Annotated in this window: 46 protein-coding genes (2 of these 46 only partly in view); 24 read left to right on the top strand and 22 right to left on the bottom strand. The window is 66.5% G+C overall.

What is annotated here, in order from left to right:
• The 3 genes from ACTJJX_RS07895 to ACTJJX_RS07885 all read right to left on the bottom strand — a co-directional run.
• Positions 1–1650: the 5' portion of a phosphoethanolamine transferase CptA gene (locus tag ACTJJX_RS07895; protein WP_003104902.1), read on the bottom strand. The gene continues 153 nt to the left of window position 1, outside the view; 1650 of the gene's 1803 nt are visible here — the first part of the coding sequence; it begins with the start codon at positions 1648–1650; its stop codon lies off the left edge, out of view.
• 122 nt (positions 1651–1772) lie between these two features.
• On the bottom strand, positions 1773–2588 hold the full coding sequence (locus ACTJJX_RS07890) for a tetratricopeptide repeat protein (protein WP_016562335.1): 816 nt from the start codon (positions 2586–2588) through the stop codon (positions 1773–1775).
• A gap of 2 nt (positions 2589–2590) precedes the next feature.
• A complete protein-coding gene (locus ACTJJX_RS07885) occupies positions 2591–3271 on the bottom strand; it encodes a Fe2+-dependent dioxygenase (protein ID WP_003145945.1) in 681 nt (226 codons plus the stop codon).
• Between the two features lie 217 nt (positions 3272–3488).
• Between ACTJJX_RS07885 and piuA the strand changes: the two genes are divergently transcribed.
• Positions 3489–5750 carry a TonB-dependent siderophore receptor PiuA gene (gene piuA / locus ACTJJX_RS07880; protein WP_003116241.1) on the top strand — a complete coding sequence of 754 codons (2262 nt, stop codon included), beginning with the start codon at positions 3489–3491 and terminating at the stop codon, positions 5748–5750.
• Between the two features lie 215 nt (positions 5751–5965).
• Positions 5966–8518: a PepSY domain-containing protein gene (locus tag ACTJJX_RS07875; protein ID WP_003116240.1), complete on the top strand. Its 2553-nt coding sequence runs from the start codon at positions 5966–5968 to the stop codon at positions 8516–8518.
• A 298-nt stretch (positions 8519–8816) separates the two neighbouring features.
• On the opposite strand, the gene lpxO is transcribed toward ACTJJX_RS07875, so the two are convergent.
• A complete protein-coding gene (gene lpxO, locus ACTJJX_RS07870; protein WP_003094463.1) occupies positions 8817–9716 on the bottom strand; it encodes a lipid A hydroxylase LpxO in 900 nt (299 codons plus the stop codon).
• Between the two features lie 129 nt (positions 9717–9845).
• Here lpxO and ACTJJX_RS07865 point away from each other — a divergent pair, with 129 nt between their 5' ends.
• The 3 genes from ACTJJX_RS07865 to ACTJJX_RS07855 are packed head-to-tail and all read left to right on the top strand — an operon-like array spanning position 9846 to position 12201.
• Positions 9846–10601, top strand: coding sequence for a 5-oxoprolinase subunit PxpA (locus ACTJJX_RS07865; protein ID WP_003112852.1), 756 nt, complete (start codon positions 9846–9848; stop codon positions 10599–10601).
• Positions 10598–11275: a 5-oxoprolinase subunit PxpB gene (gene pxpB, locus ACTJJX_RS07860; protein WP_016852116.1), complete on the top strand. Its 678-nt coding sequence runs from the start codon at positions 10598–10600 to the stop codon at positions 11273–11275. The genes ACTJJX_RS07865 and pxpB overlap by 4 nt, the downstream gene beginning before the upstream one ends.
• Complete coding sequence (locus tag ACTJJX_RS07855; protein WP_016852115.1) at positions 11272–12201, top strand: biotin-dependent carboxyltransferase family protein; 930 nt, start codon at positions 11272–11274, stop codon at positions 12199–12201. The genes pxpB and ACTJJX_RS07855 overlap by 4 nt, the downstream gene beginning before the upstream one ends.
• 4 nt (positions 12202–12205) lie before the next feature.
• Here the strand turns inward: ACTJJX_RS07855 and ACTJJX_RS07850 are convergent, their stop codons facing one another.
• Entirely contained in the window at positions 12206–12679 is a 474-nt protein-coding gene (locus ACTJJX_RS07850) for an Lrp/AsnC family transcriptional regulator (protein ID WP_003094456.1), read from the bottom strand.
• Positions 12680–12820: 141 nt separating this feature from the next.
• Here ACTJJX_RS07850 and ACTJJX_RS07845 point away from each other — a divergent pair, with 141 nt between their 5' ends.
• The gene (locus tag ACTJJX_RS07845) at positions 12821–13453 is read left to right on the top strand and encodes a LysE family translocator (protein ID WP_003116235.1); all 633 of its coding nucleotides are present in this window, start codon (positions 12821–12823) and stop codon (positions 13451–13453) included.
• Between the two features lie 32 nt (positions 13454–13485).
• Here the strand turns inward: ACTJJX_RS07845 and ACTJJX_RS07840 are convergent, their stop codons facing one another.
• The 8 genes from ACTJJX_RS07840 to psdR all read right to left on the bottom strand — a co-directional run bounded on the left by ACTJJX_RS07840 (position 13486) and on the right by psdR (position 23239).
• Positions 13486–14457, bottom strand: a complete 972-nt coding sequence (locus ACTJJX_RS07840; RefSeq protein WP_003094452.1) for a peptide ABC transporter ATP-binding protein — start codon at positions 14455–14457, stop codon at positions 13486–13488.
• Entirely contained in the window at positions 14457–15431 is a 975-nt protein-coding gene (locus ACTJJX_RS07835) for an ABC transporter ATP-binding protein (protein ID WP_003094451.1), read from the bottom strand. The genes ACTJJX_RS07840 and ACTJJX_RS07835 overlap by 1 nt, the downstream gene beginning before the upstream one ends.
• Positions 15432–15483: 52 nt before the next feature.
• Positions 15484–16395 carry an ABC transporter permease subunit gene (locus ACTJJX_RS07830; protein WP_003105451.1) on the bottom strand — a complete coding sequence of 304 codons (912 nt, stop codon included), beginning with the start codon at positions 16393–16395 and terminating at the stop codon, positions 15484–15486.
• 11 nt (positions 16396–16406) lie between these two features.
• Complete coding sequence (locus ACTJJX_RS07825) at positions 16407–17417, bottom strand: ABC transporter permease subunit (RefSeq protein WP_003105448.1); 1011 nt, start codon at positions 17415–17417, stop codon at positions 16407–16409.
• Between the two features lie 67 nt (positions 17418–17484).
• Positions 17485–19080: an ABC transporter substrate-binding protein gene (locus ACTJJX_RS07820; RefSeq protein ID WP_003094445.1), complete on the bottom strand. Its 1596-nt coding sequence runs from the start codon at positions 19078–19080 to the stop codon at positions 17485–17487.
• Between the two features lie 49 nt (positions 19081–19129).
• The gene (locus ACTJJX_RS07815) at positions 19130–20584 is read right to left on the bottom strand and encodes an OprD family outer membrane porin (RefSeq protein ID WP_003120938.1); all 1455 of its coding nucleotides are present in this window, start codon (positions 20582–20584) and stop codon (positions 19130–19132) included.
• A gap of 224 nt (positions 20585–20808) precedes the next feature.
• Complete coding sequence (locus ACTJJX_RS07810) at positions 20809–22410, bottom strand: ABC transporter substrate-binding protein (RefSeq protein ID WP_003116233.1); 1602 nt, start codon at positions 22408–22410, stop codon at positions 20809–20811.
• A 265-nt stretch (positions 22411–22675) separates the two neighbouring features.
• On the bottom strand, positions 22676–23239 hold the full coding sequence (gene psdR, locus ACTJJX_RS07805) for a transcriptional regulator PsdR (RefSeq protein ID WP_003094433.1): 564 nt from the start codon (positions 23237–23239) through the stop codon (positions 22676–22678).
• 168 nt (positions 23240–23407) lie between these two features.
• Here psdR and mdpA point away from each other — a divergent pair, with 168 nt between their 5' ends.
• Positions 23408–24625, top strand: a complete 1218-nt coding sequence (mdpA, locus tag ACTJJX_RS07800; protein WP_003107426.1) for a metallopeptidase MdpA — start codon at positions 23408–23410, stop codon at positions 24623–24625.
• A 67-nt stretch (positions 24626–24692) separates the two neighbouring features.
• Here mdpA and ACTJJX_RS07795 read toward each other — a convergent pair whose 3' ends face one another.
• From ACTJJX_RS07795 to ACTJJX_RS07785, 3 genes are all read right to left on the bottom strand, one after another.
• On the bottom strand, positions 24693–26291 hold the full coding sequence (locus tag ACTJJX_RS07795; protein WP_003107427.1) for an ABC transporter substrate-binding protein: 1599 nt from the start codon (positions 26289–26291) through the stop codon (positions 24693–24695).
• 93 nt (positions 26292–26384) lie between these two features.
• Positions 26385–27998 (bottom strand): ABC transporter substrate-binding protein, encoded by a 1614-nt coding sequence (locus tag ACTJJX_RS07790; protein WP_395549306.1) that lies wholly within the window; start codon positions 27996–27998, stop codon positions 26385–26387.
• Positions 27999–28250: 252 nt separating this feature from the next.
• Positions 28251–28961 (bottom strand): SIMPL domain-containing protein, encoded by a 711-nt coding sequence (locus ACTJJX_RS07785; protein ID WP_003094423.1) that lies wholly within the window; start codon positions 28959–28961, stop codon positions 28251–28253.
• Positions 28962–29237: 276 nt separating this feature from the next.
• Between ACTJJX_RS07785 and ACTJJX_RS07780 the strand changes: the two genes are divergently transcribed.
• The 8 genes from ACTJJX_RS07780 to ACTJJX_RS07745 all read left to right on the top strand — a co-directional run bounded on the left by ACTJJX_RS07780 (position 29238) and on the right by ACTJJX_RS07745 (position 41526).
• Positions 29238–30506, top strand: a complete 1269-nt coding sequence (locus tag ACTJJX_RS07780; protein ID WP_003094421.1) for an ATP-binding protein — start codon at positions 29238–29240, stop codon at positions 30504–30506.
• A gap of 25 nt (positions 30507–30531) precedes the next feature.
• Positions 30532–31092, top strand: coding sequence for a response regulator transcription factor (locus ACTJJX_RS07775; RefSeq protein WP_003106283.1), 561 nt, complete (start codon positions 30532–30534; stop codon positions 31090–31092).
• Positions 31093–31254: 162 nt separating this feature from the next.
• Complete coding sequence (locus ACTJJX_RS07770; protein WP_003094417.1) at positions 31255–32064, top strand: YfaP family protein; 810 nt, start codon at positions 31255–31257, stop codon at positions 32062–32064.
• 38 nt (positions 32065–32102) lie between these two features.
• The gene (locus ACTJJX_RS07765; protein ID WP_016852114.1) at positions 32103–33872 is read left to right on the top strand and encodes a DUF2138 domain-containing protein; all 1770 of its coding nucleotides are present in this window, start codon (positions 32103–32105) and stop codon (positions 33870–33872) included.
• A complete protein-coding gene (locus ACTJJX_RS07760; protein ID WP_003112865.1) occupies positions 33869–34507 on the top strand; it encodes a DUF1175 domain-containing protein in 639 nt (212 codons plus the stop codon). The genes ACTJJX_RS07765 and ACTJJX_RS07760 overlap by 4 nt, the downstream gene beginning before the upstream one ends.
• Positions 34508–34533: 26 nt before the next feature.
• The gene (gene magD / locus ACTJJX_RS07755) at positions 34534–39084 is read left to right on the top strand and encodes an alpha-2-macroglobulin MagD (RefSeq protein ID WP_016852113.1); all 4551 of its coding nucleotides are present in this window, start codon (positions 34534–34536) and stop codon (positions 39082–39084) included.
• The gene (locus ACTJJX_RS07750) at positions 39081–40730 is read left to right on the top strand and encodes a YfaQ family protein (RefSeq protein WP_016852112.1); all 1650 of its coding nucleotides are present in this window, start codon (positions 39081–39083) and stop codon (positions 40728–40730) included. The genes magD and ACTJJX_RS07750 overlap by 4 nt, the downstream gene beginning before the upstream one ends.
• A 4-nt stretch (positions 40731–40734) precedes the next feature.
• Complete coding sequence (locus ACTJJX_RS07745; protein WP_003112868.1) at positions 40735–41526, top strand: YfaP family protein; 792 nt, start codon at positions 40735–40737, stop codon at positions 41524–41526.
• Between the two features lie 124 nt (positions 41527–41650).
• On the opposite strand, the gene ACTJJX_RS07740 is transcribed toward ACTJJX_RS07745, so the two are convergent.
• The 5 genes from ACTJJX_RS07740 to gatC form a co-directional block, all read right to left on the bottom strand.
• Positions 41651–42037 carry a carboxymuconolactone decarboxylase family protein gene (locus ACTJJX_RS07740; protein WP_003094405.1) on the bottom strand — a complete coding sequence of 129 codons (387 nt, stop codon included), beginning with the start codon at positions 42035–42037 and terminating at the stop codon, positions 41651–41653.
• A 31-nt stretch (positions 42038–42068) separates the two neighbouring features.
• On the bottom strand, positions 42069–42446 hold the full coding sequence (locus tag ACTJJX_RS07735; protein WP_003116225.1) for a septal ring lytic transglycosylase RlpA family protein: 378 nt from the start codon (positions 42444–42446) through the stop codon (positions 42069–42071).
• 59 nt (positions 42447–42505) lie between these two features.
• On the bottom strand, positions 42506–43966 hold the full coding sequence (gatB, locus tag ACTJJX_RS07730) for an Asp-tRNA(Asn)/Glu-tRNA(Gln) amidotransferase subunit GatB (RefSeq protein WP_223218630.1): 1461 nt from the start codon (positions 43964–43966) through the stop codon (positions 42506–42508).
• Positions 43967–44057: 91 nt separating this feature from the next.
• Entirely contained in the window at positions 44058–45512 is a 1455-nt protein-coding gene (gene gatA, locus ACTJJX_RS07725) for an Asp-tRNA(Asn)/Glu-tRNA(Gln) amidotransferase subunit GatA (RefSeq protein WP_003112871.1), read from the bottom strand.
• Positions 45513–45524: 12 nt separating this feature from the next.
• The gene (gatC, locus tag ACTJJX_RS07720; RefSeq protein ID WP_003106543.1) at positions 45525–45815 is read right to left on the bottom strand and encodes an Asp-tRNA(Asn)/Glu-tRNA(Gln) amidotransferase subunit GatC; all 291 of its coding nucleotides are present in this window, start codon (positions 45813–45815) and stop codon (positions 45525–45527) included.
• A 239-nt stretch (positions 45816–46054) separates the two neighbouring features.
• Here gatC and mreB point away from each other — a divergent pair, with 239 nt between their 5' ends.
• From mreB to tldD, 8 genes are all read left to right on the top strand, one after another.
• A complete protein-coding gene (gene mreB / locus ACTJJX_RS07715; protein WP_440781966.1) occupies positions 46055–47086 on the top strand; it encodes a rod shape-determining protein MreB in 1032 nt (343 codons plus the stop codon).
• A gap of 31 nt (positions 47087–47117) precedes the next feature.
• The gene (mreC, locus tag ACTJJX_RS07710) at positions 47118–48158 is read left to right on the top strand and encodes a rod shape-determining protein MreC (protein ID WP_071533941.1); all 1041 of its coding nucleotides are present in this window, start codon (positions 47118–47120) and stop codon (positions 48156–48158) included.
• Entirely contained in the window at positions 48158–48652 is a 495-nt protein-coding gene (mreD, locus tag ACTJJX_RS07705; RefSeq protein WP_003094389.1) for a rod shape-determining protein MreD, read from the top strand. The genes mreC and mreD overlap by 1 nt, the downstream gene beginning before the upstream one ends.
• Before the next feature lie 89 nt (positions 48653–48741).
• Positions 48742–49347 (top strand): Maf family protein, encoded by a 606-nt coding sequence (locus tag ACTJJX_RS07700; protein ID WP_003116221.1) that lies wholly within the window; start codon positions 48742–48744, stop codon positions 49345–49347.
• 33 nt (positions 49348–49380) lie between these two features.
• Positions 49381–50838 (top strand): ribonuclease G, encoded by a 1458-nt coding sequence (gene rng / locus ACTJJX_RS07695; RefSeq protein ID WP_003094386.1) that lies wholly within the window; start codon positions 49381–49383, stop codon positions 50836–50838.
• A 14-nt stretch (positions 50839–50852) separates the two neighbouring features.
• Positions 50853–54683 carry a YhdP family protein gene (locus tag ACTJJX_RS07690; RefSeq protein WP_023082641.1) on the top strand — a complete coding sequence of 1277 codons (3831 nt, stop codon included), beginning with the start codon at positions 50853–50855 and terminating at the stop codon, positions 54681–54683.
• Positions 54684–54732: 49 nt separating this feature from the next.
• Positions 54733–55581, top strand: a complete 849-nt coding sequence (locus tag ACTJJX_RS07685) for a carbon-nitrogen hydrolase family protein (RefSeq protein WP_003112739.1) — start codon at positions 54733–54735, stop codon at positions 55579–55581.
• A gap of 2 nt (positions 55582–55583) precedes the next feature.
• Positions 55584–57026, top strand: coding sequence for a metalloprotease TldD (tldD, locus tag ACTJJX_RS07680; protein ID WP_003098866.1), 1443 nt, complete (start codon positions 55584–55586; stop codon positions 57024–57026).
• Positions 57027–57056: 30 nt separating this feature from the next.
• On the opposite strand, the gene yjgA is transcribed toward tldD, so the two are convergent.
• Entirely contained in the window at positions 57057–57572 is a 516-nt protein-coding gene (gene yjgA, locus ACTJJX_RS07675) for a ribosome biogenesis factor YjgA (RefSeq protein ID WP_023082640.1), read from the bottom strand.
• 98 nt (positions 57573–57670) lie between these two features.
• Here yjgA and pmbA point away from each other — a divergent pair, with 98 nt between their 5' ends.
• On the top strand, position 57671 holds a 1-nt sliver of the coding sequence (pmbA, locus tag ACTJJX_RS07670; protein WP_003110024.1) for a metalloprotease PmbA. Its footprint extends 1349 nt past the window's final position; just 1 of its 1350 coding nucleotides falls inside the window; the start codon is cut by the window's right edge — 1 of its three bases falls inside, at position 57671; its stop codon lies off the right edge, out of view.

The following is a 57671-nucleotide window of genomic DNA, read 5'->3' as shown; positions in this document are numbered from 1 at the left end:
GACTTCATGCTGGAAGTCGTTGCTCACCAGGCTCTTGGTCGGATCGAAGAGGTCATAGTTGAGGCCGGCGAGGTCGGACCAGGTATGGATCAGGTCTTCGCTGCTGTAGCGTCGGTCGACCAGGGCCTGCAGGTCGCGCGGATGGGTCTGCTGCCAGCTGGGCGAAGTCCAGACCAGGAAGGGCACGGTGTACATGCCGCGGGTCGGGTCGCCTTCGTTGCGGCCGAGACGGTCGTGCGGGGCTTCGTCGAAGACTTCCTCGCCATGGTCCGAGAGGTAGACCAGGAAGCCGTTCGGATCGCTGTTGGCGAAGCCCTTGATCAGGCTGGAGACCACGTAGTCGTTGTACAGCACGGCGTTGTCGTAGCTGTTGTAGACCTCCACCTGGTCGTCGCTGAGGGCCGCCGGGGCGCCCTGGCGGTCGACGAAGCGAGCGTAATCGGCGGGATAGCGGTACTTGTAGTTCATGTGGGTGCCGAGCAGATGGACCACGATGAATTTCTTCGGCGCCGGGTCGTCCAGCACCTTGGCGAAGGGCGCCAGCACCGCGCCGTCCAGCTGGCTGGCGTTCTGGCTGCGCTGGTTGTTCAGGTAGAACTGCGCATCGGTCTGCTGGGCGAAGGTCGTCAGCATGGTGTTGCGCTTGGTCATGGTCTGCTGGTTGGTGATCCAGAAGGTCTTGTAGCCGGCCTGCTTCATCAGGTTCATCAGCGACGGATCGGTGAGGAAGCGGTCGGGATGCTCCTGGTCAGCGAACGTCAGCACCTGCTGCAGCACCTCGATGGTGTATGGCCGCGACGCCACCACGTTGTTGAATACCGTGAGGTTCCGGTTCGCGGCCTTCAGTGCGTCCAACTGCGGGGTCGTTTCGCGTGGATAGCCGTAGAGGCTCATGTGCTTGCGCGACGTGGATTCGCCGATCACCAGGACCAGCGTGCGCGGCGTATCGCCATTGGCATCGACGAGGTTCTTCAGCGGCGGTAGGGCCGCGTTCTTTTGCAACAGCGCCTGCATGCTGCCCAGTTGCTGGCGGTATTGCTGGTAGCCGATCAGCAATTGCCAGGGCACCGCCGGTTCCATGCGCGCCTGGACCTTGTCCAGGGCTTCGTCGAAGGGCCGGCCCTGGCTGACCAGTTGCTTGTAGAACGGATAACCGATGGTCGCGACGATCAGCAGCACCGCCACCGGCAGGGCGCTGAAGCGCGGCAGGTAGACCGGGCGCAGGCGGCGCCAGAGGAGGATGGCGACCAGGCTGTAGAGCACCAGGCCGAGGGTCATCCAGGGGTTGAAGTACTGGCTGAAATATTCGCTGGCCTCGGCGGTGTTCGACTCGAACATCACGAAGATCACGCTTTGCGAGAATTCCTGGTGATAGATGCCGAAATAGCTCAGGCCGACCAGCGAGGCGGCCCACAGCACCAGCCCGATGACGGCGGCCAGCGGCTTGGTCCAGCGCGGGAACAGCAACACCGGCGCAAGCCAGATGGTGCTCAGCACCATGGCGTTGCGGAAACCGGAGAAACCGCTGTTGCCGGAGGTCAGCAGGAGCAGTTGGGTGATGCCGGAGAAGAACCAGAAGAACAGGAACAGCCAGCCCAGGCCGGCCCAGTCGATGCGATTGCGCGTAACGCTTGGTGGAGTGGGGGACACGATAGCCTCGTACGATGGACCGGAGGCGCGATCGTCGCTCGCCTCGATGAAGCGGCGAGGGTAGGGAAAGGCTTGTCAAAAAAGTGTTATGTGGGTGTGAACAAAGGGTTGGGCGTTGTTCGTCAGACGGGCAGTCGTGCGTACCCGTGACGTTCGAGCGCCTGTTCCAGAGCCTCTCGATCGGTGTCGTCGCCCAACTGCGCCGCGCGTCGGTAGTAGGCCAGCGCCAGGCTGCGGAACGGCGGGTGGGCCGACTGCTCCAGGCCATGGCGGGCACTGCGCAGGAAGTTCAGGTTGCCGCCTTCGAGGGCACGCCGGAGCCAGGTTTCGGCTTCGGCATGGCGGCCCGAGGCGCTGAGCATCGCGGCGTGGCTGAACTGGCCGCGAAAATCGCCGCCCTCGGCGGAACGTCGATACCAGTGCGCAGCTTGCGCCAGGTCGCGAGCGACCACCAGGCCTTCTTCGTGGTAGCGCCCCACCAGGTTCATCGATTTCGCGTGGCCCTGCTCGGCCGCTTGCCGATACAGCGCATAGGCGCGCGGCTGGTCCTGGGACACGCCGCGGCCGGTGGCGTGGAGATTGGCCAGGTTGTAGCGGGCCCAGTCAAGGCCGGCCTGGGCGGCGATCCGATAGTGGACGGCTGCCGCGGCTGGATCCGCCGGGCCGCCCCAGCCATGTTCAAGACAGCGAGCGAGCATATTGCGCGCCATTGCGTGGCCGCGTTCGGCGGCGATCGTGAACCAGGTCCGCGCCAGGCTCGGGTCGCGCTGGATGCCTTGGCCGTCCAGAAGGATCTGTCCGAGCAGGGCCTGGGCTTCCGTCAGGCCCTCGCGCGCAGCGCCAAGGATGGCCTGGGCAACCTCGCCCGGGGTACCGGCCAGTTGTGCGGCGAAACCTTCGGCGTCCAGCGCGTCGTGACGAAGCAGCAGGTGGCGCATGTTCAGAGTTCCGACCAGCGCCGCAGGAGATTGTGGTAGGTACCGGTGAGGCGGATCAGCGAGGGATGGTCGGGGACGTCACGGGTGAGTCGCTGGATCGACTGGTCCATTTCGAATAGCAGGGTGCGCTGGCTGTCTTCGCGGACCAGGCTCTGGGTCCAGAAGAACGAGGCGTAGCGCGCGCCGCGGGTGACCGGATTGACCTTGTGCAGGCTGGTGCCGGGGTAGAGCACCAGATCGCCGGCGGGCAGCTTCACCTGTTGCAGGCCGTAGGTGTCCTGGATCACCAGTTCGCCGCCGTCATAGTCCTCCGGGTCGCTGAAGAAGAGGGTCGAGGACAGGTCGGTACGGACCCGCTCGCGGCCGCCATGGATGTCGCGCACGGCGTTGTCGATGTGGAAGTCGAACGAGCCCCCGCCGGTATAGCAGTTGAACAGCGGCGGGAAGACCTTGAGCGGCAGGGCGGCGGACATGAACAGGGGATGGTTCCACAGGCGCTGCAGCATGGCTTCGCCGATCTCCCGGGCCAGCGGGTGGTCCTGCGGCAGTTGCAGGTTGTGCTTGGCCTTGGCCGATTGGTAGCCGGCGGTCGCCTTGCCGTCGGCCCATTCCGCCTGCTCCAGGGCTGCGCGGATCCGGGAGACTTCCTCGGCGGTGAAGATGGCGGGAATATGCAGCAACATGGCGCTGTCCATGAAGGCGAAATGATTGCCAATGATATTGATTTGCATTGGCCATGTAAAACCGCCAAATGTTCCAGACGAGCGAGATGGGAAAAAATGTAATGAGAAAATTGTAAAGAATGTAAATTCCTGTCGAATGCGAATCCGTAATAATTGATAACAATTCTGATCTGCAATAAATTCCGCGACCTTCACAGCTCCCGGGGAGGGGTTTCGAATGTCGCGTCAGTCCACGGATACCGCCGTTTCTTCGCAACGTCTGCTGGCTTCGGCCATCGGTGTGGCCATCACCGCCATCGCCGCACCGCAGGCAGCCCACGCCGACGAGGCCGGGCAGAAAAAGACCGACAAGGACCGCGTACTGTCGCTGGATGCGGCCACCATCGTCGGCGAGCAGCAGGACGAAACCACCTACAACGTCGACCGCTCGGCGTCGAAGAAGTACACCGCGCCGCTCTTGGATACGCCGAAGACCGTCACCGTGATCCCGCAGCAGGTGATCAAGGACACTGGCGCCCTGACCCTGGCCGACGCACTGCGCACCACCCCGGGTATCACCTTCGGCGCGGGCGAGGGCGGCAACCCCGCAGGCGACCGGCCATTCATCCGTGGCTTCAACGCCGAGAGCGATACGTTCCTCGACGGTATGCGCGACGTCGCCTCGCAAACCCGCGAGGTGTTCAACGTCGAGCAGATCGAGGTCAGCAAGGGCCCGGGCTCGGCCTACACCGGCGCCGGCTCCACCGGTGGCAGCCTGAACCTGATCAGCAAGACCGCCAAGCAGGACAACTTCACCGACGCCGGCTTCACCTGGGGCTCAGACCAGACTCGCCGCACTACTCTCGACGTGAACCGGATGATTGGCGACAACGCCGCCTTCCGCCTCAACCTGATGAAGCACGATGCCCACGTCGCAGGGCGCGACGAAGTCAGCGTCAGCCGCTGGGGCGTGGCTCCGACCGTTACCTTCGGCTTCGACACGCCGACCCGCGCCACCCTGTCCTATTACCATCTCAGCACCGATGACATGCCGGACTACGGCCTGCCGCTGACCAACGTCAACCGCAGCAAAGCCAATCCGAGCAAGCCGGCCTCGGTGGATCGCGATAACTTCTATGGCCTGAAGGACCGCGACTACCGCAAGAGCACCACCGACAGCGGCACCTTCCGCATCGAGCATGACCTGAACGACAACCTGACCCTGTCGAATAGCACCCGCCTGGTGCGCACGACGCTCGACTACATCGTCAGCAACCCCGACGACAGCCGTGGCAACGTTGCCAACGGCTACGTCTACCGTTCGGCGAAAAGCCGCAATTCGACCTCGAAGGGCTGGGTCAACCAGACCGACCTGAAGGCCAACTTCGAAACCGGCTTCATCAAGCACACCCTGGTGACCGGCCTGGAGTTCAGCTACGAGGACGTGCACAACCGTCCGTACGCCATTACTTCCGGTGGCGGCGCCGGCAACACCTGCAATGCACGATTGCTCGCCAGTGGCGACTGCACCAGCCTGAATCGCCCGACTCCGGGCGACAACTGGACCGGCAGCATCACCGACGGCCTGGCCTATACCGATACCGACACCAAGACCAGCGCGGCTTATGTGTTCGATACCCTGAAGCTAAGCGAACAATGGGAGCTGAATCTCGGCCTGCGCTACGACGACTTCGATACCAAGTCCAGCGGCTACCAGACGGCTGGCCGCAACGGTCCCGCCGGCTACTTCAAGCGCGAGAACAACAGCCACTTCTGGAACTACCAGACCGGTCTGGTCTACAAACCGGCGCCCAACGGCAGCATCTACCTGGCCTGGTCGACCTCGAGCAACCCCACCGGCGAGACCGGCGGCGAGGGCCAGGCGGACATCAGCGTAGGCAACAACGGGTTGGATCCGGAGCGTAACCGCAACCTCGAACTGGGTACCAAGTGGGCCTTCTTCGACGATGCTCTGTCGCTGAACGCCGCGCTTTTCCGCACCGACAAGACCAATGCCCGGGTCGCTTCGCCGGATGTTTCCACTCTTCAGGTACTGGACGGCGAGCAGCGGGTGCAGGGCGTCGAGCTGGGCTTCAATGGCAAGCTGACCGAGAAGTGGAAGGTCTTCGGCGGCTACACCTACCTCGACAGCGAAATCCGCAAGTCGACGGTGAAGAGCGACGAAGGCAATAAGATGCCGCAGACCGCGCAGAACAACTTCACTCTGTGGACCACCTACGATCTGTTGCAGAACTTCACTATCGGCGGTGGTACCACCTATGTGGACAAGCAGTACGGCAACACTGCGAACTCTACCTATATCCCGTCCTACTGGCGCTATGACGCCATGGCCAGCTACAAGGTGAGCAAGAACGTCGACCTGCAACTGAACGTGCAGAACCTGACCGACAAGCGCTACTTCGACCAGGTCTACAGCACGCACATGGCCCACGTCGCTCCGGGCCGCACGGCATTGCTCGGGGTGAACTTCCACTTCTGACTGCCGCTCTCGCTCCCCACGAAAGCCCCATTCCCCCTGCGGGATGGGGCTTTCCCGCATCCAGGTGGGTAAATAGAGCGTAAAGAACGTTAATTCGGCTTTATCGCAACTGATTATCAAATAGAATTGCCCGCCGACGTCCTCGTGTCGTCTGGCCGGCGCTTGGCGTCGGCGTAGTCCCGTTGTTGCCGCGCGGCGGCCGTGAAGGTGATCCTGTGAAGAAAGTCTGGTTCCAGTTGCATTGGTTCTTCGGTATCAGCGCCGGCCTGGTGCTGGCGCTGATGGGCGTCACCGGAGCGACCCTGTCGTTCCAGGACGAGCTGATGCGCGCGCTCAACCCTGACGTGCTGGTGGTGCAGAAGCGCCCCGAGGGTGTGCTGCCGCTGGACGAACTGGTGCGCCGTATCGAAGGCGCCGAGCCGGGGCGGAAAGTGGCCTTCGTCTGGGTCGAGATGGACAGCGACAAGGCCGGGCGGATCTTCTATACCCCGCCGCCGGGGCAGCGCCGCGGCGAGTCGCGCTGGATCGATCCCTACACCGGGGCTTTCGTCGGCGAGCCACGCGGCGAGGGTTTCTTCAACCTGATGATGCAACTGCACCGGTTCCTCGCCATGGGCGAGTACGGCAAGCAGGTCACCGCCGCCTGCACCCTGATCCTGATCTTCTTCTGCCTGTCCGGTCTCTACCTGCGCTGGCCGCGCAAGGTTTTCGACTGGCGCGCCTGGCTGACCCTCGACTGGTCGCGCAAGGGGCGCAGTTTCAACTGGGACCTGCATGCCGTGGCCGGCACCTGGTGCCTGGCGCTCTACCTGCTGGCTGCGCTGACCGGCCTGTACTGGTCCTACGAGTGGTACCGCAACGGCCTGTTCAAACTGCTCGACGACGCGCCCGCCGGCCAGCAGGCGCAGCGCGGCAAGCCGGGCGGACGTGGCGAGCGCCCGGCCGATGCGGCTCCGCTGGTGGTCGACTACGCGGCGGTATGGAACAGCATCCGCCAGGCCGGCGGCGACCGCTTGCAGGCCTACAACCTGCGCCTGCCGCCGGCGGGCGGCCAGCCGGCGACAGTGTTCTATCGCCTGACCGACGCGCCGCACGAGCGTGCCTTCAACACCCTGACCCTGGACCCGGCCAACGGCCAGGTGAAAAGCGACCAGCGCTATAGCGACCGTTCTTTCGGCAGCCAGTTGCTGGCCAGCGTCTATGCATTGCACGTAGGCAGCTATTTCGGCATGGCCGGACGCCTCCTGATGATGCTCGCCAGCCTGGCGATGCCGCTGTTCTTCATCACCGGCTGGCTGCTCTACCTCGACCGCCGGCGCAAGAAACGCGCGGTACGGGCGAGCCGCGCCGACCTGGGCGGCAGCGCCGGCGCCAGCGGCGAGCCCTGGTTGATCGGCTACGCCAGCCAGAGCGGTTTTGCCGAGCAACTGGCCTGGCAGAGCGCCGGCCAGTTGCAGGCGGCCGGGTTGCCGGTGCGGGTCGAATCGCTGGCGCGCCTGGATGCCGGGCAACTCGCCGAGGCGCGCAAGGCGCTGTTCGTGGTCAGCACCTTCGGCGACGGTGAGGCGCCGGACAGCGCCCGCGGCTTCGAACGCAAGGTGCTTGGCCAGGCCGCCAGCCTCGATGGCCTGAGCTACGCCCTGCTGGCCTTGGGAGATCGCCAGTACGAGCAGTTCTGCGGCTTCGCCCGGCGCATGCAGGGCTGGTTGCAGGGGCAGGGCGCGCGGAGCCTGTTCGCCCCGGTGGAGGTCGATGATGGCGACGCCGCGGCCCTGCGCCAATGGCAGGAAAGCCTGGCCGAGGTGACCGGCGGTGCCGCCCCGGCGGCCTGGGAAGCGCCGGCCTTCGAGGTCTGGTCGCTGGCGCGGCGGGAGTGCCTGAATCCTGGCAGCCAGGGCGAGTCGACCTGGCTGCTGGACCTGCGTGCGCCGACCGACAGCGCCATCCAATGGCGCGCCGGCGATCTGCTGGAGATCGTCCCGCACCAGGCGCCCGTGCGTATCCGCGAATGGCTGCAGCGGCATAACCTGGACGGCCAGGCGCGGGTGGCGGTCGAGGGCGTCGAGCAGAGCCTGGAGCAGGCCCTGGCTGGGCGCCTGCTGCCGGACTCTTTCGAACACCTGGTCGGCTTGCACCCGCAGGCGCTGCTGGATGCGCTGATTCCGCTTTCCGTGCGCCAGTACTCCATCGCGTCGCTGCAGAGCGATGGCGATCTGCAACTGATCGTCCGCCAGGAGCAGCATGCCGACGGCAGCCTGGGCATCTGCTCCGGCTGGCTCACCGAGTACCTGCCGCTCGGCGCCGCGCTGACCCTGCGCCTGCGCCGCAACGCGGGCTTCCACCTGCCGGAGGATGACGTGCCGCTGATTCTCATCGGCAACGGCACCGGGCTCGCCGGCCTGCGCAGCCTGTTGCGCGCCAGCATTGCCGCCGGGCGCAAGCGCAACTGGCTGCTGTTCGGCGAACGCAATTTCGCCCACGACTACTACTGTCGTGCGGAGCTGGAGCAAGCCCTGGCCAGGGGCGAGCTGCAACGCCTGGACCTGGCCTTCTCCCGCGACCAGGCGGAGAAGATCTATGTCCAGGACCGCCTGCATGAAGCGGCGGATGAACTGCGGCGCTGGATCGACGAGGGCGCGGCCTTGTACGTCTGCGGCAGCCTGCAGGGCATGGCCGGCGGTGTCGACCGGGTGCTGCGCGAAGTGCTCGGTGAGGAGGCCTTGCAACGCCTGGCCGACGAAGGACGTTACCGACGCGACGTGTACTGAACGGATGAATGAAAAAGGCTCCCAAGGGAGCCTTTTCGTTGCCAACTGCTGGGACTGCCGGGCTTTGCGGGGTGTAGGGCGAATAACCGCAGAGCGGTTATCCGCCATTTCGGCTGGGTGTCGGCGGATGACGCCGTTGGCGTCATGCGCCCTACGGAGCTATCGGGACTTCGCGTTGTCCGTGGCGTAGGGCGAATAACCGCAGAGCGGTTATCCGCCATTTCGGCGAGGTATCGGCGGATGACGCCGTTGGTGTCATGTACCCCACGGAGCTATCGGGGCCTTGCGTCGCCGGGCCTCAGATCCACAGGATGAAAGCCAGTACCAGGGCGAAGAAGCCCCATTTCTGTAGGTAGTAGAGCTTGCGGTTGCGCTTCTTCAAACGTTTGCCCTGCAGGCGGATCTTGTAGAGGCTGTCGAAGATCCGATTGAGTCCGCCGGTCCGGTCGCCTGCGTTGTTCGGGGCGGCCGCGGCAGCCATCACGTTGCGGCTGAACCAGCGGTTGAAGGCGGTGGCCCAGCCCTGGGTCAGCGGCCGCTCGATGTCGCAGAAGAGAATGATGCGGTTGTGTTCGGTGGCGTTTTCCGCGTAGTGGATGAAGGTTTCATCGAACACCACCGCCTCGCCGTCGCGCCAGTGGTAGCGCTCGCCGTCCACCTCGATGAAGCAGGCCGGGTCGTTGGGGGTGAACAGTCCCAGGTGGAAGCGCAGCGAGCCTGCGTAGGGATCGCGGTGTCGCACCAGCTTCGAGCCCGGCGGCAGTTCGGCGAACATCGCCGCCTTGACCGAGGGAATCTGCCGCAACAGGGCGGTGGTCTGCGGGCAGAGTTGTCCGGCGGAGGGATGGGCCTCGTCGTACCATTTCAGGTAGAAGCGCTTCCAGCCGCTCTTGAAGAACGAGTTGAAACCGATATCGTCGTACTGTTCGGAACGCTTGATGTTGCCGGCGTCGTGCAGGTGCAGCGCCTCGCTGCGGATGGCTTGCCAGTTGTCGACCAGAACCTGCAGTTCGGGGAAGGTCTGCGGTGCCAGGTAAGGGCGGTTCGGTACCTTCGAGAACAGGTACATCAGGCAGTTGATCGGAGCGAGGAAGCTGGAGTGGTCGCTCAATTGGCGCGACAGCTTGTGGCGTACCCGGCCGCGGAAATGGACATAGAGGATGCTCAGCGCATAGGCCGCCAGGATGAGAACTTTCATGAATGCAAGGTCGTCGGTGCAAAAGAGGAGAATTTACTCCTGTTCTCAGTGCCTGAGTATGCTACCTGACGCTAATTCGCCAGCACTGCGCTCATTTTTCCGTAATCCTGGCCTCGAAAGGAACGCACAATGAACGACACCGGCCGGCGTATCCTGCTCAACTGCGACATGGGCGAAAGCTTTGGCGCCTGGCGCATGGGCGACGATGTCCACAGCATGCCGCTGGTTGACCAGGCCAACCTGGCTTGCGGCTTCCACGCTGGCGACCCGCTCACCATGCGGCGCGCGGTGGAGCTGGCGGTACGCCATGGCGTGAGCATCGGCGCGCACCCGGCCTATCCTGACCTGAGCGGCTTCGGCCGGCGCTCGCTGGCCTGCTCTGCCGAAGAGGTGCATGCCATGGTGCTGTACCAGATCGGCGCGCTGGACGCTTTCTGCCGTTCCCTCGGTACCCAGGTGGCCTACGTCAAGCCGCATGGCGCGCTGTACAACGACCTGGTCGGCGACGATGAGCTGCTGCGCGCCGTGCTCGACGCCTGCGCCGCCTATCGCAAGGGCCTGCCGCTGATGGTGCTGGCCCTGGCCGACAACGGCCGCGAGCTGGAACTGGCCGACGAGGCCGACGTGCCGCTGCTGTTCGAGGCCTTCGCCGATCGCGCCTACCTGCCGGACGGTCGGCTGGCGCCGCGGCGGCTTGGCGGCGCGGTGCATCACGATCCGCAGCGGATCATCGAACAGGCCCTGGCCATCGCCCGCGGCGAAGCCTTCCCCGACTACGACGGCAACCCGCTGCGCCTGACCGCCGACAGTCTTTGCGTGCATGGCGACAACCCGCAGTCGCTGGCGGTCCTCCGGCGCCTGCGCGCGGCCCTGGACAGCCTGTGATCCGCATCGAACCCGCTGGTGCCGAAGCCCTGCTGCTGACGCTCGCCGAAGAGCCCGAAGTGGACCTGTCTGTGCGCCTGGCCGAGCTGGCCAGACGTCTGCGCGGGGGGCTCGGCGAAGGCGTCAGGGATCTGGTGCCGGGCTGGACCACCCTGATGCTGCATTACGACCCCTACCGCATCGCCCCGCAGGTACTGGAAGAACGCCTGGGTCCGCTGCTGGCGGAGTGGCACGCCTGGCGCCCCGCCGAGGATGCCGGGCGCCTGCACGAGATTCCCGTCTGGTACGCCGGCGAGGACCTCGCGACGGTAGCGGTTGCCTGCGGATTGACTGGCGAAGGGGTGATCGAACTGCACAGCGCGGCCGAATACCGGGTCGGCGCGATCGGTTTCGCTCCGGGATTCGCCTACCTCGGCGGCCTCGATCCGCGCCTGGTCCTGCCGCGGCGGGCCACCCCGCGGGCGCGCGTACCGGCCGGCAGCCTGGCCATTGCCGAGGCGCAGACGGCGATCTATCCGCAGGCCTCGCCCGGCGGCTGGCACCTGCTGGGACGCAGTCCGTGGCGTCCCTTCGATCCGGCCGCCACTCCTCCGTGCCCACTGGCGCTGGGCGACCGGGTGCGCTTCGTCGCCATCGGGCGCGAGGCTTTCCTCGACCTGGGCGGGCGCGAATGAATGGTTTGCGGGTCGTCAAGGCGGGTCCGCAGAGCCTGCTGCAGGACGACGGCCGGCGCGGCTGGCAGCACCTCGGCGTATCCCCGGGCGGCCCTCTGGACCGCCAGGCGGCAGCCTGGGCCAATCGTCTGCTCGGTAATCCCTGGGGGACGCCATTGCTGGAAATCGCTTTCGGCGGCTTGGTGCTGGAGTGCAGGGTGGAGGCGACCTGGCTGGCGTTGACCGGAGCGCGCCTGGCGCTGACGGTGGACGGTCGCGAATGCCTGCCCTGGAGTCGCTTCCGGGTCCGCCGCGGGCAACGCATCGAACTGGGCTTCGCCGAGGCCGGGCAGCGTGCCTACCTGGCCTGCGCCGGCGGTTTCCGGGCGAGGCCGGTACTGGGCAGCGTCGCCTGCCAGGTTCGCGACGGGCTCGGCGGTTTACAGGGCGATGGCCGGATCCTGGCGGAGGGCGATTGCCTGCCGTGTGCCGAAGCGGGAGCGGCGTGTCCGTGGGATGCCAGCGTGCCCTGGTGTTTCCAGCCGGACTACCGGCAGCAGCGGCCCTTGCGCGTGCTGCTCGGCGGCGATGCGGCGGCCTTCGACGCAGCCAGCCGGCAAGCCTTCTTCGCCAGCGCCTGGCGAATCAGCCCGCGGTCCGATCGCATGGGTGTCCGCCTGGCCGGCAAGCCACTGCGCGGGGCGCCGCGCGCCTGGTCGCAGGGCGTGGTGGAGGGCGCTATCCAGGTTCCGCCCGATGGCCAACCCATCGTGCTGATGGCCGACCGCCAGAGCATGGGCGGCTATCCGCTGCTGGGCTTCGTCCATCCACTGGACCTCTCGCGCCTGGCGCAAAGCCCCGCGCATAGCGAGGTAACCTTCGTCGAGAGCGACCTGGCGACGCAGCAGGCCGATCTGCTGCGCTTCTACCGCTTCTTCCGCGGCTGAGCGCTCAGCCGGCCAGGTGGCCGAGCGGCAGCGGCGAGGGCGCCTTGACCGTCTTGATCGCGAAGTTGCTGCGAATGTCGCTGACCCCGGGCAGGCGCAGCAGGGTCTCGCTGAGCAGGCGTTCGTAGGCGCGCAGGTCGGGGACCACCACTTGCAGGAGGAAGTCCGACTCGCCGGAGACGAGGTGCACCGAGATCACCTCCGGCAGGTCGACCACCGCACGGTGGAAGGCCTCGGCCTGCTCCTGGCGGTGGCGTTCCACCTTGATCCCGACGAACACCGTGAGGCCGAGGCCGACCTCGTCGCGGTCGATGCTGGCCTGGTAGCCGCGAATCACCCCGGCCTCTTCCAGCAGGCGCACGCGGCGCAGGCAGGGGGACGGGGAGAGGCCGATCTCCTCGGCCAACTGGACGTTGCTCAGGCGGCCGTCGCGCTGGAGGGCGGCGAGGATGCGGTGGTCATAGGCGTCGAGTTTCATCTTGGCATATCCGGATGGATAGTCTCCAGAGAGTGGAATTTACTGCCAAATAGAATGGATAGGCTGGTGGAAAACGCAAGCACCTGCCCTGCCTTGCGGGCATAGAATCGTTATCCGGGTCACCTTCCTGGAGCCGATACGATGGACACGAGCGCTTTCCTGATTGCCCTGGCGGTGGTTTACCTGGTGCCCGGACCAGACATGCTCCTGCTGTTCCAGACCGGCGCCCGCCAGGGCCGTCGCGCGGCGCTGGTCACCGCCCTCGGCCTGGCGCTGGCTCGGGCCTGCCATGTGCTGATGGCCGCGACTGGACTGGCGCTGCTGTTCCGTACCGCTCCCTGGACCTTCGACCTGGTGCGCTTGCTTGGCGCCGCCTACCTCGCCTGGCTTGGCCTGCAGATGCTGCGCGGTGGCGGACTGGCCTTGCCGACCAGCGACGCGGGTTCCGCGCCGGTGGTCCCTCACGCCGACCGCCGGGCCTTGCTGCGCGGACTCCTGACCAACCTGCTGAACCCCAAGGCCCTGCTGTTCTGTTCGGTGCTGCTGCCGCAGTTCGTCAGTCCCGGGGCCGGTTCGCTGGCCGTCCAGTTCGCCGCGCTCGGTACGGTCCTGGTTCTGGTTGGCCTGGCCTTCGACTGCGCCTATGCGCTGGCCGGTGGCCGCCTGGGCCGCTGGCTGGCGTCCCGGCCGCGGGCACAGCGCCTGCAGCAGTGGGGCTTCGGTGGGTTGTTGATAGGGTTCGGGGTAAGGCTGGCGCTGCTGCGCCAGCTCTGAAGGGCTGCGGGGCGGCGAGCGCCCCGTGGCGCTCAGCCGAGGAATTGCTCGGCGTGGTGGCAGGCCACCTGGCGCTGGTCGAGCAGGCGCAGCTCGGGAACCTCGCTGCGGCAGCGCTCGGTGGCGTAGGGGCAGCGCTTGTGGAAGGCGCAACCCTCCGGCGGGTTCAGCGGGTTCGGCAGTTCGCCCTGGATGCGGATCTTCGGCTTCGTCGGGTCCGGGTGGATCGCCGGGGTCGCCGAGAGCAGCGCACGGGTATAGGGATGCAGCGGGTTCTCGTAGAGCTTGTCCGCCGGCCCCATCTCCGCCGGTCGGCCGAGGTACATCACCAGGACGTCGTCGGCGACGTGGCGGACCACCGCCAGGTTGTGCGAGATGAACACGTAGGCGGTGCGGAACTGTTGCTGCAGGTCCATGAACAGGTTCAGTACCTGGGCCTGGATCGACACGTCGAGGGCCGAGGTCGGCTCGTCCGCCACCAGCACCTTGGGTTGCAGCATCATCGCCCGGGCCAGGGCGATGCGCTGGCGCTGGCCGCCGGAGAACATGTGCGGGTAGCGCTGGTAATGCTCCGGCCGCAGGCCGACCTGGCGCATCATCTGCTGGACCTTTTCGCGGCGTTCCTCGCGCGACAGCGCGGTGTTGATCAGCAGCGGCTCGGCCAACTGGTCGCCGATCTTCTGTCGCGGATTGAGCGAGGCGTAGGGGTTCTGGAAGACCATCTGCACGTCGCGGCGCAACTGCCGGCGCTGGTCCTTGCTGGCGCCCTTGACCTCCTGCCCGGCGATTTTCAGCGAGCCGGAGGTGGGTTCCTCGATCAGGGTCAGGGCGCGCGCCAGGGTCGACTTGCCGCAGCCGGACTCGCCGACCACGGCGAGGGTCTTGCCGGCTTCCAGTTCGAACGATACGCCATTCAGCGCGCGCACCTGGGCATGGCCCTTGAACAGGCCGCGGGAGACTTCGTAGTGACGGGTCAGATCACGGGCGGTCAGAACGGTTTCCATCAGGCCACCTCGTTCAGCAGGTTCAACGGATAGAAGCAGCGCACCGCGCCGCGCTCGTGTGCCTCCAGGGCCGGCCGCTCCTGGCGGCAATGCTCCTGGGCATAGGGGCAGCGTGGCGACAGCAGGCAACCGCGCGGGCGGTCGTAGCGCCCCGGAACGATGCCGGGCAGGGTGGCCAGGCGGGCTTCGCCGGCACAGTGCTCGGGGATCGCCTTGATCAGCGCCTCGGTGTAGGGATGGGTCGGGCGGTCGAACAGCGCCGGCACGCCGCCGATCTCCACCGCTTCGCCGGCGTACATCACGCAGACGCGCTGGGCGGTCTCGGCGACCACGGCGAGATCGTGGGTGATCAGGATCAGCGCCATGTCCTGGTCGCGCTGCAGGTTCAGCAGCAGCTCCATGATCTGCGCCTGGATGGTCACGTCGAGGGCGGTGGTCGGCTCGTCGGCGATCAGCAGCTTGGGCTCGGCGGCGATAGCCATGGCGATCGCCACGCGCTGGCTCATGCCGCCGGAGAGCTGGTGCGGGTAGGCGTCGAGACGGCTGGCGGCGGCCGGGATCTCGACCCGTTCGAGCAGTTCCAGGGCGCGCTGGCGCAGGGCCTTGCCGCGCAGGCCGAGATGCAGGCGGAGGACTTCCTCGATCTGGTAGCCGACGGTGTAGCTGGGGTTGAGGGCGGTCATCGGGTCCTGGAAGACCATCGCCATGTCCTTGCCGACGATGCGCCGGCGCTGGCGGCCCTTGAGGGTGAGCATGTCGTGGCCGTCGAAGCGCAGGTGATCGGCGGATACCCAGCCGGGGGCGTCGATCAGGCCCATCAGGGCCATCATGGTCACCGACTTGCCGGAGCCGGACTCGCCGACGATGGCCAGCACCTCGCCCTTGTCGACGCTCAGGTCGAGGCCGTCGACCACGGGCACGGCGGTGGTGTCGCCGAAGCGTACGCTGAGGTTCTTGATATCGAGGAGGCTCATGCGGCGGTCTCCTGTGGCGCGGATACGGATGCGCTGTTCATGGTTGTGCTCCTCATGCCGCGTTCTTCAGTTTCGGATCGAGGGCGTCGCGCAGGCCATCGCCCATCAGGTTGATCGCCAGTACGCTGAGCAGGATGGTCAAGCCGGGCAGGCTGACCACCCACCAGGCGCGCTCGATGTAGTCGCGGGCGGAGGCGAGCATGGTGCCCCACTCGGGGGTCGGCGGTTGCACGCCGAGGCCGAGGAAGCCGAGGGCGGCGGCGTCGAGGATCGCCGAAGAGAAGCTCAGGGTGGCCTGGACGATCAGCGGCGCCATGCAGTTCGGCAGCACGCAGACGAACATCAGTCGCAGGGTGCCGGCGCCGGCCAGGCGCGAGGCGGTGACGTAGTCGCGGTTTAGCTCGGTCATCACCGCGGCGCGGGTCAGGCGTACGTAGGCCGGCAGCGAGACGATGGCGATGGCGATCACGGTGTTGATCAGGCCCGGGCCGAGGATCGCCACGATGGCCACCGCCAGCAGCAGCGACGGCAGCGCCAGCATGATGTCCATCAGGCGCATGATCAGCGGCCCGGCACGGTTCGGCGAGAAGCCGGCGAGCAGGCCGAGGAGGATGCCGGGGATCAGCGAGATCACCACCGAGGACAGGCCGATCAGCAGCGACAGGCGGGCGCCGTGGATCAGCCGCGAGAGCAGGTCGCGGCCCAGCTCGTCGGTGCCGAGCAGGAAGCGCGCCTGGCCGCCTTCCAGCCAGGATGGCGGGGTCAGCAGGAAGTCCCGGAACTGCTCGCTCGGATCGTAGGGGGCGACCCAGGGGGCGAACAGCGCGCAGAACACGATCAGCAGCATGAACAGCAGGCCGCCGAGGGCGCCCTTGTTGTGCGCGAAGGCCTGCCAGAATTCCTTCAGCGGGGACGGGTAGACGAGGCTCGGGTCGCTGGCGGGAGCGTTGTGCATGGCGTTCATCGGCTGGCTCCTCAGCGTTGGTGGCGAATGCGCGGGTTGGCCAGGCCGTAGAGGATGTCCACGACGAAATTGACCAGGATGACCAGGGTGGCGACCAGCAGGATGCCGTTCTGCACCACCGGGTAGTCGCGACGGCTGATGGCGTCGATCAGCCACTTGCCGATGCCCGGCCAGGAGAAGATGGTTTCGGTCAGCACCGCGCCGGCGAGCAGCGTGCCGACCTGCAGGCCGAATACCGTCAGCACCGGAATCAGCGCGTTGCGCAGGGCGTGCACGAAGACCACCCGGGCCGGCGACAGGCCCTTGGCGCGGGCGGTGCGCACATAGTCTTCGCGCAGCACCTCGAGCATCGCCGAGCGGGTCATGCGGGCAATCACCGCCAGCGGGATGGTGCCCAGCACGATGGCCGGCAGGATCAGGTGGCGCACGGCATCGAGGAACGAGCCCTGTTCGTCGGAAAGCAGGGTGTCGATCAGCATGAAGCCGGTCTTCGGCTCGATGTCGTAGAGCAGGTCGAGACGGCCGGACACCGGCGTCCAGCCCAGCGACACGGAGAACAGCATGATCAGGATCAGGCCCCACCAGAAGATCGGCATCGAATAGCCGGCGAGGGACACCGTCATCACCCCGTGGTCGAACAGCGAACCGCGTTTCAGGGCGGCGATCACCCCGGCCAGCAGGCCGAAGGTGCCGGCGAAGAGCATGGCGGCCAGGGACAGTTCCAGGGTCGCCGGGAACAGGGTGAGGAATTCGTGCCAGACGCCTTCGCGGGTGGTCAGCGATTCGCCGAGATTGCCCTGTGCCAGGTTGCCCACGTAGTCCAGGTACTGCTGGTACAACGGCTTGTCCAGGCCCAGGCGGTGCAGGGCCTCGGCATGCATCTGCGGATCGACGCGACGTTCGCCCATCATCACTTCCACCGGGTCGCCGGGAATCAGGCGGATCAGCGCGAAGGTGAGCAGCGTCACGCCGAAGAAGGTGGGGATCAGCAACCCCAATCGTCGTGCAATGAAACTAAGCATGTTGGCGGGTAACTCCTCATCGCGGACCGTGCGCCCCGCTGGCGGCGGGGCTGTGGTCCTTGTTCTTCTACGGCTTCACCGAGGTGGTGGCGAAGTTGTTGTTGCTCAACGGATTGATCACGTAGCCCTGCACCGTGTTCCGCCGGACGTTGAACAGCTTCGGGTAGGCCAGCGGTATCCATGGGGCCTGTTCGTGGAATACCACCTGGGCCTGCTCGTACAGTTTCGCCCGCTCGGCCGGATCGCTCACCTCGCGGGCCTTGCGCATCAGCGCCTCGAAGTCCTTGTCGCACCAGCGCGCCTGGTTTTCACCCGACTCGGCGGCGGCGCAGCTCAGGTTCGGGCTGAGGAAGTTGTCCGGGTCGCCGTTGTCGCCGGCCCAGCCAAGCAGCGACAGGTCGTGCTCGCCGGCCTTCGAACGCTTGAGCAGCTCGCCCCATTCCAGGGAACGGATGGTCAGCTGGATGCCGGCCTTGGCCAGGTCTGCCTGCAGCATCTGTGCCGCCAGGGCGGGGTTGGGGATGGTAGGCGAGGTGCCGTTGCGAATGAACAGGGTGATCCTGAGATTTTCCGCGCCGGCTTCCTTGAGCAGCGCCCTGGCGCGTTCGGGATCGTGCGGCCAGTCCTGGATCGAATGGTTGTAGCCGAGCAGGGTCGGGGGATAGGGACCGACCGCCGGACTGGCCGCGCCGGGGCCGAACACCGCGTCGAGCATGGCCTTCTTGTCCAGCGCGAGGTTGATCGCCTGGCGCACGCGCGGGTCGTCGAGCGGCTTGTGCTGGGTGTTGATGGCAATGTAGGTGGTCAGCAGGGCATCGATCTCGTCCACCGCCAGGTTCGGGTCCTGCTTCAGGCGCGGCACGTCCTCCGGTTTCGGGTACAGCGAGACCTGGCACTCGCCGGCACGGACCTTCTGCATGCGCACGTTGGGATCGAGGGTAATGGCGAACACCAGGTTGTCGATCGGCGGCTTGCCGGCGTAGTAGTCCGGGTTCGCCGTATAGCGGACCTGGGCGTCCTTGGCGTAGCGCTTGAAGACGAACGGCCCGGTGCCGATCGGCTGGTTGTTCAGCTGGCCCTGCTTGCCGGCGGCGAGCAACTGGTCGCCGTACTCGGCGGAATAGATGGACGCGAAGGGCATCGCCATATCGCGCAGGAACGGCGCTTCGGGACGGTTGAGGACGAAGCGCACGGTGAGCTCGTCGACCTTTTCCACCGACTTGATCAGCTCGCCCATGCCCATCGCGTCGAAGTAGGCGTAGCCGCGCAGCGCCGAGGCATGCCAGGGATGCTTCGGATCGAGGGCGCGCTGGAAGGTCCACAGCACATCATCGGCATTCAGGCTCCGGGTCGGCTTGAAGTAGTCGGTGGTATGGAATTTCACGCCGGGGCGCAGGTGGAAGGTATAGCTCAGTCCGTCGGCGCTGACGTCCCAGCGCTCGGCCAGCCCCGGGATCACCTCGGTGGTGCCGGGGCGGAAGGCGAGCAGGCGGTTGAACACGGTTTCCGCGGAGGCGTCGGCGGTCACCGCGCCGGTGTACTGGACGATGTCGAAGCCTTCCGGGCTGGCCTCGGTGCAGACCACCAGGTTCTTCGCCTGGGCCGCGCCGGCGGCGCATAGCGCCAGGGCCAGGGGCAGGTGTCGGAGCAACGGATGGAGCATGGGGTCCTCCTCGTGGGCCCCGTCGCCGGGGCCGCCGGTTGTCGCAGGTTTACAGCAGGTTGAAGGGGAAGGTGCTGACCAGGCGCAGTTCGTTGACGCTGCCGTCGACCTGGTTCTGGCTGGCCTTGTGCATCATGTAGGTGAGCTTGAAGGTGCTGTCCTTGATCGGCCCGTTCTGCACCTTGTAGGCCGCCATCAGGCCCAGCTCGTGGTGCTTCTCGCCGTCCTGGGCGCGCACCTCGGCGTAGTTGCCGTAGGCACCGTTGCGATCGCCGTCGTAGTGGGTGCCGTCGATGTCCCAGCCCTTCACGTACCACACGCCGGTGCTCAGGCCGGGGACCCCGTAGTAGCTCCAGTCGGTCTCGTAGCGGATCTGCGCGGACTTCTCGTTGGGGCTGTTGTAGTCGGCCAGCATCGAGTTGGCCAGGAAGATCGCCGAGGTCTCGTGCACGTAGTCGAAGTATTCGTTGCCGTCGACCTGCTGGTAGGCCAGGGTCAGGGCGTGGGCGCGATGGCCGAGGGTGAAGGCCAGGCTCCAGGTGTCGTTGTCGATGTAGCCGGCCTCGCGCGCGCCGGTGTCGCCGGTGTGGTAGCCGTTGAAGGCGGTGCGCAGGGCGATGCCGTTCTCGAGGTCGCCGATGTCGTGGGTCACGCCCAGGTAGTACTGGTTCCAGACGTCCTGGAAATGCGAGCCATAGAGGGAGATTTCCAGCCCGTCGAGCGGCTTGTAGTTGCCGCCCAGGTAGTTCAGGCGGTCGCCCTTGACCTGGCGGGTGCCGTACTCGGTGGTCATGTCCTCGTCGCCGGAACCGGTCCGCGGGCTGACCTTGCGGAAGCTGCCGGCCTGCAGGCTGAGGTTGTCCAGCTCCTCGCTGGTCACGGCGAAGCCGGTGAAGCTGGAGGGCAGGGCACGGTTGTCGATATAGCTGAACACTGGAGTGTTGACCAGGAAGCGACCGGCCTTGAATTCGGTATTCGAGGCGCGCAGGCGGATGTTGGCGACGCCCAGCTTGGACCACTCGCCGATCGCCTCGCCATCGCTGTTCGCCAGGGTCCGGTTGCCGCCGCCGCCGATGCGGCCCTTGCCGCGCTCCAGGGCGATCTCGTTGAAGGCTGCGACGTCGAAGCCGAAGCCGATGCTGCCCTGGGTGTAGCCCGAGCTGTACTTGAGCACCGTGCCCTGGACCCAGGCGTTGCGCTGGTGGATGCGCTGGGAGCCGCCGCCGGCCTTGGGAATGCGGAAGGTGAAGCTGTCCTTCATGTTTTCCCGCGAGTAGAAGTTGCGGGTGGTCAGGGTCAGGCTCTGCCCCTCGAACAGCCCGCTGGCGCCGGCCTGGCCCTTGATCGGTTTCTCCACGCTGGGGATGCTCTGCACCTGGGCGGCGTAGCTGGGATTGTCCGGGGTCGGCGGGGTTGCCTGCTCGTCCGCTGCCCAGCCTGGCGCGGCCGATGCCATCAAGGCCAATCCCAGCGTCGCGCCGGTCACTCGTTGGTATCTCATCACCTGATTGCTCCCTTTATTGTTGTCATGGCACCTGTTTTACCCACCAGGTTTGCGCCGGTTTCGCCCGCGCCTGGGCGCGGCGGTCGAATACGGCGAGGCGAGCGCTCCTGGCGGAACGCGCGCAGCGCCGTTCTGGAACACGGGCAGGAAAAGCAAAGAAATGAAGTACGGGTCGTGCCGTTCTTCTGCACCCCGGTCGTTTCACGACCGGGGTGGCGTCGGCATCAGGGCTGGTTGGCTACGCCATAGAAGGCGTTCCGCGAGAAGGGGCTGATCTTGAAGTCATGCACCGACTTGTTCATCGGCTGGTACACGGTGGAGTGGGCGATCGGGGTGATCGGCACCTGCTCCTTGAGGATGTGCTGGGCCTGCTTGTACAGCTCGCTGCGCTTGTCCTGGTCGGAGACCCGCTTGGCAGCCTTGACCAGCTTGTCGTAGGCCGCGTCGCACCATTTCGATACGTTGTTGCCGTTGATCGAGTCGCAGCCGTAGAGGGTCGCCAGCCAGTTGTCCGGATCGCCGTTGTCGCCGGTCCAGCCGAACAGCATGGCGTCATGCTCGCCGGCATGGGCGCGCTTGATGTACTCGCCCCATTCGTAGCTGACGATCCTGGCCTTGATGCCGATCTTCGCCCAGTCGGCCTGGATCATCTCCGCCATCAGCTTGGCGTTGGGGTTGTAGGGACGCTGCACCGGCATCGCCCACAGGGTGATCTCGGTGCCCTCGGCGACGCCGGCCTTCTTCAGCAGTTCCCGGGCCTTGGCCGGATCGAACGGGGCGTCCTTGATGGTTTCGTCATAGGACCACTGGGTCGGCGGCATGCCGTTCACCGCCAGTTGCCCGGCACCCTGGTAGACGGCGTCGATGATGGCCTGCTTGTTCACCGCCATGTCCAGCGCCTGGCGTACTTCGAGCTGGTCGAACGGCTTGTGGGTGACGTTGTAGGCGATGTAGCCGAGGTTGAAGCCTGGCTGCGAGGGCACCTTCAGGTTCGCCGCTTCCTGCAGGGCCTTGAGATCGGCGGGGCGTGGGTTGAGGGTGATCTGGCACTCGCCGGCCTTGAGCTTCTGCGCGCGCACCGCGGCGTCGGTGTTGATCGAGAAGATCAGGTTGTCGATCTTCACGTCTTCGGGTTTCCAGTAGTCCTTGTTGCCCTTGAAGCGGATCTGCGCATCCTTCTGGTAGCGGCTCAGGATGAAAGGCCCGGTGCCGATCGGCTTCTGGTTGATCTGCTGTGGCTTGCCGGCCTCGAGCAACTGCCCGGCGTACTCGGCGGACTGGATCGAGGCGACGTCCATCGCCAGGTTCTGGATGAAGGCGGCGTCGACCTCGTTGAGGGTGAACTTCACCCTGTGCTCGTCGAGCTTCTCGACCCTGGCGATGTTCTTGTCCAGGCCCATGTCGGTGAAGTAGGGAAACTCGGTGGGGTAGGCCTTGCGGAACGGATGATTCTTGTCGAGCATGCGCTGGAAGGTGAACAGCACATCGTCGGCGTTGAATTCGCGGGTCGGCTTGAAGTAGTCGGTGCTGTGGAACTTCACACCCTTGCGCAGGTGGAAGGTGTAGGTCTTGCCGTCGTCGCCGATGTCCCAGCTTTCCGCCAGGGCCGGGATCGCCCGGGTGCCGCCGCGCTCGAACTGGACGAGGCGGTTGAACAGGGTGACCGAGGTCGCGTCGTAGTCGGTGCCGGTGGTGTACTGGGCGGGATCGAAGCCGGCCGGGCTGCCCTCCGAGCAGAACACCAGGTTGCTGGCGGCGTGGGAGAACGGGGAGCCGAGGATCAGACCGGCTGCCAGCCAGGCCCGAAGGGGAAGGATCTTACGCATGCAAACCTCATTTTTTCTTTTTCTAAGGGCATCGTCTGAGGATCGGCCTTATGGGCCATGGCAACTCTCGCCTTTCCATGGATGGCGGGTGACAGCCATGGACCCTGTGCGGCGACAGCGATCGTCCGTTTGTTGTTGGTCGACGATTCGCTGATGCCGAAATTAAGTCATGCTGAAATTGTGGTCAACGAAAATTAAGCACGACTAACATTTCTCTTGCGAAAACGTTTGCCTGACAGGATGGGAAGGTGCGCTACGGACTGGCTCAGGGCGTCGGATGGTCGTCGAACAGGCCCATGGTGGTGATGGTCAGGACTTCCGCCACATCGCTGCCGACGTTGGCCAGGCAATGGGTCTTGGTCGCGTCGAAGTGCACCGAGTCGCCGGCGCCGAGGGGGTACTGGCGCCCCTCGATGGTGTAGACGATCTGCCCGGACAGGACGTAGGAGAACTCGGCGCCCTCATGGGAGATCAGCTCCGACTGGTAGCCCACCGGCATGTTCATCTTGACCGCATTGATCAGGTTGCCGGGGAAGGAGCTGGACAGGCGTTCGTAGGCCAGCGGCTGGCCCTCGATGGTGTAGCGTACCCGCTCGCCTTCGTGGGAGTCGGGCTGGGGTTGTGCCGGTTGGTCGAACAGGGCATTGAGCGGGATATTCAGCGACTTGGCGATGTTGGCCAGGGAAGAGATCGATACACCGGTGAGGTTGCGCTCCGCCTGGGAGAGGAAGCTCGCGGTGAGACCGGATTCGCTGGCGACTTGGTGCAGGGTCTTCTTGGCGGCGCGGCGATAGCGACGCAGGCGTTCGCCGATGCGGTCTACGGTCATTGGGGAGACTCTTGTTGAAAGGCGCAGTATACCCAGCGCGGGGCGTCAATAAAGTCTGACAGATGAACTACCCGAACCCCTATTTTTTAAGTGTGACTGAAAATTTGTTTTGACCTGAATTTAAGCTCGACTTAAATTTCAGCCCGGTCCAGACGAGGAGAACAACAAATGACCGTGGGTGTTGGCGGGAGTACCCCTGCGCAGGCGCTGGAGCGTCTGCGGAACATGATGGACGGCGCGCAGCCGATCGGCCTGGCGTCTTACCGTGCGCGAATCGCCGCGGCCCAGGCGTGGATGGGCGAGCATGGCATCGCCGCGGCGTACCTGCATGCAGGCAGCAACCTGCGTTACTTCAGCGGCGTGCAATGGCACCCCAGTGAACGCCTGGTGGGTGCTCTACTGCCCGCCGAGGGCGCCCTCGAATACCTTGCGCCGGCCTTCGAGGAAGGTACGGTGCGCGACTTCCAGGTGGTCGATGGCGCCATCCACACCTGGGAGGAACACCAGGATCCCTATCGCCTGCTGCTCGATCGCCTGGAGGCGCTCGGCGTGGGCGAGCGCAGCACGGTCGCACTGTGTCCGAGCCTGCCGTTCGGCATGTTCGAGCGCTTGCGCCAACAGGCGCCGGGCAGGAACTTCGTCAGCGCCGCGCCGCTGATCGACCAGGGACGGATGCGCAAGTCGGCCGAGGAGCTGGCGCTGATGCAGCGGGCCAAGGACATGACCCTGGAAGTGCAGAAGGCCGCGGCGAGCATTCTCCGCGAAGGCATCAGCACCACCGAAGTCGCCGAGTTCATCCACCAGGCGCACCGCAAGGTGGGCGCGCCCGGTTCGACCTTCTGCATCGTCCTGTTCGGTGCCGCCAGTGCCTTCCCGCATGGGGTGAAGCATGCGCAGGTGCTGAAGGATGGCGACATGGTGCTGATCGATACCGGCTGCCAGGTCCACGGCTACCAGTCGGATATCACCCGCAGCTATGTGTTCGGCACGCCTAGCGCACGCCAGCGCGAATTCTGGGGGATGGAGCGCGACGCCCAACTGGCGGCCTTCGAGGCCGCGCGTCTGGGCCAGCCCTGCGAGGCGGTGGACGCCGCCGCGCGGCGTTCGCTGGAGGCCAACGGCCTGGGGCCGGACTACCGCCTGCCTGGCCTGCCGCACCGCACCGGGCATGGCATCGGCATGGACGTCCACGAAGGCCCGTACCTGGTGCGTGGCGATCGCACGCCGCTGGATGTCGGCATGTGCTTCAGCAACGAACCGATGATCTGCGTGCCCGGCGAGTTCGGCATTCGCCTGGAGGATCACTTCTACATGACGAAGGAAGGACCGCGCTGGTTCACCCAACCGAGCCCGTCCATCGACGATCCCTTCGGCCTCGGCGGCTGATCCGGCCGAACGATAACGCCGCACGCGGGAAGGCAAGGACCAGGGCTTCCCGCGTGCGGCGCAGCGATCAGTCCAGCTTCACCCGCGAAAAGTCCCGCGCCGACATCGGGCTCATGCGGTAGCCGCTGACGTTCTTGCGTTGCGCGTCGAACATCAAAGGATGCGCCAGCGGCAACCAGGGCATCTGCTCGTGGAAGATCCGCTGCGCTTCCTTGTACAGCGCTACCCGTTGGCTCTCGTCGTTGCTCATGCGCGCCTTGCGGATGGCTTCGTCGAAGCCCTTGTCGCACCAGCGCGCGCGATTTTCCCCGGACTCCACCGAGGCGCAGCCGAGGTTGTGGGTGAGGAAGTTGTCCGGGTCGCCGTTATCGCCGATCCAGCTGTAGAGCATCATGTCGTGTTCGCCGGCCTTGGTGCGCTTGACCATCTCGCCCCACTCGAACTGGCGGATGTTCACCCGGATGCCGATGGCGGCCAGGTCGGACTGGATCAGTTGCGCCACTCGCGCCGGGTTGCCGCCGGGGCCGCTGCCGGTGCTGATGTAGAGGTTCAGGGGTGTGTCCGGGGTGACGCCGGCTTCCTTCAGCAGGGCCTTGGCCCGTTCGGGGTCGTAGGGCCAGTCGCGGATGCTGTCGTCGTAGCCGAGCAGCATCGGCGGGTAGGGGCCGATGGCCGGGCGGGCCTGGTCGCCGAAGACGATCTTCAGGTAGGACGACTTGTTGAAGCCCATGGCGATCGCCCGGCGCACGCGCGGGTCGTCGAACGGTTCGTGCCGGGTGTTGATCGCGGCGTGTGAGGTGATCATCGCCGCTTCTTCCAGCACCGTCAGTTGCGGGTCCTGGCGTAACGCGGCGACGTCTTCGGGCTTGGGCGTCAGGGCGATCTGGCATTCGTTGCGGCGCAGGCGCTGCACGCGCACGTTGGGGTCGAGGGTGATCGCCAGCACCAGGTGGTCGATGGCCGGCTTGCCCTTCCAGTAGTCGGGGTTGGCTGCGTAGCGCACCTGGGCATCCTTGCGGTAGCGGGTGAAGACGAACGGGCCGGTGCCGATCGGCTTGCTGTTGAGTTCGTCGCCCTTGCCCCTGGCGATCAACTGGCCGGCATATTCGGCGGAGAGGATCGAGCCGAACGGCATGGCCAGGTCGGCGAGGAACGGCGCCTCCGGGTGCTTGAGGACGAAGCGCACCTGGTGCTCGTCGATCTTCTCGATGCGCTCGATGATGTCGCGCAGTTGCATGGCGTCGGCGTAGGGGTAGCCGCTGGGCGAAAGGTCGTGGGCGGGGTGCTGCGGATCGAGCATGCGCTGGAAGCTGAACAGCACGTCGTCGGCGTCGAATTCGCGGGTTGGCTTGAAGTAGTCGGTGCTGTGGAATTTCACGCCCTGGCGCAGGCGGAAGGTGTAGACGAGGCCGTCAGCGGAGACGTCCCAGCTTTCCGCCAGGGCCGGGATCACCGTGGCGCTGCCCGGAGCGAACGCGGCCAGCGCGTTGTACAGCGGATGGGCTGAGGCGTCGAAGGTGTAGCCGGAGGTATAGCGGGCCGGATCGAACCCTTCCGGCGCCGCTTCGGTGCACACCGCCAGGGTCTTCGGCTGGGCCTGGATGGCGGCGCTGGCGGCGAAGGCGAGCAGCAGCAGGCTGTAGCGCAGGGCAGAGCGTGGTCGCATGGATGACTCCTCTGGAGCGGGACGGCCGGGTCGGCCGCCCTGGGGAGAGGCGCCGCCTCGCTCGTGGCGGGGCGGCGCGGCTGGCAGGCGAAGCTACTTGCCGACGCTGACCTCGTAGAACGAGTTCAGGCCGAAGGGACTGATCCTGAAGTCGTGTACCGTCTTGCGCATCGGCTGGTACACGGTGGAGTGGGCGATCGGGGTGATCCGCACCTGTTCCTTGAGGATGTGCTGGGCCTGCTTGTACAGCTCGGTGCGCTTGCCCTGGTCGGTGGTGCGCTTGGCATCCTTGACCAGCTTGTCGTAGCCGGCGTCGCACCATTTGGAGAAGTTGTTGCCGTCCACCGCGTCGCAGCCGTAGAGGGTGCCGAGCCAGTTGTCCGGGTCGCCGTTGTCGCCGCTCCAGCCGATCAGCATGGCGTCATGCTCGCCGCCCTTGGCGCGCTTGATGTATTCGCCCCATTCGTAGGTGACGATCTTCGCCTTGATACCGATCTTCGCCCAATCGTTCTGCAGCATTTCCGCCATCAGCTTGGCGTTGGGGTTGTAGGGGCGTTGTACCGGCATGGCCCACAGGGTGATCTCGGTGCCTTCGGCGACGCCGGCCTTCTTCAGCAGCTCCCTGGCCTTGGCCGGATCGTAGGGCGCGTCCTTGATGGTCTCGTCGTAGGACCACTGGGTCGGTGGCATGCCGTTGCTCGCCAACTGGCCGGCGCCCTGGTAGACGGCGTCGATGATGGCCTTCTTGTTCACCGCCATGTCCAGCGCCTGGCGTACTTCCAGCTTGTCGAACGGCTTGTGGGTGACGTTGTAGGCGATGTAGCCGAGGTTGAAGCCGGCCTGCGACGGCAGGTTCAGGTTCGGGTCCTTCTTCAGCGCGTCGAGGTCGGCGGGGCGCGGGTTGAGGGTGATCTGGCACTCGCCGGCCTTGAGCTTCTGCGCGCGCACCGAGGCGTCGGTGTTGATGGCGAAGATCAGGTTGTCGACCTTCACCTCGTCCGGCTTCCAGTAGTCCTTGTTGCCCTTGAAGCGGATCTGCGCATCCTTCTGGTAGCGGCTGAACACGAACGGGCCGGTGCCGATCGGCTTCTGGTTGATGTCGCTGGCCTTGCCCTGCTTGAGCAGTTGCGCGGCGTATTCGGCGGACTGGATCGATGGGAAGGGCATCGCCAGGTTCTGGATGAAGGCCGCGTCGACCTCGTTGAGGGTGAACTTCACCGTATGCTCGTCGAGCTTCTCGACCCTGGCGATGTTCTTGTCCAGGCCCATGTCGGTGAAGTAGGGAAACTCGGTGGGGTAGGCCTTGCGGAACGGATGATCCTTGTCGAGCATGCGTTCGAAGGTGAACAGCACGTCGTCGGCATTGAATTCGCGGGTCGGCTTGAAGTAGTCGGTACTGTGGAACTTCACGCCCTTGCGCAGGTGGAAGGTATAGGTCTTGCCGTCGTCGCTGACGTCCCAGCTTTCCGCGAGGCCGGGAAGGACCTTGGTGCCGCCGCGCTCGAACTGGGTCAGGCGGTTGAAGACGGTTTCCGCCGCGGCGTCGAAATCGGTACCGGTGGTGTACTGGGCGGGATCGAAGCCGGCCGGGCTGCCTTCCGAGCAGAAGATCAGGTTGCTGGCGAAGGCCTGGGGAACGGCGGCGACCAGCGCTGCGCCGAGCAGCGAGGGAATGATCGCGGAGCGGATGACGGCGTTTCTACGCATGGAGTGACCTCTGGTTATTTTGATTGTCTGCGAGGGACAGCCTCGTGAGCTGTCTTGCGCGAAGCTATGCAGGGCATGTGCCGGCCGCAAGCGTCGAGGTCGGTTCAGTGTAGATGTTGTTATCCGTTTGAAAGGGAATGTCGCATTTTCGAATTTGCGCAAACGCGACGCAGGCCGCGTTTGCTGCGCGAGAGACAGTGGAAACGCAAGAGGCAGCCCGGAGGCTGCCTCTTGTGGTGCGCGCCGACCGGATCAGGGCATCTGCACCTCGATCACACCGTCGGCGTTGACCGTGACCTGGCTGGTCCCGGCCTCGATCTCCGGCGCCTGGGCGCCACCGAAGCTGGCGTCGGCCTTCATCGCCGCCATCCGCATCACCGGGTACGGGCGCGGTGCGCCGGCGCTGTTCACGCTCAGGCTGACCAGCTTGTAGCCCTTGCCGCCGAGCGCCTCGGTGAGCAACTGGGCGCGCTCCTTGAACGCGTCCACGGCGCCTTTCATCAATTGGTCCTCGTTCTTCTTGCGGGTCGCATCGGCGATGCTGAAGTCCATGCCGCCCATCTTCAGCTTGCCCAGCAGGTCGGCGGAAAGCTGGCCGAGGGCGGCGAAGTCGGAGCTTTCCAGGCGCAGCTCGGCGCGCTCGCGCCAGCCGGTGATCTTCTGGCCCTTGTCGTCGTAGACCGGATAGCTGTTGCGACTGCCCAGGCTGATGGTCACGCCCTTGACCTTGCGCGCGTCGGCGACGGCGGCGTTGAGGACGCTGGTGGTCTCGGCGGCGAGCTTGGCCGGATCGCTGCCCTGGTTTTCGCTGTAGAGGGTGACCTGCATCAGGTCGTGGGCCACCTGCTGGCTGACTTCGGCGTGCAGCGAGACCTGGTTGTAGCGCGGCGCTTCCTCGGCGACGGCCGAGAGGCTGGCGGCGCAGAGGGTGACGGCAGCGGCCAGGCGGGAAATCGCAGACATTGGGCAACTCCTTGTACTAAGGCTGAATTCACACTGTAGAGCATCGTTCCGGCAGGCGCGGCAAACACGCCTATACGCCAGTCTTGGACCATGAGACGAAGGCTTTTCCCGGAACGGGTTAGGCGATTTCGGAAAAAACGTGAAATTTACTGATCTGAGCCCTGACAGCGCTCGGCGAAACAGGGCAGGATGGCGACCTGCGAGGTTTCTGAGTCACTTTGCCGCAGAGTTGCCGACAGCGTCTTGGCTATACTCGCGCTTATTCCGGAAGAAAACATGCGCGCACCGGTTTTCCTGCTCTCCGCCAGTCGCCAGAACCTTGGCCGTCTGCTCCTCATCCGTATTCTCGTGCTGGCCGCGCAGGCCGGCTCGGTGGGTTTCGCCTGGCTCTCCGACCTGTTGCCGCTGCCGTGGCTGGCGCTCGGCCTGACCCTTGGCCTGTCCGCCTGCCTGATTCTGTTCACCGCGCTGCGCCTGCGCGCGCCGTGGCCGGTGACCGACCAGGAGTACGCGGTACAACTGGCCTGCGACCTGATCATCCACAGCACCTTGCTGTATTACTCGGGCGGCTCGACCAACCCCTTCGTCTCCTATTACCTGGTACCGCTGACCATCGCCGCTGCGACCCTGCCCTGGATCTACTCCATGGTGCTCTCCGGCCTGGCCCTGACCGGCTACACCCTGCTGCTGATCTGGTACCACCCGCTGCACCTGCAGGCGGTTCAGCACGAGGCGATGCTGATCAACCTGCACCTGTTCGGCATGTGGCTGAACTTCGCCCTGTCGGCGGCCTTCATCACCTTCTTCGTGGTGAAGATGTCCGAGGCGCTGCGCTGGCAGGCGCACATGCAGGCCGAGCGGCGCGAGGAAAGCATGCGCGACCAGCAGTTGCTCGCGGTGGCCACCCAGGCGGCCGGTGCCGCGCACGAACTGGGTACGCCGCTGGCGACCATGAGCGTGCTGCTCAACGAGCTGCGCCAGGAGCGCCCGCAGGACCCGACCCTGCAGGAAGACCTGGCATTGCTCCAGGAACAGGTCAAGCAGTGCAAGCACACCCTCCAGCAACTGGTACGGGCGGCCGAGGCCGACCGTCGTCAGGCGATCGAGGAGCAAAGCGCCGCGGAATGGCTGGAATCGGTGCTGCGCCGCTGGCACCTGATGCGTCCGGAGGCTTCCTACCGCTACCAGTGCCTGGGCCTCGGCTCCGCGCCGCGCCTGACCCCGCCGACCGACCTCAGCCAGGCTCTGCTGAACCTGCTGAACAATGCGGCGGACGCCTGTCCCGACGACCTTGACATCCGCCTGGACTGGGACAGCAGCAGTATCTGCCTGAGTATCCGCGACCACGGCGTCGGGGTGCCCCTGGCGATCGCCGAACAGATCGGCAAACCGTTCTTCACCACCAAGGGCAAGGGCTTCGGCCTCGGCCTGTTTCTCAGTCAGGCCAGCGTGACCCGCGCTGGTGGAACGGTGAAGTTGTATAACCACGAAGATGGCGGCACTCTGACCGAACTGCGCTTGCCGCGCAGCTACGGAATGGCTTGAGTGATCCGTCTGAGAGGCCCTGCCTATGTCTGAAGAGCTGCTCTTCGAAGGGGAAGAACAACCCCATCTCCTGCTGGTGGACGACGATCCCACCTTTACCCGGGTCCTGGCGCGGGCCATGAGCCGTCGCGGCCTGCGGGTCAGCACCGCCGGCTCCGCCGAGGAAGGCCTGGCGCTGGCCCAGCAGGACACGCCGGACTATGCCGTGCTCGACCTGAAGATGGAAGGCGACTCCGGCCTGGTGCTGCTGCCGAAGCTGCTGGAACTGCACGCGGACATGCGGGTGGTGATCCTCACCGGCTATTCCAGCATCGCCACCGCGGTGGAGGCGATCAAGCGCGGCGCCTGCAACTACCTGTGCAAGCCGGCGGATGCCGATGACGTGTTGGCCGCGCTGCTCTCCGAGCACGCCGACCTGGACACCCTGGTGCCGGAAAACCCGATGTCGGTGGATCGCCTGCAATGGGAGCACATCCAGCGCGTGCTCGCCGAGCACGAGGGCAACATCTCCGCCACCGCCCGCGCCCTGGGCATGCATCGACGGACCTTGCAGCGCAAGCTGCAGAAGCGGCCGGTACGGCGCTGAAGCGTAAATGACAACGGGGGCGCCGCATGGCGCCCCCTATACTTTCCGCTTTCCGTCGAATCGCGGTGGATTTCGCACATTCCGCCGGTCGCCGGGGATATCCAGCGGACAGCGCAATCGTTAAGATGCAACTTTCATGAATCGCACGACCAGGGATTGATCATGCGTATCTTCGGTTCGAGTGCCGGCTGCCTGTCGGTGCTGTTCGGACTGGCCTTCGGGCTGCCTGCACTAGCCGAGCCTTCGGTGGACCTGGATGGTCCGACGGCAGGCTGGCGCTATTCCGGCCTGCTCGAGCAGCCCGATGCCCCGCGTGTCGCCTATCCGACTCCGCCCATCGATCGCGGCGGCCAGCGCGGCCGCAGCCTGATCGAAGGACACCTGCGCGAACTGGTCGGCACCGAGCGCGCCCAGCGCCTGGTGGTCAACGGCAATCCTCTCCCTCTCTATACCGACGGCGCCGGGCGCTTCGTCCGCCCCTATGCGTTCGGCCACGGCTCCAACGGCGTTCAGGTCGGCAGCGCCGACGGCAAGATCCTCAAGCGCGTGCAGTTCTACGAAGCCAATCGCTCCCAACTGCCGCCGCGCGTGCGCGTGGTGCTGGGTTGGGACGATCCGAAGGCCGAGCTCGACCTGCATATCGTCACCCCCGATGGCCAGCACGCCTACTGGGCGCATCCGCGCCTGAGCAACAGCGGCGGCCTCGATCCGGACGGCGTCGACGGGCCCGGCCCGGAGATGTTCACCATGGGCGCGCCGCTGCACGGCACCTACCTGATCTACGTGAACTACTGGGGCAACCTCAACAACCAGGGCTACAACTTCCAGGCCGGCAGCAACGTACAGGACGTGATCACCGCGCAGGTCAACCTGGTGTTCAACGAAAACAGCGTCGACGAGAAGCACGAGACCTTCGTCGTGCCCCTGCGCACCATCGGCGACCTGGTGCTGGTCAAGACCTTTACCTACTGAAGCATCCCCTCGTACGGATGACACGGGATTAGCGAACCATGAGCGAGAACAACACCCCCAGCCCTGCCAACGGAACCCCTGCGCCCGCCGCTGCGCGCACCCGAAGCGCCCTGTGGCCGGTGCTGGGGATCGTCGCCGCGCTGGCCGCCGGCGGTGTGCTGGCCTGGCAGATGGGCTGGCTGGAGCGGCTCGGCGGAGGGCGCCCGGCCGAAGAGGACCTCGGCCAGCCGATCGGCGCCCAGGCACCCGCGGACGCCGACGCGCCACGTGCCTACCGTGACCTGCGCAAGCCCGACGCGCTGATCGAGAGCGTGTCGCTGAGCCGCCTGCCGAAGGAAATCCTCGAGGTGCCGTTGCTGCGCGATACCCTGACCGAGGACTTCGTCTTCTATTACGAGAACAATGGCGACCGCCTCGGCCTGACCGGTACGTTGCGGCGGATCATCTACGAGCACGACCTGACCCTGAAGGACAGCCTGGTCGAGGAACTGCTCGACCAACCGGCCCAGGTCGCCCTCTGGCGCGGCGCCGACGGCCGCCTGCGCGACTTCGTGGTGGTGCTCAAGCGCGGCGGCCTGGCGCGGGTGATCGAGCCGCTGGCCCATATCGCCGCCGACGACCAGCAGTTGCGCAAGGTCGGCGAGCTGGCGGGAACCTCGGTCTATCGCCTGCGCTACGGCAACGACAAGGCGATGCTGTTCCTGTCCAAGGGCGACCGGCTGTTGTTGCTGTCGAACCCACGGATGCTCTTCGACGATGGTGGCGAAAGCGACGACAGCCCGCTGAACGCTCCGGCCAGCGAAGACCTGGAGGCACTGCTCGACGGCGACGAACTGTTCCCCGAGCGCTTCGGCCTGCCGGGCCGCGGCGAGCTGCGCCAGCGCATCACCCTCAATGCCAGCGTCCTGGCCATGGGCTACCAGCGCTTCATCCCGAGCTTCGCCGGGGTGCGCTTCGAGAAGGGCGAGCAGGGCTGGAGCAGCTACCTGGCGCTGAACGAGGTGGAACGCCAGCCGCCGCTGGACTTCGCCCCGGTCTGGCAGGCCATGCCGATGGGCGCCAGCGCCTGCGTGGCGCTGCCGGTCACCCCTGGCCTGTACGGGGTGATGCTGGAGCGTCTGGGGGCCGAGCAGAAGATGGCCCAGGCCTTCTCCGAGCATCTCAGCGGCGCTGCCGGTCTCTGCTGGTACGCCAGTTCGCGGCTGCATTCGCCGCTGCTGGTGGGCCAGTTGAGCGCGCCGGCCAGTGCCGAACTCGACGACGAGCTGGGCAAGCTGTTCGGTCGCGTGATCGGCGCGAAGGAAGCCAAGGTCGAGGGTGGCAGCTTCCCGGTGGAAGACCGGGTGGATGGCCAGACCCGCCGCTGGACCCGCCAGGTCAGCTCGAACTTCGGCGCCTATCCGGCCAGCCAGGCGGACAACCCGGAGAGCATCAGCGGCCGCGCGTTCTTCCGCATCGGCATGGCGCGCCATGGCCAGACCCTGCTGTTCTCCCTCGACGACCAGTTGCTCGGCAAGGCCCTGGACACCCTCGACAAACGCTATCCGCCGCTCGCCGAGGTGTTGCCGAAGGATGCGCTGGTACCGGCCTACCTGGCGCCGCAGCCGCTCTCCGAACTGCTGCAACGGGAAACCCTCGACAGCCTGCCGCAGGACATGGAGCCGGTATTCCGCAATGCCGCCGACACCTACCTGATGCCGCGCCTGAAAACCCTCGCCGGCAAGGGCAGCTACGCCCTCGGGCTGCCTGCCGGAAGCCAGGCCAACGCACCGTGGCAATGGCTGCCGCTGGAATGGCGGTCGCTGTGAGACGCCTGACTGCCTTCGGCCTGGCGCTGCTCCTGCTGGCCAGCGGCGTTGCCCGCGGCGAGCCCGCGGTAACGCTCGACCCGCAGCAATCGCAGGTATTCCGCGCCTGGTTCGTGCGCATCGCCCAGGAACAGTTGCGCCAAGGGCCGAGTCCGCGCTGGCACCAACAGGACTGCGCCGGCCTGGTGCGCTTCGCCGCCAACGAGGCGCTGAAAGTCCACGATGGCAAGTGGCTGCGCGCCAACGGCCTGTCCAACCGCTACCTGCCCCCGGAGCTGGCGCTCAGTCCCGAGCAACGGCGCCTGGCGCAGAACTGGCAGCAGGGTGGCGGCCAGGTCGGGCCCTACGTGAATGCGATCAAGCTGGTGCAGTTCAACAGCCGGCTGGTCGGTCGCGACCTCAACCAGGCGCGCCCCGGCGACCTGATGTTCTACGACCAGGGCGACGACCAGCACCTGATGATCTGGATGGGCCGCTCCATCGCCTATCACACCGGCAGCAGCACCCCGACCGATAACGGCATGCGCTCGGTCAGCCTGCAACAACTCATGACATGGAAGGACACCCGATGGATCCCCGACGAATCCAATCCCAACTTTATCGGCATCTATCGGCTGGCTTTCCTCTCTCAATGAATCGCGTCCCAGTGAAGACCACAGCAATGAGCAACCTGCGCCGTTTCAGCCGTAGCCTGGCGGTCGCCGCCCTGGTCCTGCTGCCGTTCGCCGCCGTCCAGGCGGAAGACACGGTGGAACCGAGCGGCTACACGCCGATGGCCGGCGAATCCTTCTTCCTGCTCGCCGACAGCAGCTTCGCCACCGACGAGGAAGCGCGGGTCCGTCTCGAAGCGCCCGGCCGCGACTACCGGCGCTACCGCATGGAGCCCTATGGCGGGGTCGACGTGCGCCTGTACCGGATCGAACAGCCGCTGGAGTTCCTCAAGCGGCAGAAGAACCTGCACCGGGTCCTGGCCGAGGGACAGTTCAAGGGCGAAGGCCTGTCGAACACCCTGGCCTATCTCTGGGACAACTGGTATCGCAAGTCGCGCCGGGTGATGCAGCGCGCCTTCTCCTACGAGTCGCGGCAACAGGTCACCGAGGCGGTGCCCGAGCTGAAGATGGGCAACGCCATGACCGCGCCGACGCCCTACGACGCGCAGTCGCAATACGCGCCGATTCCCGGCCTGCCGCTGGTCAGCCAGTTCCGCTATCCGCTGTGGGACGCCAAGCCCATCGAGCCGCCGCAGGACGTAAAGCTGGCCGGTTCCTCCAGCGAGTTCATCAACGTCGTGCCGGGCAATGTCTACATCCCGCTGGGCAAGCTGAAGCCGGGCCTGTACCTGGTCGAGGCGCTTGTCGGCAAGTACCGCGCCACCACCGTGGTGTTCGTCTCCAACAGCGTGGCGGTGAGCAAGGTCGCCGGCGACGAGCTGCTGGTCTGGACCGCACGCAAGCACGAAGGCACCCCGGTGCCCGACACCAAGGTGCTATGGACCGACGGCCTGGGCGTGATGAGCAGCGGCAATACCGACGCCGACGGCCTGCTGCGGCTCAAGCACGCCAGTCCGGAGCGCTCCTACGTGATCGGCGAGGACCGCGAGGGCGGGGTCTTCGTCTCCGAGAACTTCTATTACGACAGCGAGATCTACGACACCAAGATCTACGCCTTCACCGACCGCCCGCTGTACCGGCCGGGCGACTGGGTCTCGTTGAAGATGGTCGGCCGCGAGTTCAAGGACGCCCGGCAATCCCAGGCCGCCGCCAGCGCGCCGGTGCGCCTGAGCGTGATCGACGCCAGCGGCACGGTATTGCAAAGCCTGGACCTCCGCTTCGACGCGAAGAGCGGCGCCAATGGCCGCTTCCAACTGCCGGAGAACGCCGTCGCCGGCGGCTACGAGTTGCGCTTCGACTACCGCGGGCAGACCTACAGCAGCGCCTTCCGCGTCGCCGAATACATCAAGCCGCACTTCGAAGTCGCCCTCGACCTGGCCAAGCCGGACTTCAAGACCGCCGAGCCGGTGAAGGGCGAGATCGTCCTGCTCTATCCGGACGGCAAGCCGGTGGCCAACGCGCGCCTGCAACTGAGCCTGCGCGCCCAGCAGTTGTCGATGGTGGACAACGAACTGCAGTATCTCGGCCAGTTCCCGGTGGAACTGAGCAGCACCGAACTGACCACCGACGGCAAGGGCCGCGCCGCCATCGAATTGCCGCCGGCCGAGAAACCCAGTCGCTACATGCTGACCATCTTCGCCAGCGACGGCGCCGCCTACCGGGTCAAGACCAGCAAGGAGATCCTCATCGAGCGCGGCGCCGCGCGCTACCGCCTGAGCGCGCCGCAGCGCTTCAGCGCCGCCGGCGAGAAGGTCGAGTTCAGCTATGCCAGCGAACAGCCGACCCCGCTCAAGCCGAGCAGCTACCAGTGGATCCGCCTGGAGGACCGCGCCACCGATAGCGGTCCGGTCGCCGACGGCCGCTTCGCGCTGACCTTCGAGCGCCCCGGTACCTATTCCGTGGAGCTGCGCGACGACAAGGGCCAGCTCCTTGGCGCCACCGGCCACTCGGTGAGCGGCGAGGGCGTGAAGTCGGTGCCGGGCACCGTCGAGGTGGTGTTCGACAAGCCCGAGTACCGCACCGGCGAGGAAGCCTCCGCACTGATCACCTTCCCCGAGCCGGTGGAGGATGCGCTGTTGTCCCTGGAGCGCGACAAGGTCGAGGCCACCGCCCTGCTGTCCAAGGGCGCCGACTGGCTGCGCCTGGAAAAGCTCAATCCGACCCAGTACCGCGTGTGGATCCCGGTGCGCGAGGAGTTCTCGCCGAACCTGACCTTCTCGGTGCTCTACACCAAGGGCGGCGACTACAGCTTCCAGAACGCCGGGATCAAGGTCGGCATGCCCCAGGTAGAGATCGACATCGCCACCGACAAGGAGCGCTACGAACCGGGCGAGACGGTGACCGTGACCCTGGCCACGCGCTTCGCCGGCAAACCGGTTTCCAGCCACCTGACCGTCAGCGTGGTGGATGAGATGGTCTATGCCCTGCAGGCGGAGATCGCCCCCGGCATCGACCAGTTCTTCTACCATCCGCGGCGCAACAACGTGCGCACCAGCGCCAGCCTGGCCTTCATCAGCTACGACGTGGCGTTGCCCGGCAGCACCAGCGCACCCGGACGGGCGAACCGCAGCGAGCGCGGCGTCAAGGTACTGGAGCGGCCGCGCCGCGAGGACGTCGACACCGCCGCCTGGCAGCCGGAGCTGGTCACCGACGCCCAGGGCAAGGCCAGCTTCAGCTTCCGCATGCCCGACTCGCTGACCCGCTGGCGGATCACCGCGCGGGCCATCGACGACAACGGCCAGGTCGGCCAGAAGAAGCAGTTCCTTCGCTCGGAGAAGCCGCTGTACCTGAAGTGGAGCGGGCCGACTCGCTTCCGCCAGGGTGACCAGCCCGACCTCGGCCTGTTCGTCTTCAACCAGGGCGAACAGCCGGTCAAGGCCGAGCTGCTCAGCGGGCCGCCTGGCAGCCAGCGCAGCCAGACCCTGGAGCTGGCCAAGGGAGTCAACTACATTCCGCTGGCGCAACAGCCGCTCAGCGATGGCGACTGGAGCGCCGAGCTGCGCCAGGACGGGCAGGTCCGCGACCGCCTGGCGGTGCGCTTCAACCTGCTGGCCGACGGCTGGCAGGTGGAGCAGGTGCAGAACCTCAGCCTGGCGGCGGCGAGCAACCCGCTGCAACTGCCGGCGGACGCGCGCGACGTACGCCTGCGCCTGGCCGATGGCCCGGCCGCGGCCTACCTGGGCAATCTCGATGATCTGCTGGAGTATCCCTACGGCGGCGTCGAGCAGACCGCCAGCCAACTGCTACCGCTGAGCATCGCCTATCCGGCGCTGGCCGGCGGCGAGCCGCGGATTCGCGACCGCCTGCGCCTGATCATGCAGAACAGTCGCCTGCGCCTGGTGCAGATGGCCGGCCCGGACGCCTGGTTCGCCTGGTGGGGTGGCGACGTCGATGGCGACGCTTTCCTCACCGCCTACGCCTACTACGCCGACTGGTACGCCAGCCGCGCACTGGAGATCCAACTGCCGGCCGAACACTGGCAGCGCATCCTCGAGCCCTACGCCAAGCAGGCGACGCAGACCCCGCTGCTGCAGCGTGCGCTGATCCTGGCTTTCGCCCGCGACATGCAGTTGCCGGTGAACACCCTGCTCGGCGGCCTGCTCAACGATCTGGCCAACGCCGGCGAAGGGCAGGCGCGCGCGGAGCCGCTGGAGGCCGACGACGGCCTGGTGCTGGGCGACCCGGACTCGGCCGTCGGCCTGGCCGCGGCGCGAGTGCTGGCGGTGGACCTTGCACGGCAACTGCGGGTCGCGGTGCCCGCGCCGCTGGCCGCCCAGGCCGAGACGGCGACGCAGCGCCTGCGTGAGGCCGGCTTGCCGTTCACCGATGCCTTGCTGGCCTCTCGCTCGGCCGTGGATGGCCAGCAGGCCAGCGCTCTGCTGCAACGCCTGGCGCCGGCGCAATCGACCCTGGAACGCGCCCTGGCCCTGACCTGGCTGCAGGGCGCCCTGGCCCAGGCGCCGCAGGGCAAGCTGCCGCAGCCGCCGAAGGACTGGCAGGCGCAGCGCGGCGCCAGCGGCGAAACCTACTGGCAATGGCGCGGCCGCGGCATTCCGAGCTGGGTCGACCTGGACGAGGCGCCGGCCCGGCCGTTGCCGGTTGCGCTCAGCTACCGCAGCGCCCAGGCGCCGAGCGGGCAACTGCCGGTGCAGATCAGCCGTCGTCTGCTGCGCCTGGTGCCCGGTGAGGGGGCGTTCGAGTTCAAGGTCGAGGAGGTTGGCGACAAGCCGCTTTCCAGCGACGAACTGTATCTCGACGAAGTGACCCTGAACGTTCCGGAAGACACCGCTCTACGCTACGGCATGCTGGAACTGCCGCTGCCGCCCGGCGCGGATGTCGAGCGCACCACCTGGGGCATCAAGATCAGCGGCCTGGCCGGCGACGAAGCGACCACCCTGGAGCGTGCGCGCAACGAACCGGGCGAGTTGTTCTACGGGGTGCCGGTGGACAGCCTGAGTGGCGAGCAGCGTTTCCGTCACCTGGTGCGTTTCTCCCAGAAAGGCAGCTTCAACCTGCCACCGGCCCGCTACCTGCGTCTCTACGCGCCGGAACAGCAGGCCCTGGAAGCCAAGCCGGCGCTGGCCAAGGTCAAGGTCGAGTGATTGCGTTGCGCGCCTGGCTGGTCCTGCTGTGCGCCGTGCCGTTGCTGCTTCGCGCAGCGGAGGCGCCGGTCCAGTTGGCCTGGCGCACGACCCAGGGCTACGAACTGGTGAGCCTGGATCGCCAGCGGGTGCTCGAGCGCCGGCCGTTGCCGGCCGATTTGCAGGCTCCGCTGGGCAGCCTGTGGAAACTGTTCGTCTTCGCCTGGCTGAGCGACACCGGCCAGGCCGAGCCGCCCTATCCCTGCCAGGGGCGCAGCCGCGAGGAGGTCTACTGCTGCGAGAATGGCCAGACGATCGGTCGTGACCGCGCCCTGGTGCGCTCCTGCGGGCTGTATTTCGAGCCGCAGCGCCTCGCCTTGCGGCCGGAGGCCTGGCGCGGCTACTGGCAGGCGCGCCAGGCACCGGCCTGGTTGCTCGATCTGGAACGGCTGCAACCGCAGACGCGGGTGCCGGTTAAGGAGCTTCTGGAGCAGTTGCAGCAACTGCCGGCCCAGGGCGAGGCGCGGCGGGTACTGCTCGACGTGGCGTTGCAGGCCGGCGACGGCCATGCCGTGGCCAGCCTTGGCGGCCGCCTGCGGGTGAAGACCTGGAGCTGGCTCGACGACCATGACCCGCAGGCGCGCCAGGGCGGTTTCGCCGGCTGGCTGGTCGATGGAACGCCGCTCTGGCTCGGCGGCCCGGGAACCAGCAAGGTGATCCTGGACCGCTACGCCGAGGTGCTCGGGCGCTTCCTGCCGAGTCCGTGGCCGGCCGATCCGGGCCGTTGCGTGGAAGTGAACCTGTTCAGCCGCTATCCGCTGCGCTCGGTCAGCGATCCCTCCGGCCACCCGGCCGCCGAAGGCCTGCTGCATGGTCCGCAGCAAGTGCTCTTCGCCAACGGCAATCGACTGGACATCGCCAGCGCCGGCGACCTCTTCCTGCAACGGGTGGATGGCGTGCCGCGCCTGGTCGCGCGGGTTTCGCGCGAAGAGTACGTGGCGCGGGTGCTGGAGCGCGAAGCCTCGGCGCAGCCGAAGGAAGCCGCTCGCGCGCTGGCGGTGACCATTCGCACCTATCTATTGCAAAACGCCGCGCCGCGCGGCGAATGCCTGGCCATCGATGACAGCAGCCAGCGCCAGCGCGTGGCGCCGCGCCCGGCCAGCGCGCCGACGCGGCGGATCGCTGCCTGGAGCGCCGACCTGGTGCTGGCCGGGGCGACCGTCAACTATCACTCCGACCAGCCTGGTCCGGCGCGCCTGTCCTGGAAGCACGCGGTGGAGCAAGCCGGGCAGGGACTGGGCTACGACAGCATCCTCGCCCAGGCTTTCCCGCGCAGCAGCCTGAGCCGCTGGGACAACCCGGTGGCCGCCTGCCAGCCGTTGCCGGCTGCCGAAGACTGGCTGCGCAAGCAGCGCCGGCAGTGGCGCGAGCGTCTCGACCGAGAGCCCGGCTACGAGGAGATTCCGAGTTTTTCCGTGTGCCGCCTGGCTTCCGGGCGGCCCTATGTCGATCGCGAGCGCGAACGCATCTTCGTCCGCGGCCTGTATTCCCTACAGGAACGCCTGGACCTCACCCACGAATACCTGCACCTGGCCTTCCGCGCCCATCCCAGCGGCCAGGACGAAAACTATATCGAAAGCCTGGCCCGGCGCCTGCTACTGGAATGACTCCATGAACCGAATGTCCCTTGCCGCCCTGCTCAGTTGCCTTCCCCTCGTCGCCTGGGCGGACAACCCCGTGAAACTGGATACGCCGGTCTCCGGCTGGCGTGCCGGCGACGGTTCCGCCGCCAATTACCGGCAGGTGGTGAACTACCCGGCGTCCTCGGTCAACGTCGCCGCCGACCAGGCGACCACCGCGCGCATTCGCGGCGCGATCGAGAGCCAGCCCAAGGACCGCCCGGCGACGCTGGTGGTGAACGGTGTGAGCATGCCACTGAAGGTGGACGCCGATGGCAGCTTCGACCGCCCGTTCGCCTTCCCGTCCGGCAGCAACAGCGTCGAGGTGCGCAACGCCGCCGGGCAGTCGCGACGGGTCCAGTTCTATCACGGTGGCGGCGGCGGGGAAGTGCCGGCCAAGCTGCGCGTGCTGCTGTCCTGGGACAGCGACAACACCGACCTCGACCTGCACCTGGTGACCCCGGACGGCGACCATGTCTGGTATGGCAATCGTTCGCTGGCCAACGGCGCGACCCTGGATGTCGACGTCACCACCGGCTACGGCCCGGAAATCATCGCCACGCCGACGCCGCAGAAGGGGCCCTACCTGGTCTACGTCAACTACTTCGGCGGTGGCTACGGCAGCAGCGAGGATGGCGCCGAACAGGCCGCCCAGGACCTGACCACGGCGCGCATCACCCTGGTCACCGAAGAGGGCACGCCGAACGAGAAACAGGAAACCTTCCTGGTGCCGATGCGCAAGCCTGGCGAGCTGACGCTGGTGAAGCGCTTCAGTTATCCGTAGGCGCCTGCGCTCGGTCCCATAGGGCGGATAACGCCCCTGGCGTTATTCGCCGTCGCTCAGGCATCGGTGTTATCAACCCGTGGCCTGACGGCGGCGCTCATGCCGCTGCGAATGGCTCCTGGGCTCAGGCGGGCTGTTCGCCCTGCCAGGTATCGATCGCTTCCTGCGCCGCACGGAACGCATCGATCGCCGCCGGCACCCCGGCATAGACCGCGCAGTGCAGCAGTGCCTCGCGGATTTCCTCCACCGTGCAGCCGTTGTTCAGCGCACCGCGCACGTGCCCCTTGAGTTCCTGCGGGCACTTCAGGGCGGTCAGGGCGGCCAGGGTGATCAGGCTGCGGGTCTTGCGCGGCAGCGCCTCGCGGGCCCAGACCGAGCCCCAGGCATGCTCGTTGACGAAGTCCTGCAATGGCTGGGTGAAGGCGGTGGCGTTGCCCATGGCGCGCTCGACGAAGGCGTCGCCCATGACTTCACGTCGGATCTCCAGGCCGGTCTTGCCTTGTTCGCTCATCGGAAGGTTCCTGTCGTGGGTAGAAGGTGGCTCAATCCAGCGACTCTATCCGAACCGGCGCCACGCCGCTGCGGATCATACCCAGGCCTTCGGCGGCCTTGCGCGATACATCGATGATCCGTCCGCGGCGGAACGGCCCGCGATCGTTGATCCGCACCACCACGCTGCGGCGGTTGTCGAGGTTGGTTACCCGCACGCGGGTACCGAACGGCAACGTGCGGTGGGCAGCGGTCATTGCGTTGGGGTTGTAGCGCTCGCCGCTGGCGGTACGCAGGCCTGCGTGGCGGCTGCCATAGTAGGAGGCTTCGCCGGTATCCGCGGAACCGCTGCCGGCGAGGCTGGAGCAGCCGGCGAGGAACAGGGGCAGGACGGCGAGGGCGAGGCGCGCGGCGGCGGATGGGGTGGGCATGGACAACAGGCTCCTGGCGGACAAGAAGACGCCGGGCGAACCCGGCGTCTGGCTTTGACTCACGCTTCGAGCTTTTTCTTCAGCAACTCGTTCACCTGCTGCGGGTTGGCCTTGCCTTTCGAGGCCTTCATCGCCTGGCCGACGAAGAAGCCGAACATCTTGCCGCGCTTGGCCTCGTCGGCGGCGCGGTACTGCTCGACCTGCTCGGCGTTGGCCGCCAGCACCTCGTCGAGCATCTTCTCGATGGCGCCACTGTCGGTGACCTGCTTCAGGCCCTTGGCCTCGATGATCTGGTCGGCGGAACCCTCGCCGTTGGCCATGGCTTCGAAGACCATCTTGGCGATCTTGCCGGAGATGGTGTTGTCCTTGATGCGCAGGATCATGCCGCCCAGTTGCTCGGCGGACACCGGAGACTGCTCGATCTCCAGGCCGTCCTTGTTGAGCAGGCTGCCCAGCTCGACCATCACCCAGTTGGCCGCCAGCTTGGCGTCGCCGCAGATGCCCTGGACCTTCTCGAAGTAGTCGGCCATCTCGCGGCTGGCGGACAGCACGCTGGCATCGTAGGTGGACAGGCCGTACTGGCTCTCGAAGCGTTCGCGCTTCTGCACCGGCAGTTCCGGCAGTTGCTCGCGCAGCTTCGCCAGGTACTCGGGCTCGATGACCACCGGCAGCAGGTCGGGACAGGGGAAGTAACGGTAGTCGTTGGCTTCTTCCTTGCCGCGCATGGAGCGGGTCTCGTCCTTGTTCGGGTCGTACAGGCGGGTTTCCTGGACCACCTTGCCGCCGTCCTCGATCAGCTCGATCTGGCGCTGGATCTCGTGGTTGATCGCCTTCTCGATGAAGCGGAAGGAGTTGACGTTCTTGATCTCGGCGCGGGTGCCGAATTCGGCCTGGCCCTTCGGTCGTACCGAGACGTTGCAGTCGCAGCGCAGCGAGCCCTCGGCCATGTTGCCGTCGCAGATGCCCAGGTAGCGCACCAGGGCGTGGATCGCCTTGACGTAGGCCACGGCTTCCTTGGCGCTGCGGATGTCCGGCTCGGAAACGATCTCCAGCAACGGCGTGCCGGCGCGGTTCAGGTCGATGCCGCTCATGCCCTGGAAGTCTTCGTGCAGGCTCTTGCCGGCGTCCTCCTCCAGGTGCGCGCGGGTGATGCCGATGCGCTTGGTGGTGCCGTCTTCCAGGGTGATGTCGAGATGGCCCTTGCCGACGATGGGATGGTCCATCTGGCTGGTCTGGTAGCCCTTCGGCAGGTCGGGGTAGAAGTAGTTCTTGCGGGCGAACACGTTCTGCCGGTCGATCCGTGCGTCGATCGCCAGGCCGAACAGGCAGGCCATGCGTACGGCCTCCTCGTTGAGCACCGGCAGGGTGCCCGGCATGGCCAGGTCGACCAGGCTGGCTTGGGTATTCGGCGCGGCGCCGAAGGCGGTCGAGCTGCCGGAGAAGATCTTCGATTGGGTGGCGAGCTGTGCGTGGATTTCCAGCCCGATCACGGTTTCCCATTGCATGTGGTGTTCCTCAATCCTTCTGTGCCTGCGCAGTCCCGCTGCCGACCCTGCGGGTCGCCCTCTCCGCGCCGGGAGAGGGGAGGGGACTGCGTGGCGTTGCCATGGCTTAGAAGCCGGCCGGGGTGCGGGTGTGCCAGTCGCTGACCTGCTGGTACTGGTGCGCGACGTTGAGCAGGCGGCCTTCCTGGAAGTAGGGCGCGAGCAACTGGACACCCACCGGCAGGCCGTCGACGAAGCCGGCGGGCATGGACAGCCCCGGCAGGCCGGCGAGGTTGGCGGTGATGGTGTAGATGTCTTCCAGGTACTGGGAAACCGGGTCGTCGTTCTTCTCGCCGATCTTCCAGGCCGGGTTCGGCGTGGTCGGGCCGAGGATCACGTCCACTTCGGCAAAGGCGCTGACGAAGTCGTTCTTGATCAGCCGGCGAATCTTCTGAGCCTGCAGGTAATAGGCATCGTAGTAGCCGGCCGACAGTGCGTAGGTGCCGACCATGATGCGGTTCTTCACTTCGCTGCCGAAGCCTTCCGCGCGCGAGCGCTTGTACAGGTCTTCCAGGTTCTGCGGGGCGTCGCAACGATAGCCATAGCGCACGCCGTCGAAGCGCGACAGGTTGGAGGACGCCTCGGCCGGCGCGATTACGTAGTAGGCCGGGATGGCGTGCTGCATGTTCGGCAGGGAAATGTCCTTCACCGTGGCGCCGAGCGTCTTCAGCTCCTCGACCACGGCCAGCACCGCGTCGGCGATGCGGCTGTCGAGGCCGGCGCCGAAGTATTCCCGCGGCAGGCCGATGCGCAGGCCGCTCAGCGGCTTCTGCAGGGCGGCCAGGTAGTCGTCCACCGGCTGTTCGACGCTGGTCGAGTCCTTCGGATCGAATCCGGCCATCACCCCCAGCATCAGCGCGCAGTCCTCGGCGGTGCGCGCCAGCGGGCCGCCCTGGTCGAGGCTGGAAGCGTAGGCGATCATGCCCCAGCGGGAAACCCGGCCGTAGGTTGGCTTGATCCCGGTGAGGTTGGTCAGCGCCGCCGGTTGGCGGATCGAGCCGCCGGTATCGGTGCCGGTGGCGGCCGGCAGCAGGCGCGCGGCGACTGCCGCGGCGGAACCGCCGGAGGAGCCGCCCGGCACGCGGTCGAGGCTCCAGGGGTTCTTCACCGCGCCGTAGTGGCTGGACTGGTTCGACGAGCCCATGGCGAATTCATCCATGTTCAGCTTGCCGAGGGTAACGGCGCCGGCGGCGGTGAGCTTCTCGACCACGGTGGCGTCGTAGGGCGAGACGAAGTTGTCGAGCATCTTCGAACCGCAGCTGGTGCGTACGCCCTGGGTGCAGAACAGGTCCTTGTGGGCGATCGGCGCGCCGAGCAGGGCGCCGTTCTCGCCGTTGGCGCGCCGTTCGTCGGCTGCCTTGGCCTGGGCAATGGCCAGGTCGTCGGTGATGCTGATGAAACTGTTGAGCTGGGGATCCAGCTGCCGGATGCGACCGAGCAGGGTGCGGGTCAGCTCTTCGGCGGAAAATTGCTTGTCGGCGAGGGCGCGGGCGATCTCGGCGAGGGTCAATTGATGCAGCATGTGTCCGCGTCCTTATGACTCGATGACTTTCGGAACCAGGTACAGACCTTCTTCCACGGCGGGGGCGATGGTCTGGTAGGCGTCGCGGTGATCGGTCTCGGTGACCGCGTCCGGGCGCAGGCGCTGGGTGGCTTCCAGCGGATGGGCGAGCGGTTCGACGCCGCTGGTGTCGACCGCCTGCATCTGGTCGATCAGGCCGAGGATGTTGTTCAGGGTCTCGGTGGTGCGCGGAAGATCGGCCTCGCTCAGGCCCAGGCGGGCGAGATGGGCGATTTTTTCCACGTCGGAGCGTTCAAGCGCCATCGGGAGTCTCCAGCAAAAGCGGCCTTGGAAGGGCGGCGGGGCGCCATGCGTTATATAAGGCAGGGAACGGATGCCGCGGTCGGCGGTCTAATTCCGCCTGGACGGGCCTTGTGGGGCCGGGAAAAGCCTGCAATTTAGCATATTGCCCGCCTTGCCCAAAATCCCCGTCGTTGTTAGAGTTTGCCGCACTTTTTTACCCGCGTATTTTTCACCCACGCTTCGCCTAGGGTTTCTTTCCCATGTTCAAAAAATTGCGTGGCATGTTTTCCAGCGATCTGTCGATCGACCTGGGTACTGCCAATACCCTTATTTATGTGCGCGAGCGCGGCATCGTCCTGAACGAACCGTCCGTGGTCGCCATTCGCAGCCATGGCAGCCAGAAGAGCGTCGTCGCCGTGGGCACCGAGGCCAAGCGCATGCTCGGCCGTACCCCGGGCAACATCGCCGCCATCCGTCCGATGAAAGACGGCGTGATCGCGGATTTCAGCGTCTGCGAGAAGATGCTGCAGTACTTCATCAACAAGGTCCACGAGAACAGCTTCCTGCAGCCCAGCCCACGCGTGCTGATCTGCGTGCCGTGCAAGTCCACCCAGGTTGAGCGCCGGGCCATCCGCGAATCCGCCCTGGGCGCCGGCGCCCGCGAGGTGTTCCTNGAGCCGATGGCTGCCGCCATCGGCGCCGGCCTGCCGGTCGAGGAGGCCCGCGGCTCGATGGTCGTAGACATCGGCGGCGGCACTACCGAGATCGCCCTGATTTCCCTCAACGGTGTTGTCTACGCCGAATCCGTCCGCGTCGGCGGCGACCGCTTCGACGAAGCCATCGTCACCTACGTGCGCCGCAACTACGGCAGCCTGATCGGCGAATCCACCGCCGAGCGCATCAAGCAGGAGATCGGCACCGCCTTCCCGGGCGGCGACGTTCGCGAAGTCGACGTCCGCGGCCGCAACCTGGCCGAAGGCGTACCGCGCAGCTTCACCCTGAACTCCAACGAGGTCCTCGAGGCCCTGCAGGAGTCCCTGGCGACCATCGTCCAGGCGGTCAAGAGCGCCCTCGAGCAATCGCCGCCGGAGCTGGCCTCGGATATCGCCGAGCGCGGCCTGGTGCTGACCGGCGGTGGCGCGCTGCTGCGCGACCTGGACAAGCTGCTGGCACAGGAAACCGGCCTGCCGGTGATCGTCGCCGAGGAGCCGCTCACCTGCGTGGCTCGCGGCGGTGGCCGTGCGCTGGAGATGATGGACCGCCACTCCATGGACCTGCTCTCCACCGAGTAAGGTGGCGAGCATCGTCGCCTAGGAGCGGATCATCAAACCGCTATTCTCCAAAGGCCCGTCGCTGGGCGTTCGCCTGTTGGTGCTGGCCGTGCTGTCGGTCAGCCTGATGGTGGTGGACGCCCGGTTCGACTATCTGGAGCCCGTCCGCAGCAAGCTGGGGATGGTGCTCACGCCTTTCTACGGCCTGGCGGAAATGCCGGTGCGCGCCTGGGAAGGCGTGCGCGACCAGTTCAGCAGCCGTAGCGAGCTGATCGCCGAGAACGAACGCCTCAAGGCCGAGTCCCTGCTGATGCAGCGCCGGGTGCAGAAACTCGCCGCGCTCACCGAGCAGAACGTGCGCCTGCGCGAGCTGCTCAATTCCGCTGCGCTGGTCGACGACAAGGTACTGGTCAGCGAGCTGATCGGCGTCGATCCGAACCCCTTCACCCAACGCATCATGATCGACAAGGGCGAGAACGACGGCGTCTTCGTCGGCCAGCCGGTGCTCGATGCCAGCGGCCTGATGGGCCAGGTGGTCGAGGTGATGCCCTATACCGCGCGGGTCCTGCTGCTCACCGACACCACCCACAGTATCCCGGTGCAGGTCAATCGCAACGGCCTGCGCGCCATCGCCGTCGGCACCGGCAATCCCGAGCGCCTGGAATTGCGCTACGTCGCCGACACCGCCGACATCAAGGAAGGCGACCTACTGGTCAGCTCCGGCCTGGGGCAGCGCTTCCCCGCCGGCTATCCGGTGGCCACGGTCAAGGAAGTGATCCACGATTCCGGCCAGCCATTCGCCGTGGTGCGCGCGGTGCCGACCGCGAAGATGAACCGTAGCCGCTACGTGCTGCTGGTGTTCAGCGACAGCCGCACCCCGGAACAGCGCGCCAACGACGCCGCCGAGGCCCAGGAAGAGGCGGACAAGAAAGCCGCCGCCGGCGCCCAGGCGCCCCAGCCTGCCGCGCAACCGGCCGCCGCGCCGTCGCCGGCCACCCCGGCAGCCCAGGGTGCTGCGCAGCAGCCCGCCGCCGCGCCCGCGCCAGCTCCCACGCAGCCTGCCGCTCCGGCGGCCAACGGGGGACGCCGCTGATGGCTCGCGCGACTCAAGGTTCGAACAATGTCTGGGTGATCTGGCTGAGCCTGCTGGTCGGGCTGGTGCTGGCCGTAGCGCCGATGCCTACCTTCACCGAGATCGGCCGCCCGCTGTGGCTGGCGATGCTGCTGACCTACTGGGTGTTGCTGCTGCCCGAGCGCGTCGGGATGGTCACCGCCTGGCTGCTCGGCCTGGCCCAGGACGTGCTCTACGGCAACCTGCTCGGGCAGAACGCGCTGATCCTCGGCCTGATCACCTTCCTCGTGCTGTCCCTGCACCAGCGCCTGCGCATGTTCCCGGCCTGGCAGCAGTGCCTGGTGCTGGTGGTGGTCTACGGCCTGGCGCAGCTGCTCCAGCTCTGGCTCAACGCCCTGACCGGCAATCGCCCGCCGACCCTGACCTTCCTGCTCCCGGCCCTGGTCAGCGCGCTGCTCTGGCCCTGGGTGTACGCCCTGCTGCAGTTCGTCCGCCTGCGTCTCAACGTGAGGTAGGTCCGCTTCGCAGCTATGCTGCGGCGGATATCGTCATTCTTCGAAACGGGTGATCGGCGCATCGCCCGACGCGTTTCCCGGGAGCCTCCATGCCGTCGCTGTATCTCGCCTCCGCCTCGCCCCGTCGCCGTGAACTGCTGACCCAGATCGGCGTGCCGCTGTCCGTGCTCGCCACCGCTATCGACGAGTCCCCCTTGCCGAACGAAGCGCCCGCCGCCTACGTCGAGCGCCTGGCGCGCGGCAAGGCGGCCGCCGGGCTGGCTATGCTGGAAGGGCGCGGCGAGGACGGTTATGTCCTGGGCGCGGATACCTCGGTGGTGATCGACGGGCGAATTCTCGGCAAGCCCGTGGACCAGGCCGAGGGGCTGGCCATGCTGGCTGCGCTGTCCGGGCGCGAACACCAGGTTCTCACCGCCGTGGCCCTGGCCGCCGCTGGCGGCGTCGAGGCGCGGGTAGTGGAGTGCCGGGTGCGCTTCCGCCAGGTCGCCCCGGAAGAAGCGCTGCGCTACTGGCAGAGCGGCGAGCCGGCGGACAAGGCGGGCGGATATGCGATCCAGGGCCTCGGAGCGATATTCGTCAGCCGCATCGAAGGCAGTTACAGTGCGGTGGTCGGGCTGCCTTTGTGTGAAACTGCGGAACTGTTGAGGGAATTCGGCATCCCTTGCTGGCAGCCCGTGGGTGGCAACCCGCCGTAACGCCTAACGCGCCGAAATAAGGACAGTGGACGCATGAGCGAAGAGATCCTGATCAATATCACGCCGATGGAGTCGCGCGTGGCGGTGGTGGAAAACGGCGTCCTGCAGGAAGTGCATGTCGAACGCACCCAGCGGCGCGGCATCGTCGGCAATATCTACAAGGGGCGGGTGGTACGGGTACTGCCGGGGATGCAGGCGGCGTTCGTCGACATCGGCCTGGAACGTGCGGCGTTCATCCATGCCGCCGAGATATCCAATCGCGAAGGCAGTGCCGTGGAAAGCATCAGTGCCCTGGTCCATGAGGGGCAGGCGCTGGTGGTGCAGGTGACCAAGGATCCGATCGGCACCAAGGGCGCACGGCTGACCACCCACCTGTCGATTCCTTCGCGCTATCTGGTGTACATGCCGCGCACCAGTCATGTCGGGATATCCCTGCGGATCGAGGACGAAGTCGAGCGCGAGCGCCTGAAGAAGGTGGTGGCCGACTGCGTGGCGGCGGAAGGCATCGAGGGGCAGGGCGGCTTCATCCTGCGCACCGCCGCGGAAGGCGCGGGCGAGGACGAGATTCTCGCCGACATCCGCTACCTTCGCCGGCTATGGGACCAGATCGCCGCGCAGATCCAGACCGTCGGCGCGCCTTCGGTGATCTACGAAGACCTGTCCCTGGCGATCCGTACCCTGCGCGACCTGGTGAACCCGCGGATCGAGAAGATCCGCATCGACTCGCGAGAGAACTTCCAGAAGATCACTTCCTTCGTCGAAGAATTGATGCCGGAGATTTCCGATCGCCTCGAACACTACCCGGGCGAGCGACCGATCTTCGATCTCTACGGCGTCGAGGACGAAATCCAGAAAGCCCTGGAGCGCAAGGTACTGCTGAAGTCCGGCGGCTACCTGATCGTCGATCCGACCGAGGCGATGACCACCATCGACGTGAACACCGGCGCCTTCGTCGGCCATCGCAACCTCGAGGAAACCATCTTCAAGACCAACCTCGAGGCGGCCACCGCGATCGCCCGCCAGCTGCGCCTGCGCAACCTGGGCGGGATCATCATCATCGACTTCATCGACATGGAGGACGAGGAGCATCGCCGGCAGGTCCTGCGCACCCTGGAGAAGCAACTGGAGCGCGACCACGCGAAGACCAACATCATCGGCATCACCGAGTTGGGCCTGGTGCAGATGACCCGCAAGCGCACCCGCGAAAGCCTGGTGCAGATCCTCTGCGAGCCGTGCCCCTGCTGCCAGGGACGCGGCATGCTGAAGACTGCGGAAACCACCTGCTACGAGATTTTCCGTGAGATCCTCCGCGAGGCGCGTGCCTACCAGGCCGACTCCTACCTGGTGCTGGCCAACCAGAAGGTGGTGGACCGGCTGCTCGACGAGGAGTCGGGTAACGTCGCCGATCTCGAGGCGTTCATCGGCCGCACCATCAAGTTCCAGGTCGAGGCGATGTACTCGCAGGAGCAATATGACGTGGTCCTGCTCTGAGGCGTATGGCTGAAATGGCGGATGTGGGAAGCCTCGGAACGCGACTGCTACGGATCGTCCTGGGTCTGTGCGCCCTGGTACTGGTGCTGCTGGCGCTGTACGTCAGCCTTGGCCGGCAACTGGTGCCGCTGGTGGCCGAATACCGCCAGCAGCTGGAGGACGAAGCTGGCAAGCAACTCGGCATACCGGTGCGGATTGCCGAGCTGACGGGCTCCTGGCGCGGCTTCGAGCCTCTGGTGGTAGCGCGCGACATTCAGGTCGGCGACGGCGAACAGAGTCTGCGCCTGGCGCGGGTGCGGCTGGCGCCGGACCTGCTCGGCAGCCTGCTGGCGCGCCAGGTGCGGATCGGCAGCCTGGAGCTGGAGGGACTCAAGCTGACTCTGCGCGAAGGCGAGGATGGCCAGTGGAGCCTGGATGGCCTGCCGCACAGTGACAAGCCCAGCGATCCCCGGAAACTCCTGCAATTCCTGCTGCAGACCCAACGCATCTCGCTGCTGGACAGTCAACTGGAGGTGGCGCCGCGGGGAAGCGCAGCGTTGTCGCTCAGCGCGGTCGGCGCGACCCTGCGCAGTTCATCGGTTGGTGGGCAGAGTCTCGATGCCCGCCTGCAACTGCCGGATGGCCAACCCCTGGCGCTGCACGCCGAAGGGCGGATCGACAGTGAGGACTGGCCGCGCAGCAGCGCCAGGTTCTATCTCAGCCTGCCGCAGAGCGACTGGGCACAATGGTTGCCGGCCGGTCTGACCCAGGAATGGACGATCGTCCGGGCCAAGGCCGGCGGCGACTTCTGGTTCGACTGGCGCGACGGCAAGGCGCAACGGCTGGTGGCACGGCTGCTGGCGCCGCAGTTGAAGGCGTCGTATGCCGCGCGCAAGCCGGTGGAAATCAACGACCTGGGCATGAACCTGTTCTTCGATCGCGAAGCGCAGGGCTGGAAGGTTCGGGTCGGCGACCTGGCGGCGAATTTCGGCGAGCAGCGCTGGGGCGAGGTGGAGTTACTGTTGCGTCGCGACCAGCAGAACAACGAGCCACACTGGAAGCTGCAGGCCGACCGCGTCGACCTGACGCCCCTGGTGCCGGCGATAGAAGCGCTGGCGCCGCTGCCGGACGCGGCGGCGGAGTGGGTGGCGGGCCTGAAGCCGAAGGGCATCCTGCACAACCTGAACGCCGATTTCTGGCCGCAGCGAGAGGTGCCCGAGCGGGTCAGCTACGCAACCAACCTGGAAAAGGTCGGTATCTCGGCGTTCCATGAGGTCCCGGCGGTGGAAAACGTCAGCGGCACCTTGACCGGCACCCTGGCCGGAGGCCAGCTCGACGCATCGGCGCAGGATTTCATGCTGCACCTGGCGAAGGTATTTCCCGAGCCGTGGCGCTACCGCGAGGCCCGCACGCGGATGTTCTGGAGCCTGGACGACCGCGCCTTCACCCTCGGCAGCCACCTGATGCGGGTCGAGGGCGAGGAGGGCAGCCTGGCCGGCGACATGCTGATCCGCCTGATGCGCGATCCCGGCGCTGAAGACTACATGGACCTGCAGGTCGGCCTCAGCGACGGCGACGCGCGCTTCACCGCCAAGTACCTGCCGACCCAGTTGCCGGGAATGAACAAAAGCCTGGCGAACTGGTTGAAGACGGCGATCCGCAGTGGCCATGTCGAGCAGGGCTACTTCCAGTGGCAGGGCTCGCTGAACCGCGGCGCGGCGGCCGAAGCCCACGTCATGAACCTCTACTTCAAGGTCCGCGACGGCGAGCTGGCCTACCAGCCCGGCTGGCCCGTCCTGAGCAAAACGGTCGGCGAGGTGTTCGTCGAGGATTCCGGAGTCCGCGTGCTGGCCTCCAGCGGGAATCTGTTGAATTCCCGGGTCAGCGACGTCAAGGTCGACATTCCCCTCGGCCGTCCGGGACAGACGCCGCACCTGTATGTGGATGGGGCCGTCGACAGTAACCTGAAGGACGGCATCAAGCTGCTCCAGGAAGCGCCGATCCCGACCCGCAAGATCTTCGCCGGCTGGGAGGGCGATGGGCCCTTGCAGGGCCACCTGAAGCTGGATATTCCGCTGGACCACGACGAGGCCGGCAAGACCGGGGTGGTCGTGGATTTCTCCACCGTGGGCGCGACCCTGAAGATGCCCAGTCCGAAGCTGGATATGAGCGAAGTGAAGGGCGACTTCCGGTTCGACCTGGCCAAGGGCCTGAGCGCCCCGGCGGTGCAGGCCCGGGTGCTGGGCAACGAGGTACGCGGGCGGATCGTCGCCGAGGGGCGCGGCGATGCGCGCACGCGCTTGCTGCTCAACGGCCAGGTGGCGGTCAAGTCGCTGAGCGACTGGCTCGGCGCTGGCCAGCGTCCGTTGCCGGTCTCGGGACGCCTGCCGTTCCAGCTCAACCTGCTGCTGGATGGCAAGGACAGCCAGTTGCAGATCGATTCGGATCTCAAGGGCGCCGTCGTCGACCTGCCGGCGCCGTTCGGCAAGACGGCCGCCCAGGCGCGGCCGACCCAATGGCGGATGACCCTGGATGGCGCCGAACGGCGTTACTGGGCGCGTTACGACGGCCTCGCCAGCCTGGCCTATGCGGCCCCGGCGGACAAGCCGCTGAACGGACGCGGCGCCCTGCGCCTGGGCGGTGACCCGGCGTTGCTGCCCTCGGCACAGGGGCTGCGGGTGCGCGGGCGTTTGGCGGAACTGGACTGGGACGCCTGGCAGGCCACCCTGAAGCGCTACGGCAACGGCGACCAGGCCGCCAGTAGCGCTGCGGGCCTGCTGCGCGGCGCCGACCTGCGCATCGACAGCTTCAAGGGCTTCGGTCAGGAGCTGAAGAACCTGACCGTCGACCTGGCCCGCCAGGAGCGGGCCTGGCAACTGGTGCTGGTCAGCGACCTCGCATCGGGGCGCCTGGTCCTGCCGGATGCCAGGGGCGCGCCGATCGTGGTCGATCTGGACCGCCTGAACCTGCCGAAGTCGACCCTTCCCGACGAGAACAAGGTGGAGGATTCGGACCCGCTGGCCGCCGTCGATCCGCGCAGCCTGCCGGCGGTAGACGTGAAGATCGGCCAGGTCGCCCTCGGCGGCCAGCCGCTGGGCGCCTGGAGCCTGAAGGTACGGCCGGGCAGCAACGGCGTGGCGTTCAACGACCTGGACCTCGACCTGCGTGGCCTGCACGTCAACGGCAGCCTGCGTTGGGACGGCAGTCCGGGCAATACCCGCAGCACCTATCAGGGCCGGATCGAGGGCAAGAACCTGGCGGATGTGCTCAAGGCCTGGAATTTCGCGCCGAGTGCCACCAGCGAACGTTTCCGCATGGATATCAACGGCCAGTGGCCGGGATCGCCGGCCTACATGGCCCTGAAGCGCTTCAGCGGCAGCATGGATGCATCGCTGCGCAAGGGGCAGTTCGTCGAGGTCGAAGGCAGCGCCCAGGCGCTGCGAGTGTTTGGCCTGCTCAATTTCAACGCGATCAACCGCCGGCTGCGCCTGGATTTCTCGGACATCCTCGGCAAGGGACTGAGCTATGACCGGGTGAAGGGGGTTCTCTCCGCCACCGACGGCGTCTACGTCACCCGCGAGCCGCTGAAGCTGGAAGGACCGTCGAGCAACCTGGAGTTGAACGGTACCCTGGACCTGGCTCACGATCGGATCGACGCCAAGCTGCTGGTGACCTTGCCATTGACCAACAACCTGACCCTGGCGGCACTGATAGTTGGCGGTCCGGCGGTCGGCGGCGCGGTCTTCGTCGTCGACAAGTTGCTCGGCGACCGGGTCTCGCGCTTCGCCAGCGTGCAATACAGCGTCAAGGGCCCCTGGCAGGATCCGAAGATCAGCTTCGACAAGCCATTCGAGAAGCCCCGCTGAGCGGCGCCCGGTGCCGCGACGCGGCGCTTTCGTCCGCAAGGAGGAAACCATGTCCATTGCCGTGATCCAGATGGTCAGCCAGGACGACGTGACGGCCAACCTGGCCGCCGCCCGTCGCCTGCTGGAACAGGCCGCCGAGGGCGGGGCGCGGCTCGCCGTGCTACCGGAAAACTTCGCCGCCATGGGCCGGCGCGACCTGGCCGAACTGGGGCGCGCCGAGGCGCGGGGGAACGGGCCTATCCTGCCGTGGTTGAATTCCGCCGCTCGCGACCTCAGGTTGTGGATAGTCGCCGGAACGTTGCCGCTGCCGCCGGATGGGCAACCCGAGGCGAAGGCGAATGCCTGTTCGCTGCTGATCGACGAGCACGGAGAGCGGGTCGCCCGCTACGACAAGCTGCACCTGTTCGATGTGGATGTAGCCGATGCGCGGGGCCGCTATCGTGAATCCGACGACTATGCTTTCGGTCAGAAGATCGTGGTGGCGGATACGCCGGTCGGCCGCCTCGGCCTGACGGTCTGCTACGACCTGCGTTTTCCGGAGCTCTATACCGCCCTGCGCGAGGCCGGCGCGGAGCTGATCACGGCGCCGTCGGCGTTCACCGCGGTGACCGGCGCGGCGCACTGGCAGGTACTGGTCCGCGCCCGCGCCATCGAGACCCAGTGCTACCTGCTGGCGGCCGGACAGGGTGGCGTCCACCCACGGGGCCGGGAGACGTTCGGCCATTCGGCCATCGTCGATCCCTGGGGCCGGGTCCTGGCCGAGCGGCCGCAGGGCGAAGCGGTGCTGCTGGCGGTGCGCGACGCCGCAGAACAGGCGGATATCCGCCGGCGCATGCCGGTGGTGGCGCACAGACGATTTTTCCCGCCGGCCGAACCGCGGCCGGCGCGTACGGAGTGAATATGAGCGAGTTGTTGTCATCCGTCAGCCAGCAATTGCTGGCCCCCGGTGGTCTGGAACTGGACAGCCTGCCCGGCATTCTTCATGAACTGAACGGCCCGGGCATCGATGCCGCCGACCTGTATTTCCAGAGTCAGGTCTCCGAGTCGTGGATGCTCGAGGACGGCATCGTCAAGGAAGGCAGCTTCAATCTCGACCAGGGTGTCGGGGTACGCGCGCAGTCGGGCGAGAAGACCGGCTTCGCCTATAGCAATGCGATCACCGCCGAGGCGTTGAAACAGGCCGCGGTGGCGGCCCGTTCGATTTCCCGTGCGGGACAGAACGGCAGCGTGCAGGCGTTCAAGGCCGTGGTGCCGGCTCGCCTGTACGCCGGCGAGAACCCGTTGGACGTGCTCAGCCGTGCCGAGAAGGTCGAGTTGCTGAAGCAGATCGACGCCGCTACCCGTGCGCTCGATCCCCGCATCCAGCAGGTCACGGTGAGCATGGCCGGCGTCTGGGAGCAGATCCTGGTAGCGGCCAGCGACGGTTCTCTGGCCGCCGACATTCGTCCGCTGGTGCGTTTCAACGTCAGCGTGATCGTCGAACAGAACGGCCGACGCGAACGCGGCGGCCACGGCGGCGGCGGTCGCACCGACTATCGCTATTTCCTCCAGGAGGATCGCGCCATGGGCTACGCCCGCGAGGCCCTGCGCCAGGCACTGGTCAACCTCGAGGCGATTCCCGCGCCGGCCGGCACCCTGCCGGTGGTGATGGGCGCGGGTTGGTCCGGGGTCCTGCTCCACGAAGCGGTCGGCCACGGCCTGGAGGGCGACTTCAACCGCAAGGGCAGCTCCGCCTACAGCGGCCGGGTCGGCGAAAAGGTCGCCTCGAGCCTGTGCACCATCGTCGACGACGGCACCCTGGCCGGGCGTCGCGGCTCGCTGAGCGTGGATGACGAAGGCACGCCGAGCAACTGCAACGTGCTGATCGAGAACGGCGTGCTCAAGGGCTACATGCAGGACAAGCTCAACGCCCGCCTGATGGGCGTGGCGCGCACCGGTAACGGCCGCCGCGAGTCCTACGCGCACCTGCCGATGCCACGCATGACCAACACCTACATGCTGGCCGGCGAGAGCGATCCGCAGGAAATCATCGCCTCGGTGGAGAAGGGTATCTACTGCGCCAACCTCGGCGGTGGCCAGGTCGATATCACCAGCGGCAAGTTCGTGTTCTCCACCAGCGAGGCCTACCTGATCGAGAACGGCAGGATCACCACCCCGGTGAAAGGCGCCACCCTGATCGGCAACGGTCCGGAAGCGATGAGCCGGGTGTCCATGGTCGGCAACGACCTGGCCCTGGACAGTGGCGTGGGAACCTGCGGGAAGGACGGTCAGTCGGTGCCGGTCGGCGTCGGCCAGCCGACCCTGAAGATCGATGCGATCACCGTCGGCGGCACCGGCGCCTGAGGCATGGCCCGGGCGCCGGCGCGGCGAAACCTAGCGCAGGCCGCGCTTGGTTTCGTCCAGCTCGCGGATGTACTTGAACACTTTGCGTGCGGCGGCCGGCGGTTTGTTGTGCGCGGCCTCGTGCTGGGCGTGGCGGACCAGGCCGCGCAGGTGCTGGCGATCGCACTCGGGGAACTCCCCGACGAAGGCGTCGAGCGCTGCGTCGCCGCCGGCGATCAACTGGTCGCGCCAACGTTCGAGGGCATGGAAACGTTCGTTGTACTGGCGGGTGGAGGAGTCCACCTGGTCGACGATGGCGTCCACGTCCTGGTCGCGCATCAGTTTGCCGATGTACTGGATATGCCGTTTGCGGGCGATGTGCGCCTTGTGCTTCGGCGCCTCGAGCAGCGCCTTGCGTAGCGGGTCGGTGAGCGGCAGGCGCTCCAGCAACTGCGGTTGCAGGGTGGTCAGGCGCTCGCCGAGGTCCTGCAGGGCATGCAGCTCGCGTTTGATCTGCGACTTGCTCTTCTCTTCGAATTGCGAGTCGTCGTCGTGAAATTCAGCCATGGTGGTGGTCCAGTGGAAAACGCCGCCATGATAACGAGTCAGGGGCCGCTTGTCCGGCCCGGCCGCGTGGGCGGCCACGTCAACAGGAGAGTCAACAGA

The organism is Pseudomonas sp. 22490 (genome assembly GCF_052044465.1).
GTDB classification, from domain to species: Bacteria; Pseudomonadota; Gammaproteobacteria; order Pseudomonadales; family Pseudomonadaceae; genus Pseudomonas; species Pseudomonas aeruginosa.
The sequence above is the reverse complement of the archived record's forward strand: the minus strand, read 5'-3'. Positions and strand labels throughout refer to the sequence as shown.

Excerpts from the sequence above, each read along its gene's own strand:
- magD (WP_016852113.1), top strand. The coding sequence starts at position 34,534 with ATGAGCAACCTGCGCCGTTTCAGCCGTAGCCTGGCGGTCGCCGCCCTG.
- mreD (WP_003094389.1), top strand. The coding sequence starts at position 48,158 with ATGGCTCGCGCGACTCAAGGTTCGAACAATGTCTGGGTGATCTGGCTG.
- ACTJJX_RS07685 (WP_003112739.1), top strand. The coding sequence starts at position 54,733 with ATGTCCATTGCCGTGATCCAGATGGTCAGCCAGGACGACGTGACGGCC.
- gatA (WP_003112871.1), bottom strand. The coding sequence starts at position 45,512 with ATGCTGCATCAATTGACCCTCGCCGAGATCGCCCGCGCCCTCGCCGAC.
- ACTJJX_RS07830 (WP_003105451.1), bottom strand. The coding sequence starts at position 16,395 with ATGAACGCCATGCACAACGCTCCCGCCAGCGACCCGAGCCTCGTCTAC.
- gatC (WP_003106543.1), bottom strand. The coding sequence starts at position 45,815 with ATGGCGCTTGAACGCTCCGACGTGGAAAAAATCGCCCATCTCGCCCGC.
- tldD (WP_003098866.1), top strand. The coding sequence starts at position 55,584 with ATGAGCGAGTTGTTGTCATCCGTCAGCCAGCAATTGCTGGCCCCCGGT.
- ACTJJX_RS07780 (WP_003094421.1), top strand. The coding sequence starts at position 29,238 with ATGCGCGCACCGGTTTTCCTGCTCTCCGCCAGTCGCCAGAACCTTGGC.
- ACTJJX_RS07785 (WP_003094423.1), bottom strand. The coding sequence starts at position 28,961 with ATGTCTGCGATTTCCCGCCTGGCCGCTGCCGTCACCCTCTGCGCCGCC.
- ACTJJX_RS07740 (WP_003094405.1), bottom strand. The coding sequence starts at position 42,037 with ATGAGCGAACAAGGCAAGACCGGCCTGGAGATCCGACGTGAAGTCATG.
- ACTJJX_RS07890 (WP_016562335.1), bottom strand. The coding sequence starts at position 2,588 with ATGCGCCACCTGCTGCTTCGTCACGACGCGCTGGACGCCGAAGGTTTC.
- ACTJJX_RS07735 (WP_003116225.1), bottom strand. The coding sequence starts at position 42,446 with ATGCCCACCCCATCCGCCGCCGCGCGCCTCGCCCTCGCCGTCCTGCCC.
- mdpA (WP_003107426.1), top strand. The coding sequence starts at position 23,408 with ATGACCGTGGGTGTTGGCGGGAGTACCCCTGCGCAGGCGCTGGAGCGT.
- ACTJJX_RS07825 (WP_003105448.1), bottom strand. The coding sequence starts at position 17,417 with ATGCTTAGTTTCATTGCACGACGATTGGGGTTGCTGATCCCCACCTTC.
- rng (WP_003094386.1), top strand. The coding sequence starts at position 49,381 with ATGAGCGAAGAGATCCTGATCAATATCACGCCGATGGAGTCGCGCGTG.
- ACTJJX_RS07790 (WP_395549306.1), bottom strand. The coding sequence starts at position 27,998 with ATGCGTAGAAACGCCGTCATCCGCTCCGCGATCATTCCCTCGCTGCTC.
- ACTJJX_RS07690 (WP_023082641.1), top strand. The coding sequence starts at position 50,853 with ATGGCGGATGTGGGAAGCCTCGGAACGCGACTGCTACGGATCGTCCTG.
- ACTJJX_RS07850 (WP_003094456.1), bottom strand. The coding sequence starts at position 12,679 with ATGAAACTCGACGCCTATGACCACCGCATCCTCGCCGCCCTCCAGCGC.
- ACTJJX_RS07845 (WP_003116235.1), top strand. The coding sequence starts at position 12,821 with ATGGACACGAGCGCTTTCCTGATTGCCCTGGCGGTGGTTTACCTGGTG.
- ACTJJX_RS07775 (WP_003106283.1), top strand. The coding sequence starts at position 30,532 with ATGTCTGAAGAGCTGCTCTTCGAAGGGGAAGAACAACCCCATCTCCTG.
- psdR (WP_003094433.1), bottom strand. The coding sequence starts at position 23,239 with ATGACCGTAGACCGCATCGGCGAACGCCTGCGTCGCTATCGCCGCGCC.
- ACTJJX_RS07700 (WP_003116221.1), top strand. The coding sequence starts at position 48,742 with ATGCCGTCGCTGTATCTCGCCTCCGCCTCGCCCCGTCGCCGTGAACTG.
- piuA (WP_003116241.1), top strand. The coding sequence starts at position 3,489 with ATGTCGCGTCAGTCCACGGATACCGCCGTTTCTTCGCAACGTCTGCTG.
- ACTJJX_RS07885 (WP_003145945.1), bottom strand. The coding sequence starts at position 3,271 with ATGTTGCTGCATATTCCCGCCATCTTCACCGCCGAGGAAGTCTCCCGG.
- yjgA (WP_023082640.1), bottom strand. The coding sequence starts at position 57,572 with ATGGCTGAATTTCACGACGACGACTCGCAATTCGAAGAGAAGAGCAAG.
- ACTJJX_RS07840 (WP_003094452.1), bottom strand. The coding sequence starts at position 14,457 with ATGGAAACCGTTCTGACCGCCCGTGATCTGACCCGTCACTACGAAGTC.
- ACTJJX_RS07855 (WP_016852115.1), top strand. The coding sequence starts at position 11,272 with ATGAATGGTTTGCGGGTCGTCAAGGCGGGTCCGCAGAGCCTGCTGCAG.
- lpxO (WP_003094463.1), bottom strand. The coding sequence starts at position 9,716 with ATGAAAGTTCTCATCCTGGCGGCCTATGCGCTGAGCATCCTCTATGTC.
- ACTJJX_RS07770 (WP_003094417.1), top strand. The coding sequence starts at position 31,255 with ATGCGTATCTTCGGTTCGAGTGCCGGCTGCCTGTCGGTGCTGTTCGGA.
- ACTJJX_RS07810 (WP_003116233.1), bottom strand. The coding sequence starts at position 22,410 with ATGCGTAAGATCCTTCCCCTTCGGGCCTGGCTGGCAGCCGGTCTGATC.
- ACTJJX_RS07865 (WP_003112852.1), top strand. The coding sequence starts at position 9,846 with ATGAACGACACCGGCCGGCGTATCCTGCTCAACTGCGACATGGGCGAA.
- ACTJJX_RS07820 (WP_003094445.1), bottom strand. The coding sequence starts at position 19,080 with ATGCTCCATCCGTTGCTCCGACACCTGCCCCTGGCCCTGGCGCTATGC.
- ACTJJX_RS07745 (WP_003112868.1), top strand. The coding sequence starts at position 40,735 with ATGAACCGAATGTCCCTTGCCGCCCTGCTCAGTTGCCTTCCCCTCGTC.
- ACTJJX_RS07795 (WP_003107427.1), bottom strand. The coding sequence starts at position 26,291 with ATGCGACCACGCTCTGCCCTGCGCTACAGCCTGCTGCTGCTCGCCTTC.
- ACTJJX_RS07835 (WP_003094451.1), bottom strand. The coding sequence starts at position 15,431 with ATGAGCCTCCTCGATATCAAGAACCTCAGCGTACGCTTCGGCGACACC.
- ACTJJX_RS07765 (WP_016852114.1), top strand. The coding sequence starts at position 32,103 with ATGAGCGAGAACAACACCCCCAGCCCTGCCAACGGAACCCCTGCGCCC.